The sequence below is a fragment of the Pseudomonas mosselii genome, from assembly GCF_019823065.1.
GTDB lineage: Bacteria > Pseudomonadota > Gammaproteobacteria > Pseudomonadales > Pseudomonadaceae > Aquipseudomonas > Aquipseudomonas mosselii.
Map to the genome: position 1 here is coordinate 5192857 of NZ_CP081966.1, position 57671 is coordinate 5250527.

The 57671-nt window shown below is 64.6% G+C and carries 48 protein-coding genes and 1 pseudogene (2 of these 49 only partly in view); 28 read left to right on the plus strand and 21 right to left on the minus strand.

The window, feature by feature from the left end:
• On the minus strand, nt 1-266 hold the beginning of the coding sequence (pmbA, locus tag K5H97_RS24165; protein ID WP_028689648.1) for a metalloprotease PmbA. It extends 1081 nt beyond the left edge of the window; the window shows 266 of its 1347 coding nt (coding positions 1-266); its start codon is at nt 264-266; its stop codon lies beyond the left edge, outside the window.
• A 109-nt stretch (nt 267-375) separates the two neighbouring features.
• Between pmbA and yjgA the strand changes: the two genes are divergently transcribed.
• On the plus strand, nt 376-897 hold the full coding sequence (yjgA, locus tag K5H97_RS24170) for a ribosome biogenesis factor YjgA (RefSeq protein ID WP_028689647.1): 522 nt from the start codon (nt 376-378) through the stop codon (nt 895-897).
• A 77-nt stretch (nt 898-974) separates the two neighbouring features.
• Here yjgA and tldD read toward each other — a convergent pair whose 3' ends face one another.
• The 8 genes from tldD to mreB form a co-directional block, all read right to left on the minus strand.
• The gene (gene tldD / locus K5H97_RS24175) at nt 975-2414 is read right to left on the minus strand and encodes a metalloprotease TldD (protein ID WP_028689646.1); all 1440 of its coding nucleotides are present in this window, start codon (nt 2412-2414) and stop codon (nt 975-977) included.
• Nucleotides 2415-2416: 2 nt separating this feature from the next.
• A complete protein-coding gene (locus K5H97_RS24180; RefSeq protein WP_028689645.1) occupies nt 2417-3268 on the minus strand; it encodes a carbon-nitrogen hydrolase family protein in 852 nt (283 codons plus the stop codon).
• A gap of 12 nt (nt 3269-3280) precedes the next feature.
• Nucleotides 3281-7096 (minus strand): YhdP family protein, encoded by a 3816-nt coding sequence (locus K5H97_RS24185; protein ID WP_036985910.1) that lies wholly within the window; start codon nt 7094-7096, stop codon nt 3281-3283.
• 82 nt (nt 7097-7178) lie between these two features.
• Nucleotides 7179-8636 (minus strand): ribonuclease G, encoded by a 1458-nt coding sequence (gene rng / locus K5H97_RS24190; protein ID WP_028689643.1) that lies wholly within the window; start codon nt 8634-8636, stop codon nt 7179-7181.
• Between the two features lie 81 nt (nt 8637-8717).
• On the minus strand, nt 8718-9317 hold the full coding sequence (locus K5H97_RS24195; RefSeq protein ID WP_028689642.1) for a Maf family protein: 600 nt from the start codon (nt 9315-9317) through the stop codon (nt 8718-8720).
• A 32-nt stretch (nt 9318-9349) separates the two neighbouring features.
• Entirely contained in the window at nt 9350-9838 is a 489-nt protein-coding gene (gene mreD / locus K5H97_RS24200) for a rod shape-determining protein MreD (protein ID WP_028689641.1), read from the minus strand.
• Nucleotides 9838-10815 (minus strand): rod shape-determining protein MreC, encoded by a 978-nt coding sequence (gene mreC / locus K5H97_RS24205; RefSeq protein ID WP_028689640.1) that lies wholly within the window; start codon nt 10813-10815, stop codon nt 9838-9840. The genes mreD and mreC overlap by 1 nt, the downstream gene beginning before the upstream one ends.
• A gap of 221 nt (nt 10816-11036) precedes the next feature.
• On the minus strand, nt 11037-12074 hold the full coding sequence (gene mreB / locus K5H97_RS24210; protein WP_003255163.1) for a rod shape-determining protein MreB: 1038 nt from the start codon (nt 12072-12074) through the stop codon (nt 11037-11039).
• 203 nt (nt 12075-12277) lie between these two features.
• Between mreB and gatC the strand changes: the two genes are divergently transcribed.
• The 6 genes from gatC to K5H97_RS24240 all read left to right on the plus strand — a co-directional run bounded on the left by gatC (nt 12278) and on the right by K5H97_RS24240 (nt 17451).
• Nucleotides 12278-12565 (plus strand): Asp-tRNA(Asn)/Glu-tRNA(Gln) amidotransferase subunit GatC, encoded by a 288-nt coding sequence (gene gatC / locus K5H97_RS24215; protein WP_028689639.1) that lies wholly within the window; start codon nt 12278-12280, stop codon nt 12563-12565.
• A gap of 15 nt (nt 12566-12580) precedes the next feature.
• Nucleotides 12581-14032 (plus strand): Asp-tRNA(Asn)/Glu-tRNA(Gln) amidotransferase subunit GatA, encoded by a 1452-nt coding sequence (gatA, locus tag K5H97_RS24220; protein ID WP_028689638.1) that lies wholly within the window; start codon nt 12581-12583, stop codon nt 14030-14032.
• An 11-nt stretch (nt 14033-14043) separates the two neighbouring features.
• Nucleotides 14044-15489, plus strand: coding sequence for an Asp-tRNA(Asn)/Glu-tRNA(Gln) amidotransferase subunit GatB (gene gatB, locus K5H97_RS24225; protein WP_028689637.1), 1446 nt, complete (start codon nt 14044-14046; stop codon nt 15487-15489).
• Between the two features lie 55 nt (nt 15490-15544).
• Entirely contained in the window at nt 15545-15949 is a 405-nt protein-coding gene (locus K5H97_RS24230) for a septal ring lytic transglycosylase RlpA family protein (protein ID WP_036985909.1), read from the plus strand.
• A 61-nt stretch (nt 15950-16010) separates the two neighbouring features.
• Nucleotides 16011-17054 (plus strand): calcium/sodium antiporter, encoded by a 1044-nt coding sequence (locus K5H97_RS24235; RefSeq protein ID WP_028689635.1) that lies wholly within the window; start codon nt 16011-16013, stop codon nt 17052-17054.
• Between the two features lie 10 nt (nt 17055-17064).
• Nucleotides 17065-17451 (plus strand): carboxymuconolactone decarboxylase family protein, encoded by a 387-nt coding sequence (locus K5H97_RS24240; RefSeq protein ID WP_028689634.1) that lies wholly within the window; start codon nt 17065-17067, stop codon nt 17449-17451.
• A 393-nt stretch (nt 17452-17844) separates the two neighbouring features.
• Here the strand turns inward: K5H97_RS24240 and K5H97_RS24245 are convergent, their stop codons facing one another.
• Nucleotides 17845-19200, minus strand: coding sequence for an amino acid permease (locus K5H97_RS24245; protein ID WP_028689633.1), 1356 nt, complete (start codon nt 19198-19200; stop codon nt 17845-17847).
• Nucleotides 19201-19248: 48 nt separating this feature from the next.
• Nucleotides 19249-20190, minus strand: a complete 942-nt coding sequence (locus K5H97_RS24250; RefSeq protein ID WP_028689632.1) for an AEC family transporter — start codon at nt 20188-20190, stop codon at nt 19249-19251.
• 189 nt (nt 20191-20379) lie between these two features.
• On the opposite strand from K5H97_RS24250, the gene K5H97_RS24255 reads away from it, so the two are divergent.
• Together K5H97_RS24255 and K5H97_RS24260 are read left to right on the plus strand one after the other, a co-directional pair.
• Nucleotides 20380-22014, plus strand: coding sequence for a hypothetical protein (locus K5H97_RS24255; protein ID WP_028689631.1), 1635 nt, complete (start codon nt 20380-20382; stop codon nt 22012-22014).
• 14 nt (nt 22015-22028) lie between these two features.
• On the plus strand, nt 22029-22217 hold the full coding sequence (locus K5H97_RS24260; protein ID WP_028689630.1) for a hypothetical protein: 189 nt from the start codon (nt 22029-22031) through the stop codon (nt 22215-22217).
• A gap of 119 nt (nt 22218-22336) precedes the next feature.
• Here the strand turns inward: K5H97_RS24260 and K5H97_RS24265 are convergent, their stop codons facing one another.
• Entirely contained in the window at nt 22337-22897 is a 561-nt protein-coding gene (locus K5H97_RS24265; RefSeq protein WP_028689629.1) for a response regulator transcription factor, read from the minus strand.
• On the minus strand, nt 22897-24153 hold the full coding sequence (locus K5H97_RS24270) for an ATP-binding protein (RefSeq protein ID WP_028689628.1): 1257 nt from the start codon (nt 24151-24153) through the stop codon (nt 22897-22899). Before K5H97_RS24270 ends, K5H97_RS24265 begins: the two co-directional genes overlap by 1 nt.
• A 201-nt stretch (nt 24154-24354) precedes the next feature.
• Between K5H97_RS24270 and K5H97_RS24275 the strand changes: the two genes are divergently transcribed.
• The 8 genes and pseudogenes from K5H97_RS24275 (at nt 24355) to K5H97_RS24310 (ending at nt 34186) form a co-directional block, all read left to right on the plus strand.
• On the plus strand, nt 24355-25077 hold the full coding sequence (locus K5H97_RS24275; RefSeq protein ID WP_028689627.1) for an SIMPL domain-containing protein: 723 nt from the start codon (nt 24355-24357) through the stop codon (nt 25075-25077).
• A gap of 311 nt (nt 25078-25388) precedes the next feature.
• Nucleotides 25389-27011 (plus strand): annotated as a pseudogene (locus K5H97_RS24280) (ABC transporter substrate-binding protein).
• Nucleotides 27012-27167: 156 nt separating this feature from the next.
• Nucleotides 27168-28547: an OprD family porin gene (locus K5H97_RS24285; RefSeq protein WP_036985906.1), complete on the plus strand. Its 1380-nt coding sequence runs from the start codon at nt 27168-27170 to the stop codon at nt 28545-28547.
• 72 nt (nt 28548-28619) lie between these two features.
• Nucleotides 28620-30215, plus strand: coding sequence for an ABC transporter substrate-binding protein (locus K5H97_RS24290; protein WP_028689624.1), 1596 nt, complete (start codon nt 28620-28622; stop codon nt 30213-30215).
• A gap of 76 nt (nt 30216-30291) precedes the next feature.
• Nucleotides 30292-31302 (plus strand): ABC transporter permease subunit, encoded by a 1011-nt coding sequence (locus K5H97_RS24295; RefSeq protein WP_028689623.1) that lies wholly within the window; start codon nt 30292-30294, stop codon nt 31300-31302.
• 10 nt (nt 31303-31312) lie between these two features.
• On the plus strand, nt 31313-32239 hold the full coding sequence (locus tag K5H97_RS24300; RefSeq protein ID WP_028689622.1) for an ABC transporter permease subunit: 927 nt from the start codon (nt 31313-31315) through the stop codon (nt 32237-32239).
• A gap of 10 nt (nt 32240-32249) precedes the next feature.
• The gene (locus K5H97_RS24305) at nt 32250-33218 is read left to right on the plus strand and encodes an ABC transporter ATP-binding protein (protein ID WP_028689621.1); all 969 of its coding nucleotides are present in this window, start codon (nt 32250-32252) and stop codon (nt 33216-33218) included.
• Nucleotides 33218-34186 (plus strand): peptide ABC transporter ATP-binding protein, encoded by a 969-nt coding sequence (locus K5H97_RS24310; RefSeq protein WP_028689620.1) that lies wholly within the window; start codon nt 33218-33220, stop codon nt 34184-34186. The genes K5H97_RS24305 and K5H97_RS24310 overlap by 1 nt, the downstream gene beginning before the upstream one ends.
• A gap of 145 nt (nt 34187-34331) precedes the next feature.
• On the opposite strand, the gene K5H97_RS24315 is transcribed toward K5H97_RS24310, so the two are convergent.
• The gene (locus K5H97_RS24315; protein WP_028689619.1) at nt 34332-35243 is read right to left on the minus strand and encodes a hypothetical protein; all 912 of its coding nucleotides are present in this window, start codon (nt 35241-35243) and stop codon (nt 34332-34334) included.
• A gap of 228 nt (nt 35244-35471) precedes the next feature.
• Between K5H97_RS24315 and K5H97_RS24320 the strand changes: the two genes are divergently transcribed.
• From K5H97_RS24320 to K5H97_RS24335, 4 genes are all read left to right on the plus strand, one after another.
• A complete protein-coding gene (locus tag K5H97_RS24320; RefSeq protein WP_028689618.1) occupies nt 35472-36281 on the plus strand; it encodes an AraC family transcriptional regulator in 810 nt (269 codons plus the stop codon).
• Nucleotides 36282-36346: 65 nt separating this feature from the next.
• Nucleotides 36347-37753 carry an NAD(P)/FAD-dependent oxidoreductase gene (locus tag K5H97_RS24325; protein ID WP_028689617.1) on the plus strand — a complete coding sequence of 469 codons (1407 nt, stop codon included), beginning with the start codon at nt 36347-36349 and terminating at the stop codon, nt 37751-37753.
• Nucleotides 37754-37786: 33 nt separating this feature from the next.
• Nucleotides 37787-38128 carry a cupin domain-containing protein gene (locus K5H97_RS24330; RefSeq protein WP_028689616.1) on the plus strand — a complete coding sequence of 114 codons (342 nt, stop codon included), beginning with the start codon at nt 37787-37789 and terminating at the stop codon, nt 38126-38128.
• 52 nt (nt 38129-38180) lie between these two features.
• A complete protein-coding gene (locus K5H97_RS24335) occupies nt 38181-39260 on the plus strand; it encodes a polyamine ABC transporter substrate-binding protein (RefSeq protein WP_028689615.1) in 1080 nt (359 codons plus the stop codon).
• A gap of 88 nt (nt 39261-39348) precedes the next feature.
• Here K5H97_RS24335 and K5H97_RS24340 read toward each other — a convergent pair whose 3' ends face one another.
• Nucleotides 39349-40932, minus strand: a complete 1584-nt coding sequence (locus K5H97_RS24340; RefSeq protein WP_028689614.1) for a peptide chain release factor 3 — start codon at nt 40930-40932, stop codon at nt 39349-39351.
• Nucleotides 40933-41426: 494 nt separating this feature from the next.
• Between K5H97_RS24340 and K5H97_RS24345 the strand changes: the two genes are divergently transcribed.
• Genes K5H97_RS24345 through K5H97_RS24360 form a run of 4 tightly spaced genes read left to right on the plus strand, consistent with a single transcriptional unit; the run spans nt 41427 to nt 44869 of the window.
• The gene (locus K5H97_RS24345) at nt 41427-42140 is read left to right on the plus strand and encodes an ABC transporter permease (RefSeq protein ID WP_028689613.1); all 714 of its coding nucleotides are present in this window, start codon (nt 41427-41429) and stop codon (nt 42138-42140) included.
• 13 nt (nt 42141-42153) lie between these two features.
• The gene (locus K5H97_RS24350; protein ID WP_028689612.1) at nt 42154-43065 is read left to right on the plus strand and encodes a glycine betaine ABC transporter substrate-binding protein; all 912 of its coding nucleotides are present in this window, start codon (nt 42154-42156) and stop codon (nt 43063-43065) included.
• Nucleotides 43062-43715 carry an ABC transporter permease gene (locus tag K5H97_RS24355; protein WP_011532365.1) on the plus strand — a complete coding sequence of 218 codons (654 nt, stop codon included), beginning with the start codon at nt 43062-43064 and terminating at the stop codon, nt 43713-43715. The genes K5H97_RS24350 and K5H97_RS24355 overlap by 4 nt, the downstream gene beginning before the upstream one ends.
• The gene (locus K5H97_RS24360) at nt 43712-44869 is read left to right on the plus strand and encodes an osmoprotectant ABC transporter ATP-binding protein OsmV (protein WP_028689611.1); all 1158 of its coding nucleotides are present in this window, start codon (nt 43712-43714) and stop codon (nt 44867-44869) included. The genes K5H97_RS24355 and K5H97_RS24360 overlap by 4 nt, the downstream gene beginning before the upstream one ends.
• Nucleotides 44870-45010: 141 nt before the next feature.
• Here the strand turns inward: K5H97_RS24360 and K5H97_RS24365 are convergent, their stop codons facing one another.
• The 3 genes from K5H97_RS24365 to K5H97_RS24375 all read right to left on the minus strand — a co-directional run bounded on the left by K5H97_RS24365 (nt 45011) and on the right by K5H97_RS24375 (nt 48995).
• A complete protein-coding gene (locus K5H97_RS24365; RefSeq protein WP_028689610.1) occupies nt 45011-47425 on the minus strand; it encodes a TonB-dependent siderophore receptor in 2415 nt (804 codons plus the stop codon).
• Between the two features lie 108 nt (nt 47426-47533).
• A complete protein-coding gene (locus K5H97_RS24370) occupies nt 47534-48517 on the minus strand; it encodes a FecR family protein (RefSeq protein WP_028689609.1) in 984 nt (327 codons plus the stop codon).
• Nucleotides 48465-48995 carry a sigma-70 family RNA polymerase sigma factor gene (locus tag K5H97_RS24375; RefSeq protein ID WP_051555637.1) on the minus strand — a complete coding sequence of 177 codons (531 nt, stop codon included), beginning with the start codon at nt 48993-48995 and terminating at the stop codon, nt 48465-48467. The genes K5H97_RS24370 and K5H97_RS24375 overlap by 53 nt, the downstream gene beginning before the upstream one ends.
• 656 nt (nt 48996-49651) lie before the next feature.
• Here K5H97_RS24375 and K5H97_RS24380 point away from each other — a divergent pair.
• Nucleotides 49652-50815, plus strand: coding sequence for a type III PLP-dependent enzyme (locus K5H97_RS24380; protein WP_028689608.1), 1164 nt, complete (start codon nt 49652-49654; stop codon nt 50813-50815).
• Between the two features lie 120 nt (nt 50816-50935).
• On the opposite strand, the gene K5H97_RS24385 is transcribed toward K5H97_RS24380, so the two are convergent.
• Nucleotides 50936-51685 (minus strand): tetratricopeptide repeat protein, encoded by a 750-nt coding sequence (locus tag K5H97_RS24385; RefSeq protein WP_028689607.1) that lies wholly within the window; start codon nt 51683-51685, stop codon nt 50936-50938.
• Nucleotides 51686-51688: 3 nt separating this feature from the next.
• Nucleotides 51689-52369 (minus strand): Fe2+-dependent dioxygenase, encoded by a 681-nt coding sequence (locus K5H97_RS24390; RefSeq protein WP_028689606.1) that lies wholly within the window; start codon nt 52367-52369, stop codon nt 51689-51691.
• Between the two features lie 223 nt (nt 52370-52592).
• On the opposite strand from K5H97_RS24390, the gene K5H97_RS24395 reads away from it, so the two are divergent.
• Nucleotides 52593-54830: a TonB-dependent receptor gene (locus K5H97_RS24395; RefSeq protein WP_028689605.1), complete on the plus strand. Its 2238-nt coding sequence runs from the start codon at nt 52593-52595 to the stop codon at nt 54828-54830.
• Nucleotides 54831-54932: 102 nt separating this feature from the next.
• Entirely contained in the window at nt 54933-57488 is a 2556-nt protein-coding gene (locus tag K5H97_RS24400) for a sulfite reductase flavoprotein subunit alpha (RefSeq protein ID WP_028689604.1), read from the plus strand.
• A 71-nt stretch (nt 57489-57559) separates the two neighbouring features.
• On the opposite strand, the gene K5H97_RS24405 is transcribed toward K5H97_RS24400, so the two are convergent.
• Nucleotides 57560-57671, minus strand: partial view of an amidohydrolase gene (locus K5H97_RS24405; protein ID WP_028689603.1) — the 3' portion only. The gene runs 680 nt beyond the window's last position; the window shows 112 of its 792 coding nt (coding positions 681-792); its start codon lies beyond the right edge, outside the window; the stop codon is at nt 57560-57562.

Here is a 57671-nt window from a genome sequence, read left to right on the forward strand (position 1 = left end):
TCGCGGATCGCCTCAGGGCCGCTGGCCGAGGTGCTGGCCGAACCCTTGCGCTGGCCAACGTAGAGGGTGATGCCGAAGCCCTGGTCGCGGTTGAACTCGACCGTCTCGACTTCGCGCTGGCGCACCGTGGTGGACAGGCCCTGCTCCAGCGACACCGCTACTTCGCAGGCGCTGGCGCCCTGGCGGCGCGCCTCGGCGACGATCGCCTCGACCTGTTCCTGCAACGCCGGCAGGTCCTTGGGGCCTACGCTCTGGACTGCACTCATGGTTCTCTCCACTGAAAATTCTGCGTACGGCGTGGGTCATTCTACGACCGGGCCGGACAAGCGGCCCCCGACTGGTTATCATGGCGGCGATTTCCTGCGGACTGCCCCCATGGTTGATTCTTACGACGACGCCTTCGACGGCGAAAAAAGCAAAACCCAGATCAAGCGCGAGCTGCATGCGCTGGTCGAGCTCGGTGAGCGCCTCACCACCCTCAAGGCCGACACCCTGGCCCGCCTGCCGTTGACCGACGAGCTGCGCAAGGCGCTGGAAGAGGCCAGCAAGCACACCGCCCACGGCGCCCGCAAACGCCACATGTCGTTCGTCGGCAAGCTGATGCGCGTGCAGGACCTTGACGCCATCCATGCCGTGCTCGAGCAGGTCGACAGCTCGACCCGCCAGTACAACGAGCGCTTTCACGGCCTCGAGCGCTGGCGCGATCGCCTGATCGACGGCAACGACGAGGACCTCGAACGCTTCGTCAACGAGTTCCCCGACACCGATCGCCAGCACCTGCGCTCGCTGATCCGTCATGCCCAGCACGAGAAGGCGCGGAACAAGCCGCCTGCGGCTGCGCGTAAAGTGTTCAAGTACATCCGCGACCTCGACGAGGTCCAGCGCGGTCTGCGTTGAGGCCATCGCGGGGCAAGCCCGCTCCCACGCTGCCTTTGCAGGCATCTGTGGGAGCGGGCTTGCCCCGCGATTGATCATCAAGCCCCTGTACCACCGACAGTGATCGCATCCAGCTTCAGGGTCGGCTGGCCAACGCCTACCGGCACCGACTGCCCATCCTTGCCGCACGTACCCACGCCGCTGTCCAGCGCCAGGTCGTTGCCGACCATCGACACACCCCTCATCGCCTCCGGACCATTGCCGATCAGCGTCGCGCCCTTCACCGGCGCGGTAATCTTGCCGTCCTCGATCAGGTAGGCCTCGCTGGTGGAGAACACGAACTTGCCGCTGGTGATGTCCACCTGGCCACCGCCAAGGTTGGCGCAATAGATGCCCTTCTTCACCGAGCGGATGATTTCCTCCGGGTCGCTGTCGCCAGCACGCATGTAGGTGTTGGTCATGCGCGGCATCGGCAGGTGGGCGTAGGATTCACGCCGGCCGTTGCCCGTCACCGCCATGCCCATCAGGCGGGCGTTGAGCTTGTCCTGCATGTAGCCCTTGAGGATGCCGTTCTCGATCAGCGTGGTGCATTCGGTCGGGGTGCCTTCGTCGTCGATGCTGAGCGAGCCGCGGCGGCCCTCCAGGGTACCGTCGTCGACAATGGTGCACAGCTTCGAGGCCACTTGCTCGCCGATACGCCCACTGAACGCCGAACTGCCCTTGCGGTTGAAGTCGCCTTCCAAACCGTGACCGACCGCCTCGTGCAGCAGCACCCCGGACCAGCCCGGGCCAAGCACCACCGGCAGCGTGCCGGCCGGCGCCGGAATGGCCTCGAGGTTGACCAGCGCCTGGCGCAACGCCTCGCGGGCATAGCCCATCACCCGCTCCTCGGTGAAGTAGCGGTAGTCGGTACGCCCGCCACCGCCCTGCCCGCCGCGCTCGCGACGACCGTTCTGCTCGACGATCACGCTGACGTTGAAACGCACCAGCGGACGTACATCGGCGGCCAGGCTGCCATCGGCGGCGGCGACCAGGATCCGCTCCCAGACCCCGGCCATGCTCACGCTGACCTGCTGGATGCGCGGATCGAGGGCGCGGGTGGCGGCATCGACGCGCTTGAGCAGGTCGACCTTCTCGGCGCGGCTCAGCACATCCAGGGGATTGTCAGACGCATACAGGGCAGTCACATCCTGGCTGCGGAACGCCTGCACCTTGCCATCCTGCCCGGCACGGGAGATCGAACGGGCGGCGCGGGCCGCCGAGGTCAGGGCTTCGAGGTTGATCGCGTTGCTGTAGGCGAAGCCGGTCTTCTCGCCGGACTGGGCGCGCACGCCCACGCCCTGGTCGAGGTTGAAGCTGCCCTCTTTGACGATGCCGTCCTCCAGCGCCCAGGTTTCCGAGATCTGGCCCTGGAAATACAAGTCGGCGGCATCGATGCCGGGGCCGGCCAGCTCGCCCAGCACCGTCTGCAGGCTGTCGAGGGTCAGGCCGCCCGGGACCAGGAGCTGCTCGCTGACGGTGGATAAAATCTCGCTCATAGTCACTCCGAGGTGTGCGCAGGCCGCAAGGCGTCCTGCGAGAAAAAGCGCCGGTGCGTGACCACCGGCATGCGCGCCCGGATGGACGCCTGTTCTTCACTGTCGCGCGTGGCGAGCAATACCGCTTCGCCCCGCGCCTGTTGCGCGACGATCCGCCCCCAGGGGTCGACGATCGCCGCCTGGCCGTGGGTTTCCCGCGGCCCCGGATGCAGGCCGCCCTGGGCGGCCGCCAATACATAGCACTGGGTCTCGATGGCCCGTGCGCGAATCAGTACTTCCCAATGCGCCGCTCCGGTCACCGCGGTGAACGCCGCCGGCGCGCTGATCAGTTCGGCCCCGGCGGCACGCAAGGCGCTGTACAGCTCAGGGAAGCGCAGGTCGTAGCACACCGACAGGCCCAGCCGGCCCACGGGCGTGTCGGCCACCACCACCTGGCTGCCGTGGGCGTAGTCGTCCGACTCGCGGTAACGACCGCGGTTGTCGGCCACATCCACATCGAACAGGTGCAGCTTGTCGTAGCGGGCGGCGATCTCGCCGTGCTCATCGACCAGCAGCGAACAGGCGTGGGCCTTGGCTTGCGGCTGGCCGACCGGGGGCAGCGGCAAGGTACCGGCGACTATCCATAACCTGAGGTCGCGGGCGGTGCGTTTCAACCAGGGCAGGATCGGCCCCTCGCCCAGCGCTTCGGCCCGACCGATGGCCGCCGCGTCGCGACGGCCCATGGCGGCGAAGTTCTCCGGCAGCACCGCCAGGCGCGCGCCACCTGCGGCGGCCTGCTCGAGCAGTGCCGTGGCACGTTGCAGGTTGGCCAGCACATCGTCCTGGCTGACCATCTGGATCACAGCTGACGTCATGACCACCCCAGGTTATTTGTCGAAAGGTTTCACAAAGGTGATTTTAGGCTCTTTGACCGGACCTTCGACGCGATAGTGCACACTGGCGAAACGCGCCACCCGGTCACCGATCAGGCGGTCGACCAGGAACAACGCGCCACCGATCGCCGGCGCGCCGACGATCAGCGCGGCCAGCGGCAAGTTGTTGGTCACCGGCAGCGTCACCAACAGCTTGGCATCGATCCGATCACGGACAAAATCCATGGTGCCGTCGAGCTCGAAGTTGCTCGACGGCCCGGTGACGGTGATCGGCTCACGGGTCACGTAGACCCCTTCGCTGGCCACCAGCAACCCCTTGACCCGGTCATAGGCCAGGCCCTTGCTGAACAGGTCGGAGAAGTCCAGGCGCAGGCGCCGGCCGATGGAGTTGAAGTTGAGCAGCCCGAACACCCGCAAGGCCTGGGCGCTGCCCTCGACCTCGACGAACTGGCCACTGCGCAACGCCGCGTCGAGGCTGCCGGAGTAACGGTTGAGGCTGACCCAGGCCGGCGAGCCCGGCCAGCGGCCGTCCACGTCCATGCGGAAGTCGCGGCTGGTGACGGTAGGCGCGAAGCCCCAGGCCTTGAGCACATCCCCCAGGTTCTTGCCATCCAGCCGGCCCTTGTACCAGCTCGAACTGCTGCCCGGCTCCCCTTCCCAGCCACCGCTGCCATCGATGTGCAGGCCCTTGAGGTCCAGGTCGATATCGTTCATGGCCATGCCTTTGGGCGTCTGGCGCAGCTTCAGGTTGGCGCTGCCGAACAGGTCGTCACCGCGGTACAGCTTGTCGATGGTCAGGTCCAGCGGCGGCACCTTGCGCGGGTCGACCCCGGCCAACGGATCCGGCGCATGTTCGTCCTGGGCTTCGTTCGGGTCGGCGGGCGGCAGACGCAGGCTCTGCAGGCGGATGGTCATGGGCGTGACCTTGGCATCGGGAATGCGCGCGTTGCCGATGACTTCCTTGCTGTCCAGGCGCAGGTCCCAGGCCGGACCGCCGCGCATCAGGCGGATCACCGCCTGGTTGAGGTCCATGCCGAAGGCCTTGAGCTGGCCGATGCTCAGGTCCACGCTCTGCAGGTTCTGCCGGGCGCTGCCGCCCGGGTCCTTGCCGGCCAGGCGCTCCATCTGTTGCTGCCAGGGCGCCAGGTCCAGGGTCTCGAGCCGGCCACGCACACGCAGGCCCTGGCCACTTGGGAGGCTGGCGTCGCCCGTACCCAGCAACAGTTCGCCACGCCCCTGGGCCAGCTTGTCGGCGGGCGCGGCGTAGGCGAAGCGGGCAAGGTCGGCGTAGCTAGCGTCGATGCGCCGCTCGGGGCCTTGCAGGGTCAGGCCGAAGCGGCTGTCACGGGTTTCCCCGGCGACCTTGCCAAAGGGGGCCGGCAAGTCGATGGCCAGGCCCTTGAGCGAGGAGCTGACACTCAAGCGGTTGTCTCGGCCGCCGAATGTCACCTGCAACTGATAGGGCAACTCGCCCGAGGCGGGCAGCGGCTGCTGGTACTGCAACCAGTCAGTCAGGACCTTGAGGCCGACCTGGCCGTTGGCGTTGATGCGGGTCTGGATCTGCCCGCCCTGTCCTTCGGCGGTGATCTGCGCGGTCACCGGCTTGCCGAAGGCATGCAGGCTAATGCCGTTGCCGCTAAGGCCCTTGTCGAAATCGAACGTGAAATCGCCTTTGAGCTGGGTCAGTTCCAGGCTTGGCGGCGCCACTTTCAGGGTTGCGTCGCTGGTCGAGAAGTCCACCAGCACCTTGGGCCGTTGCCCATGGGCCAGGGGGATATCGAGCTTGACCTTGCCTTTGAGCGGGCCTTCACCCTCCCAACCTGCAAAGATCTCTCCCGTGCCGATGGGCGCCTCCTTGAGGATCTTCAGGCCATCGCCAAGGCTGCCGTCGAAGTCTCCGTCGAGGAACAGGTGGCTGTGCTGGTCGCCCTCGACATGGGGAATGTCGACACTGACATCGCTGACCCGGGTGTCCAGCAGCAGCCCTTTGCGGGCGTGGATGCGCACGCCGGTGTCTTCGATGTAGACATTGCCGTCGACCTGCTGCACCTGCGGCCAACCCGGCTGGAAATCCAGCGCGGCGTCGTGGACCTTGAAGAACAGGCTGATATCGCGGGCATGGGGCGGCGCATTGTGGTGCAGCGAGCCCTGGTACTGGAAGTAGCCCTCGTCGACATTGCCCTTGACGATGGCGCTGCGCAGCCATTCGTCCAGGGCCGGGCTGAGCACCTCGGGCAGGTACTTGGCGGTGTAGCGACCGTCGCCCTCGGTGAGGCCGACGCGCAGGTCCATGTAGTCTTCATGGCCCGGTTGCAGATGGATGCGAATCAGGAAGTCCGCGGCGATCTTGCCCTCGTCACCCAGCACCTTGATGTAGGGGGCGACCAGGGTGAAGGCTTCCTTGTCCAGGGTCCAGGTCAGCCGCGCGTTGGCTTTCGGGTAATGCCAGGGTTTGCCGAAGATCGGATACAGATGCAGCATGAAGGCCTGGGTATCCAGGCGCAGTTCGCCGTGCCCGAGGTCACCGCTGATGGCGCCGCTGACGTTGCCGGCGGCCGGCGCGCCGTGATAGGCGTCGAAGCCGACTTTCTCCAGGTTGGCGGCGAACTGCAACCGCTGGTCGCCCTCGGCCTTGGGGCGGATGTCCAAGCGCACGTTGCGCAGGGCGCCGGTCACCTTGAGCGCGTCGACCACCGTCATCAGCTTGTCCGGCAACGGCGCCAGGGCGTCGATCACCGGGGTCAGCGGGGTCAGGTCGAGGCGATCGGCCTGCACCTGCCAGCTTTCCTCAGCCGGGCTCTGGCCAGGACGCTGCGCCAGTTGCAGGTGCGACTCCCAGCGGGTCTTGCCCAGGCTCATGGCCAGGGAGTCGACGACGACGTCAAAGCCCTGGTCCTGGCGCTGGAACCAGGCCGACAAGGCCAGGTTGTCCAGGGTAATGGCCTTGCGCCCGGTGTAGGCGCCCTTGAGCTGCGGGGCGTTGAGGCGAACCATCGCCTGCTGCAACTGCCCCTTGCTCCAGTCGATCCAGAACTCGCCACCGGCACGCAGGGTGTCGGCCTGCCACTGGCCCAGCAGCTGCGGCGGCAGCCAGCGCGCCCAATCGCTTTGTGGCAGGCTCAGGTAGGCCTGCACGCGGCCGTCGCGCCAGGTCCTGGCGGTGGCGCGGCTGTTCAGGCTAAGGGCCAGGGGCTGGCCATCGGGCAGCGTGGCGCGCAGGTCGACGCTCTGGCGCGACGCTCCGGCCTGCAATCCCAGGCTGACATAGGTGAGGGTCAGAGGATCGCGCTGCCACGGATGCAGGGTGACCTGGCTGTCGAATACATCGATCCGCCCCAGTTGGCGCAGGCGCTTGAGCACATCGGCCGGGTCGAGCGGCGCATCATCCTGCTGCGGCAGGCCTTCGAGGGTCCAGGCGCCCTGCTCGCGTTCGCGCAGGATCAGTTGCAGCCCACTGAGCTGGATGCGCGCCAGGCGCACTTCGCGGGCCTTGAGGCTGGCCCACAGGTCGGGCACCAGCTTGACGTCGTCCAGGCGCAAGGCCGCCTTGCCTTCGCCCAGCTGCAGGTCGCGCACGCGCAACACCGGCGCCAGGCCACTCCAGCGCCCTTCCAGGGCACCGACGTGCACGGGCATGCCCAAGGCCTGTTCGGCCTTGAGTTCGGCGTCGGCACGGTATTCGGCGACCAGGGGTACCAGTTGCCGACCGAGGCTGACATACAGCGCCACCAGCACCGCCAGCAGGGCGCAGATCCCCAGCCCCCAGCGGGTCAAGGCGCCCAGAACGCGGGTCAGACGTTCCATGGCCATGGCCCTCCAAGTCGTCCCTTAACTATGGCCGGTGAATAGCGATTTGCCAGCCCGTCCATGGGGCGACCGCCTTTAGCGAAGGTCAGAGCAGCACCACATCATATTGTTCCTGGGAATACATGGACTCCACCTGGAAGCGGATGGTTCGCCCGATGAACGCTTCCAGCTCGGCGACGTTGCCCGACTCTTCATCGAGCAGGCGGTCCACCACTTTCTGGTTGGCCAGTACCCGATAGCCCTCGGCCTGATAGGCGCGGGCCTCGCGCAGGATCTCGCGGAAAATTTCGTAACAGATCGTCTCGGGGGTTTTCAGCTTGCCGCGCCCCTGGCACGCCGCGCAGGGCTCGCACAGCACCTGCTCGAGGCTTTCGCGGGTGCGCTTGCGGGTCATCTGCACCAGGCCCAACTCGGTGATGCCGATGATGTTGGTCTTGGCATGGTCGCGTTCGAGCTGCTTTTCCAGGGTGCGCAGGACCTGACGCTGGTGCTCCTCGTCCTCCATGTCGATGAAGTCGATGATGATGATCCCGCCGATATTGCGCAGGCGCAGTTGTCGGGCAATGGCGGTAGCAGCCTCGAGGTTGGTCTTGAAGATGGTCTCTTCGAGGTTGCGATGGCCGACGAACGCCCCGGTATTGACGTCGATGGTGGTCATCGCCTCGGCCGGGTCGACCACCAGGTAGCCGCCGGACTTGAGCGGCACCTTGCGCTCGAGGGCGCGCTGGATCTCGTCTTCCACGCCATACAGGTCGAAAATCGGCCGCTCGCCGGGGTAATGCTCCAGGCGATCGGCGATCTCCGGCATCAGCTCGGCGACGAACTGCGTGGTCTTCTGGAAGGTTTCCCGCGAGTCGATGCGGATCTTCTCGATCTTGGGGTTGACCAGGTCACGCAGGGTGCGCAGGGCCAGGCCAAGGTCCTCGTAGATGACCACGGGCGCCCCGCAGGTCTTGATCTGCGAACCGATCTGCTCCCACAGGCGGCGCAGGTAGCGGATGTCCTGGAGGATGTCCTCGGCGCGGGCGCCCTCGGCGGCGGTGCGCAGGATGAAACCACCGGCGTCCTTCATGTCTTCCTGGGCCATGCAGTCGGTGACCACCTGCTTGAGGCGCTCGCGCTCGGCTTCTTCCTCGATCTTCAGGGAAATGCCGACATGGCTGCTGCGTGGCATGTACACCAGGTAGCGCGACGGAATCGACAGCTGGGTGGTCAGGCGCGCGCCCTTGCTGCCGATGGGGTCCTTGGTGACTTGTACCACCAGCGCCTGGCCTTCGTGCACCAGCGCGGTGATGTTCTCCACCGCCGAGCCTTCGCGCTGGGAGATCTCCGAGGCATGGATGAACGCCGCCCGCTCCAGGCCGATGTCGACGAATGCCGCCTGCATGCCCGGCAGGACCCGCACCACCTTGCCCTTGTAGATGTTGCCGACGATGCCACGGCGTTGGGTGCGCTCAACGTGCACCTCCTGCAGGACGCCGTTCTCCACCACCGCCACGCGTGACTCCATCGGGGTGATGTTGATCAGGATCTCTTCACTCATGGCAGGCTCTCGTCAAAGGTCTTGGGTAATGATGGATCGCTGCGGGATGGCTGGCTAGGCTCGGTACGAAATGTAAAGGCCCTAGCGCGGTGTCGTGTCCTCTTGCTGCTGCCAACAGGGGATGGCGAACTGTTCGAGCAGCTCGGCAGTCTCGCTCAGGGGCAGGCCGACCACGGCCGAGTAGCTGCCTTCGATAGCGCTGACGAACACCGCGCCCAGGCCCTGGATGGCATAGCCGCCGGCCTTGTCGACCGGTTCGCCGCTGTCCCAGTAGCGCAGTGCTTCCTCGAAGGAGATGGTGCGAAAACGCACGGTGGTGCTGACGCAGCGGCTGATACTGCGCTGGCCGTCAGTCAGCGCCACGGCGGTGAGCACCTGGTGCTCGCGCTTGGACAGGTCGCCAAGCATGGCCAGCGCCTGCTCGCGGTTCTCCGGCTTGCCGAGGATCTGGCCATCGAGCACCACGGTAGTGTCGGCGCCCAATACCACCCCGGCGCCGTCGGTGTGGGCGAAGCCCGCCACGGCCTTGGCCTGGGCCAGGCGCTCGACATAGGCCGCCGGGGCTTCGCCCGGCAGCGGGGTTTCATCGATGGGCGCGCTGACGACGGTGAACGGCACGCCGATCTGGGTCAGCAGTTCACGCCGGCGCGGCGAACCGGAGGCCAGGTACAGCTGAGTCATATGGACATCTCCCTGTCAGTGGCGGCGGGTCGTCAATGAATGTGCAGGCGAACGCGCAGGCCGCGCAGGGCGAAACTCACCCAGGGCCAGAGCAGGGCACTGATCACCGCCGACCAGACCAGGGCCAGGGTCGGCAGGCGATTGCCGGTGAGCGCGCTCAGCCACAGCTGGATCAGCTGGGCGATGCCGAAGATCACCAGGATCACCAGGCTCTGCTGCCACATGGGGAACATGCGCAGGCGCTGCTGCAACGACAGCACCAGGAAGGTGATCAGGGTGAGAATCAGGGCATTCTGGCCAAGCAGGGTGCCGTACAGCACGTCCTCGGCCAGGCCGAGCAGGAATGCCGTGGTCATGCCGACCTTGCCGGGCACGGCGAGGGTCCAGAAGGCCAGCAGCAGGGCCAGCCACATGGGCCGGAATACTTCCATGAACTGCGGCATGGGCGAGACGCTGAGCAACAGGCCGATGGCGAAGGTCAGCCAGATGGCCCAGCCGTTTCTGCTACGGGTGCTGGCCATTATTGTCTCCGGGGTTGAGCCGGCGCGGCGGCCGGTTGGGCCGACGCCGGGCTGGCCGTCGTTGGCGCAGCCGCAGGCGCAGTACCTGGCGCGGGCTGCGCGGCATGGGCCGGCGCGGGTGTCGCGGGCGTGGCCGCTGGCGGAGTGTGGCCGGCGCCTTGGCGGTCGGCCTCTTCCTGGGCAATCGCCGCCTCGGTAGCGCGCTCTTCCGGGGTGCGTCGGTCGCTGAACACCAACAGCATGTAGCGGCTGCGGTTGAGCGCGGCGGTCGGAATGGCACGGACGATGGCGAACGGCTGGCCGGAGTCGTGGATCACTTCGTTGACCGTAGCCACCGGGTAACCGGCCGGGAAACGCTGGCCCATGCCGGAGCTGACCAGCAGGTCGCCTTCCTTGATGTCGGCGGTGTCGGCCACATGGCGCAGCTCGAGGCGCTCCGGGTTGCCGGTGCCGCTGGCGATGGCGCGCAGACCGTTGCGGTTGACCTGTACCGGAATGCTGTGGGTAGTGTCGGTGAGCAGCAGCACCCGCGAGGTGTACGGCATCAGCTCTACCACCTGGCCCATCAGGCCGCGGGCATCGAGCACCGGCTGGCCGAGGAACACGCCGTCGCGCTCGCCCTTGTTGATCAGGATGCGGTGGGTGAAGGGATTGGGGTCTACACCGATCAGCTCGGCGACCTCGACCTTCTCGTTGACCAGCGCCGAGGAGTTGAGCAACTCGCGCAGGCGCACGTTCTGCTCGGTCAGGGCCGCCAGCTTCTGCAGGCGCCCCTGCAACAGCAGGGCCTCGGTCTTGAGTTTCTCGTTCTCGGCGATCAGCTCGGTGCGGCTGCCGAACTGGCCGGCCACGCCTTGCCACATGCGCTGCGGCAGATCGGTGATCCAGTAGGATTCCATCAGCACCAGGCCCATCTGGCTGCGCACCGGCTTGAGCAGGTCGAAACGCGAATCGACCACCATCAGCGCGACCGACATCACCACCAGCACGAGCAGGCGAACGCCCAGCGAGGGGCCCTTGGAGAAAAGCGGTTTAATGGGCCGTTCCTCGTGGACGACTCAGAAGGTCATGGGACATGGAGCAATGCACCGGCCTGCTGCGGGTTGACGGAAACGGCGCCCGGGCGGGCGCCAGCACAGCGCATACAGGTAGCACTGTGCGTGCCACCTGTAAACCTGAGGATGCTACTGCGCAGCGATCACTCGCTGGAGAGCAGGTCCATGGCGTGCTTGTCCATCATCTCCAGGGCACGACCACCGCCGCGGGCGACACAGGTCAGCGGGTCTTCGGCGACGATCACCGGCAGGCCGGTTTCCTGAGCCAGCAGCTTGTCGAGGTCGCGCAGCAGCGCGCCACCACCGGTCAGCACCAGGCCACGCTCGGCGATGTCCGAGGCCAGCTCGGGCGGCGATTGCTCCAGGGCGCTCTTGACCGCCTGGACGATGGTCGCCAGGGACTCCTGCAGCGCTTCGAGCACTTCGTTGGAGTTCAGGGTGAAGGCACGCGGTACGCCTTCGGCCAGGTTGCGGCCACGGACGTCGACTTCGCGCACTTCGCCGCCTGGGTAGGCAGTACCGATTTCCTGCTTGATGCGCTCGGCGGTGGATTCGCCGATCAGGCTGCCGTAGTTGCGGCGCACGTAGGTGACGATGGCTTCGTCGAAGCGGTCGCCGCCGACGCGCACGGATTCGGCGTAGACCACGCCGTTGAGCGAGATCAGGGCGATCTCGGTGGTACCGCCACCGATATCGACGACCATCGAGCCGCGGGCCTCTTCGACCGGCAGGCCGGCACCAATGGCAGCGGCCATCGGCTCTTCGATCAGGAACACTTCGCGGGCACCGGCACCGAGAGCCGATTCACGGATAGCACGACGCTCGACCTGGGTCGACTTGCACGGCACGCAGATCAGCACGCGAGGGCTAGGCTGCAGGAAGCTGTTTTCGTGCACTTTGTTGATGAAGTACTGCAACATTTTTTCACAAACGCTGAAGTCGGCGATCACGCCATCTTTCATCGGGCGGATGGCCGCGATGTTGCCAGGCGTACGGCCCAGCATGCGCTTGGCTTCGGTCCCAACTGCGACGACGCTTTTCTGGTTGCCGTGGGTACGGATGGCAACCACCGAGGGCTCATTCAGGACGATACCGCGCTCACGCACGTAAATAAGGGTGTTGGCAGTACCCAGGTCGATGGACAGATCGCTGGAAAACATGCCACGCAGTTTCTTGAACATGGGAAAGTGACCCTGGGGAAAGCGTGGGTAAAAAAGTGCGGCAAACTCTAACAATGGCAGGGATTTTGGGCAAGGAGCCAATATGTTAAATTGGCTGTTTTTCCGAGCATGCCTGCCGATGATCGCGGCCCTTTGACCGCCAGAATCCCAGCATGTTCCTCATTTGCGGACTCATTCCGTCTGTCGTTTTCCTGGAGATCCCCATGGCGCTTCAACGCTCCGACGTGGAAAAGATCGCCCATCTGGCCCGCCTGGGCCTGAATGAAGGCGAATTGCCACGCACCACCGATGCCTTGAACAGTATTCTCGGGCTGGTCGACCAGATGCAAGCCGTCGACACCACCGGCGTGGAACCCCTCGCCCACCCGCTGGAGACCACCCAGCGCCTGCGTCCCGACCAGGTCACCGAAAGCAACCAGCGCGACCGCTACCAGGCCGTCGCTCCGTCGACCGAGAACGGTCTGTACCTGGTTCCGAAAGTCATCGATTAAGGGATAGCGCCTGCCATGCATCAACTCACTCTGGCCGAGATCGCCCGTGGCCTCGCCGACAAGTCGTTCTCCTCGCAAGAACTGACCGGCGCCCTGCTGTCGCGTATCAAGCAGCTCGACCCGCAGCTCAACAGCTTCATCACCGTCACCGAGACCCAGGCCCTGGAGCAGGCGCGCGCCGCCGACGCCCGTCGCGCCGCCGGTGAAACCGGTGCGCTGCTCGGCGCGCCGATCGCCCACAAAGACCTGTTCTGCACCAACGGCGTGCGTACCAGTTGCGGCTCGAAGATGCTCGACAACTTCACCGCCCCGTATGACGCCACCGTGGTCGCCAAGCTGGCCGAGGCTGGCATGGTCACCCTGGGCAAGACCAACATGGACGAATTCGCCATGGGCTCGGCCAACGAGTCCAGCCACTACGGCGCGGTGAAGAACCCGTGGAACCTCGAGCACGTGCCGGGCGGCTCGTCCGGTGGCTCGGCCGCCGCCGTGGCCGCGCGCCTGCTGCCGGCCACCACTGGCACCGACACCGGCGGCTCGATCCGCCAGCCGGCGGCGCTGACCAACCTCACCGGCCTGAAGCCGACCTACGGCCGCGTGTCGCGCTGGGGCATGATCGCCTACGCCTCGAGCCTCGACCAGGGTGGCCCGCTGGCCCGCACCGCCGAGGACTGTGCCCTGCTGCTGCAAGGCATGGCCGGCTTCGACGCCAAGGACTCGACCTCGGTCGACGAGCCGGTGCCGGACTTCAGCGCCAACCTGAATGCCTCGCTGCAAGGCCTGCGCATCGGCCTGCCGAAGGAATACTTCGGCGCCGGCCTCGACCCGCGCATCGCCGACCTGGTCCAGGCCAGCGTCAAGGAGCTGGAGAAGCTCGGCGCGGTGGTCAAGGAAATCAGCCTGCCGAACATGCAGCACGCCATCCCGGCGTACTACGTGATCGCCCCGGCGGAAGCCTCCTCCAACCTGTCGCGTTTCGACGGCGTGCGCTTCGGCTACCGCTGCGAGGCCCCCAAGGACCTCACCGACCTGTACAAGCGATCCCGTGGCGAAGGCTTCGGCGCCGAAGTGCAGCGGCGCATCATGGTCGGTACCTACGCCCTGTCGGCCGGCTACTACGACGCCTACTACGTCAAGGCGCAGCAGGTCCGCCGCCTGATCAAGAACGACTTCATGAGCGCCTTCGAAGAAGTCGACGTGATCATCGGCCCGACCACGCCGAACCCGGCGTGGAAGATCGGCGCCAAGGCAGGCGACCCGGTCGCCGAGTACCTTGAAGACCTCTACACCATCACCGCCAACCTGGCGGGCCTGCCGGGCCTGTCGATGCCGGCCGGCTTCGTCGACGGCCTGCCGGTGGGCGTGCAACTGCTGGCCCCGTACTTCCAGGAAGGCCGCCTGCTCAATATCGCGCACCGTTACCAGCAAGTCACCGACTGGCACACCCGCGCCCCCAACGGCTTCTGAGGAGTTCACACATGCAATGGGAAGTTGTGATCGGGCTGGAGATTCATACCCAGCTCGCCACCCAGTCGAAGATCTTCTCCGGCAGCGCCACCACCTTCGGCTCCGAGCCGAACACCCAGGCCAGCCTGGTCGACCTGGGCATGCCCGGCGTGCTGCCGGTGCTCAACCAGGAAGCCGTGCGCATGGCGTGCATGTTCGGCCTGGCGATCAATGCCGAGATCGGGCCGCGCAACGTGTTCGCGCGCAAGAACTACTTCTACCCCGACCTGCCCAAGGGCTACCAGATCAGCCAGATGGACCTGCCGATCGTCGGCAAGGGCCACCTGGACATCGCCCTGGAAGACGGCACCATCAAGCGCATCGGCGTGACCCGCGCGCACCTTGAAGAAGACGCCGGCAAGAGCCTGCACGAAGACTTCAACGGCGCCACCGGCATTGACCTGAACCGCGCCGGCACCCCGCTGCTGGAAATCGTCTCCGAGCCGGACATGCGCAGCGCCAAAGAGGCAGTGGCCTACGTCAAGGCCATCCACGCCCTGGTGCGCTACCTGGGCATCTGCGACGGCAACATGGCCGAAGGCTCGCTGCGCTGCGACTGCAACGTCTCGATCCGCCCGAAAGGCCAGACCGAGTTCGGCACCCGCTGCGAGATCAAGAACGTCAACTCGTTCCGCTTCATCGAGCGGGCGATCAACAGCGAGATCCAGCGCCAGATCGACCTGATCGAGGACGGCGGCAAGGTGGTGCAGGAAACCCGCCTGTACGACCCGAACAAGGACGAGACCCGTTCCATGCGCAGCAAGGAGGAAGCCAACGACTACCGTTACTTCCCCGACCCGGACCTGCTGCCGGTGGTCATCGAGCCGAGCTTCCTCGACAGCGTGCGCGCCGCCCTGCCGGAGCTGCCGCCGCAGAAGGTCGAGCGCTTCCAGAGCCAGTACGGTCTGTCGGCCTACGACGCCAACGTGCTGGCCTCCAGCCGCGAGCAGGCCGACTACTTCGAGCAAGTGGTGAAGATTGGCGGCGACGCCAAGCTGGCCGCCAACTGGGTCATGGTCGAACTGGGCAGCCTGCTGAACAAGCTGGGCGTCGAGATCGACCAGTCGCCGGTCAGCGCCGAGCACCTCGGCGGTATGCTGCTGCGCATTCGCGACAACACCATCAGCGGCAAGATCGCCAAGACCGTGTTCGAGGCCATGGCCGCCGGTGAAGGCGATGCCGACGGCATCATCGCAAGCAAAGGTCTCAAGCAGGTCACCGACACCGGCGCGATCGACAAGATGCTCGACGAGATGCTCGCCGCCAATGCCGAACAGGTCGAACAGTACCGCGCCGCCGACGAGGCCAAGCGCGGCAAGATGTTCGGTTTCTTCGTCGGCCAGGCGATGAAAGCCTCGAAAGGCAAGGCCAACCCGGGGCAAGTGAACCAATTGCTCAAGGCCAAGCTCGAAGGGTGATCCCGATCGCGGGGCAAGCCCGCTCCCACGCCAGTGGGAGCGGGCTTGCCCCGCGATGATCAGCGGCAACAGCGGAGCATCCGACTTGCTAAGACGCGCCATCACCTCCCTCACCCTCTTCTCGCTCCTGGCCGGCTGCGCCAGCCATGACATCGACCCTCGCGGTTACGACCAGACCGGCACCGCCTCCTACTACGGCGCCCGCCACCACGGCAAACGCACCGCCAGCGGCGAACCCTTCAACCAGCATGGCCTCACCGCCGCCCACCGTAGCCTGCCCTTCGGCAGCCAGGTGCTGGTCACCAACCTTGCCAACCAGCGCAGCGTCGTGGTGCGCATCAACGACCGCGGCCCGCATACCCGAGGCCGGCTGATCGACCTGTCACGCGCCGCCGCAGAAAAAATCGGCATGCTCCGTAGCGGAACCGCGCGAGTCCGGGTACAAGGTCTGAGCGATTGACCTGACTGGAGCCCTCGCCATTTTCGACCTGGCCACCCTTCCCGCCTTCAGCCTGCTGCAACTGGGCCTGGGCCTCGTGCTGCTGATCATCGGCGCCGAACTGCTGGTGCGCGCCGCCCTGCGCCTGGCCGGTCGCCTGCATGTGCGCCCGCTGATCATCGGCCTGAGCCTGGTGGCCTTCGGCAGCACCGCGCCACAGCTGACCGTGAGCCTGCAGGCCGCCTACCAGGGCGCACCGGACGTGGCGGTGGGCAGTGTCGTGGGCAGCAACATCTTCAACGTGCTAGTGATTCTCGGCCTGGCGGCGTTGATCATTCCGCTGCGCGTGTCGCGCCAACTGGTGCGCCTGGACATCCCGCTGATGATCCTGGCCAGCGCCCTGGTGTACCTGCTCGCGCTCAACGGCCAGCTGGGGCGCCTGGAAGGTGGCCTGCTGCTGCTCGGCCTGCTGGCTTACCTGGCCATGCTCTGGCATCAGTCGCGCCACTACGCCCGCACCTACCCCGCGCCGAGCACCCTGCATGCCAGCCCGCTGCGCTTCTGGAGCGCTGCGGTGTTGCAGATCGTCGTGGGCCTGGTCCTTCTGAGCCTGGCTGGCCACCTGTTGCTCGAGGCGGTGGTGGAGGTGGCCACCGACCTGGGCCTGTCCGAACGCATCATCGGCCTGACCGTGGTGGCCGTATGCACCTCGCTGCCGGAGCTGGCCGCCGCGCTGATCGCGGCCCTGCGTGGCGAACGGGAGATCGCCGTGGGCACGGTGATCGGCAGCAACCTGTTCAACCTGCTGGCGGTGCTGGGGCTCACGGCGGTGATCACCCCCGAGCCCTTGTCGATCTCACCCAACGCCCTGGACTTCGACCTGCCGGTAATGCTCGGCGTCGCCGCCCTGTCCCTGCCGGTGTTCTATTCCGGCTACCGGGTCACCCGCGCCGAAGGCCTGGTGTTCCTGTGCCTGTACCTGGCCTACGGCCTGCATGTGGTGGCCTTCACCACTGGCATGCCGCTGGCCGGACGCCTTGAACGACTGATGCTGTTCTATGTGATGCCCGTGCTCGGGGTCGTGCTGCTGTACACCACGGCCCGCGCCTGGCGCCGCCAACACTAAGGAAAACAACATGGCTGACACGAAACAGACCGGCGAAGGCATTCGCCGCCAGGTGATGGGCGATGCCTTCGTCGATCGCGCCCTGGGCAACGCGACTGCGTTCACTCAACCGCTGCAGGACTTCGTCAACGAGCATGCCTGGGGGAGTGTCTGGGCCCGTGACGGGTTGCCGCTGAAGACCCGCAGCCTGATCACCCTGGCGGCCCTGACCGCGCTCAAGTGCCCGCAGGAGCTCAAGGGGCATGTACGCGGGGCGCTTAACAACGGTTGCACCGTTGAGGAGATCCGCGAGGCGCTGCTGCATTGCGCGGTGTATGCCGGGGTGCCGGCGGCGATTGATGCGTTTCGGGCGGCGCAGGAAGTGATTGATAGCTATCAGGCGAGTTCTAGCGATTAAGGGCGGGCGCCCTGGCCTCGTGACTGTTACCTATGTGGGTGAACTACTGTGTAACCCATGTGGGTGATCCATACAGCTTGGCGATCAGAAGATTAACCACCCCGTCCACTAGCGACAGCTGCGCCAGTCCAGGCGCCGCTCGTACCTTCGCGACTTCAGGAGGCCTGCGTTCGGCCTCCTGAAGTCGCAATTGGCGTCGCCTGAACTATCGCGCATTTAGAAGCAAGATCAAGATCAAATGATGCGAATTTGGAGATTAGACAGTTGGCAATATTTTGACTGCCTGTGATGGCAACCGAAAGATTGAAAATAGACTTGAATGACGATATTACGTCATCCAAGCCTGCTCGGCTTCAGGACACCATAAGCATCCCGAAACCGAACTAGATAAAATCAGGCCTGCCGCGCCTTCTTGATCCGGAACGCTACCCACAACACAGCAATCCACGCCGGAATCAACATCACCGAAATACGAATCGGCGGCGTCAGGTACATCACCACCAGGATCAGCACGATGAACGCCAGGCACAGGTAGTTGGTCAGCGGATGCCCCAGGCTACGGTAGAACGGCTGGATACCTGCCGCCAGCTTGGCCTTGCGGAATTTCAAGTGGGTGATACTGATGCTCGCCCAGTTGATCACCAACGCCGACACCGCCAAAGCCATGAGCAGGCCGAAGGCCTCACCCGGCATCAGGTAGTTGATCACCACGCACAGGCCGGTGGCGAAGGCCGACACGCCCAGCGCGGTGAGCGGCACGCCACGACGGCTGACCTTGAGCAGTTGGCGCGGCGCGTCACCCTGCGTGGCCAGGCCGAACAGCATGCGACTGTTGGCGTACACGCAGCTGTTGTAGACCGACAGCGCGGCGGTCAGCACCACGACGTTGAGGATCGTCGCCACCAGGTCGCTGTCCAGTTCGTGGAAGATCATCACGAACGGACTGCCGCCCTGCACCACCTTCTGCCACGGATACAGCGACAGCAGCACGGCCAGCGCGCCGATGTAGAAGATCAGGATGCGATAGACCACCTGGTTGGTGGCCTTCGGAATGCTCTCACGCGGGTTGGCCGCCTCGGCGGCGGTGATACCCACCAGCTCCAGGCCACCGAACGAGAACATGATCACCGCCAGCGCCATGATCAGCCCGGTGACGCCATTGGGGAAGAAGCCACCGTACTGCCACAGATTGGCGACGCTGGCATCCGGTCCGCCGTGGCCACTGGTCAGCAGCCAGGCACCGAAACCGATCATGCTGACGATCGCCACCACCTTGACCAGGGCGAACCAGAACTCCATTTCGCCGTATACCTTCACCTGAGTCAGGTTGATGGCGTTGATCACCACGAAGAAGATCGCCGCCGTAGCCCAGGTGGGGAAGTCCGGCCACCAGTACTGCACGTAGATGCCCACCGCGGTGAGTTCGGCCATGCCGACCAACACGTAGACCACCCAGTAGTTCCAGCCCGAGACGAAACCGGCGAACTCGCTCCAGTACTGGTGGGCAAAGTGGCTGAAGCTGCCGGCGACCGGCTCCTCGACCACCATCTCGCCCAGCTGGCGCATGATCAGGAAGGCCATCAGGCCGGCGATCGCGTAGCCCAGCAACACCGACGGGCCGGCCAGCTGGATGGTCTGGGCGATGCCCAGGAACAGCCCGGTGCCGATGGCCCCGCCCAGCGCGATCAGCTGGATATGGCGATTCTTCAGCCCGCGCTGCAAGCGCTCGGGCGTGCTCTGGTCTTGCATGAAGTGTCCTTTAGGTGAGGCAGTGTTATTGGTTTTGCTTGCAATGGACTAGATCCATCCACCCCATTGCAAGAAGAAAATCCCGATGTTCGTGGTGACGGCGGCCATCAGCGTGGTGATCACGATGATCGACGCCGCCAGCTCATGGTTGCCGTTGGCTTCCCGCGCCATCACATAACTGGCCGCCGCGGTGGGGCTGCCGATGTAGAGGAACAGGATGCCAAGCTCGGCACCGCGAAAACCGCACAACCAGGCGCCAAGCGTTCCCAGCACCGGCAGCCAGACCATCTTCACCAGGCTGACATCGATGGCCAACCGGCCACTGTCGCGCAGCGCCGTCAGTGACAGGGTGCCGCCGATGCAGATCAACGCCAGCGGCAAGGTCATCTGTGCCAGGTAGTCCCCCGAGGTCAGCAGCCAGTTGGGCAGCGGCACCTGACCGTAGGCCATGGGCGTGGCCAGCAGCACGCTGATGATCAACGGGTTGCTGAGGATGCTCTTGCAGATGCTCCACGGGTCGGACTTCAGGTCCGGGCTGTACACCGCCAGGACCACCGTCGACAGCGAGTTGTACAGCAGGATCACCAGCCCGGCCAGCAGCGCGCCGAGGGATATACCGTAGTCGCCATACAGGCTGGCCGCCAGTGCCAGGCCGATCACGCCGTTGTTGCCGCGAAATGCGCCCTGCGTGTAGACGCCCCGGTCCGCCCGCGGACAGCGCCAGATCGCCAAGCCCCAGGCCAGGCCGAAACACGCCAGCGTCGCAACCACGAAGTAGAGGATCACCCCAGGTTTCACCGCAGACGCCAGGTCGGCATGGTAGATGCCGAGGAACAGCAGCGCCGGCATGCACACGTTGAACACCAGCTTCGAGGCGACCCGGTTGAAGTTGTCGTCGATCAAGCGGATGCGCTTGAGCAGCACGCCCATGAACAGCATGGCGAACACAGGGGCCGTGATGTTCAGTGTCTGGATAAGAAGGGCAAGCATGCAACGTGTTCCCGGGAATTACCGTCAAGGGCGCAATCATACGTGAGTGCCGGGGAGTTGCGCCCGCCACAGTAGCCAGATGCCCGCACAAAGAGATCTTGACGTAGGAATTTTCCTGAATATAGTAAGAATTACTGTATATATATACAGTATAAAAATGGACGATCCAGACATTGCAAGGAGCAAATCATGTCAGGAATGCACACTCTGCCTGTCGCCGCGAAGGCCCAGGTAACGCTGGTGGTCGCCGACCTCGAGCAGTTGTTCGAGGAACAGGGCGTCGCCCTGCCCGGCCCCGACAGCCATCTGATGTTGGTCATGCATGGCCACCATACCGTCAAGTATCACCGCCTTGCGCCGCCACCGGCACGCGGCCCATCCGCACGGCGCGGGCCGGAGCTGTTCTTCGAAGGCGGCGAACACACCGCCATCGGCGACAACACCCTGCTGCGCTTTGAAGCGGGTCAACCGGGTATCCCCGCCCATCAGTCGCCGCTGCCGTTGCCCAACGGCCTGAGCCTGACCTATGGCCAGGTGATTGCCTTGGGCGGCGACTTCTACGGTTTGCCCGAGCGCCCAATCGCCGATGGCGTCAACGACGCCGAACGGGTCGAGCGCTTCACCCAGGCCTTCGACTCCCTGGCGCGCCTGCCAGCGGCCAAGGCGGAAGCCGAACAGATCCTTGCGGTCATGCAGGAAGAAATCGGTGCCGCCAACCAGGCTATCAAGGACGGCCGTCAGCCCCACGAGGCCTATGACGCGCTGGGTGACAGCCTGTCGGCGCGCTGGAACCGCATCACCGGGGGCGGCAGCTTCGCCTCCGACCTGTTCCCCCTGGGCCGCTACCTGAAACTGGCCGCCAGCAACTGGGACCACTTCGGCCCCTGGGCGCTGGCGGCCTACCAGGCCGGCCACGCCGCCGCCCTGCAGCAGGCGCTCAAAGCCCGCGCCAGCGGCGAGGAGCGCGACCTGCAACTGGCCTATGCGATGAACGCCTTCGCCGACCACTTCCTCACCGACCTGTTCTCCGCCGGCCACCTGCGGGTGCCGCGCAAGGCCCTGGCCGATACCGTCACGCCGAGTGACGTCGGCTCGCTGATCTCGCGCTTCATGCACGACGAGGACAGCAAGTACGGCCTGGCCGTGCGCAATGCCGAAGGCGAGCAATGGCGCGCCTACGGCGACAAGCGCTACTTCGACAGCGTCGATGTGGCCAACCGTCGCCAGGTGGGCCGCGCCGTGCAACGGTCGGCCGACGAGGTGTTCCAGGCCTTCGCCGAAGGCCGCGCGCCGGCGGCGAAGGACTTCGCGGCGCTGCGCCTGGCGCCCGACCTGCGGGCCGCCGAGCAGGACCTGGTGCCCGGCAACTTCGCCCCGCTGTACTTCCAAGACGGCAAGACCGTACTGCGGCGCAAGGATGTCAACGACCTCAACGATCGCACCCGCATCGGCGACTGGTGGGGCTGGAGCACCTACCTGCTGCTCAAGGACTACAAGCCGAACAAGCCCACCGGCTTCATCGATGCCCCGGGCACCTCGCCAGCGATCACCGGCTGGGAGCGCCGCGAGCCCGATGGCCTGAACTGGCAACGGGGCAACGCGGTGCGCTACGCCTTCAGCGTCACCGACCAGCTCAATGAGTCGTACATCGGCCCGTGGAGTGCCTATGTCGAGTTGACCGATCAGTTCCACCCGAGCGTGCAAGTGCCAACGGACGGCAAGCAACGCGGGCGCAACCTGTTCCGCCAGTTCCGCGGCGGTTCACCGGAACTGATTGCCAGCCTGGACGGCAAGACCACGCTCTATATCGATCGCAACGCGTGACAAGGAGGTCACCGATGAATATCAAGGTCAAACTGGAACTGGCTTCGGGCCAGTCGATGGAGGGCATGCCGCTGGAGTTGCTGCGTGCCGGCAAGGTGATTGGCCGGGCGAAAGTGCCGGCGGGGGGACAGGTGGCGTTCGAGGCGCCATCGGGGGCTGGGCAGCTGGCGGTGCGGGTTGACCGCTCGAAAGGGAAAGCCTGACAAAACGCTGGGGGCCACTACGTGGCCCTTTCGCCGGCAAGCCGACTTCCACAGGGCATCGGTGATCCTTGTGGGAGCCGGCTTGCCGGCGATGGGGCGCGCAGCGTCCCCAGTGGACTTCAGCGCCGTACCGGGCGCTTCTGCAACTTGCGCTGCAGCGTGCGCCGGTGCATCCCCAGCGCCCGCGCCGTGGCGGAGATGTTGCCTTCGTGTTCGCTCAGCACCCGCTGGATATGCTCCCACTGCAGGCGATCCACCGACATCGGGTTTTCCGGCACCAGGGTGTCCAGGTCGGTGTGCTCCGAAAGCAGCGCCGCCAGTACATCGTCGGCGTCCGCCGGCTTGCACAGGTAGTTGCAGGCCCCGCGCTTGACCGCCTCGACCGCCGTGGCGATGCTCGAGTAGCCGGTCAGGATCACCACGCGCATCTCCGGGTCCAGCTCCAGCAGCTTGGGCAGCAGCACCAGGCCCGAATCGCCTTCCATCTTCAGGTCCAGCGTGGCGTAGTCCGGCAGGTCCTGCTCAGCCAGCTTCAAGCCCTCTTCAGCAGAACCCGCGGTGCTCACGCGGAACCCGCGACGGGCCATGGCTCGCGCCATCACTCGGGTAAAGGTGGCGTCGTCGTCCACCAGCAGCAGGTGCGGCAGCTCTTCGCCTTCAACCTGGTTTTCTTCGCTCATCATGCATCTCCTCGCTTGCCATGGGGCAGGCGCAATTCGGTCAGGGTGCCACCCTGCTCATGACTATAGAGTTTCACCGAACCGCCCGCACGCGTCACGCTGGCCTTGCTCAAGAACAGGCCCAGGCCAAAGCCTTTGCCCTTGGTGGTAATGAAGGGTTTGCCGATGGCTTCGGCGATGGCCGGCGGTACGCCCGGGCCATGGTCGCGGATGCTGATGACGATGTCCTGGGCGTTCCAGTCCAGGCGCACTTCCAGGTCATCCGGGCAGGCATCGGCGGCGTTGTTCAACAGGTTCAGCAGCGCCTGGGTCAGGTCCGGCGGCGGTGTCAGCCGCGGCACCACGCCATCGCGCAGGCGCTGGAAGCGATAGCTGGCCTCCGGGCGCATCAGGTGCCAGCGGTTGAGTGCCTCGTCGAGCCAGGCGGTGACATCCTGCTCGATGATCGCCAGGCGCCGGTTGGCCTCGGCGGCGCGCACCAGTTGCTGCAGGGTCTCCTTGCACAGCTTGACCTGGTCCTGGAGGATCTGCAGGTCCTCCTGCAGCAGAGGATCGGCATGATCCTGGCGCATCTCGTTGAGCAGCACGCTCATGGTCGCCAGCGGCGTGCCCAGCTCATGGGCGGCGCCGGCGGCCTGGGTGGCCACGGCCAGCAGTTGCTCGTCGCGCAGGCTTTCTTCACGGCGTTCGGCGCGCAGGTTCTCCTGGCGGCGCAGCTCCTCGGCCATGCGCGCGGCGAAGAAGGTGATCACCCCGGCGGCCAGGGCGATGCTCAGCCACATGCCATAGACCTGCATGGTGTCGCGGGCCAGCGGCAGCGTTTCCAGCGGGTAGTACTGCACCAGCAGCAGGCTGTAGGCCACCAGGGCGATGCCCGAAAGCACCAACGAGTAGAGCCACGGCAGCGTGACCGCGGCGATCGCCAGCGGCACCAGATAATAGGAGACGAAGGGGTTGGTCGAACCGCCCGAGTAATAAAGCAGCGCACTGTGGATCAGCAGGTCGCAGGCCAGCTGCAGCGCGTATTCGAGCTCGGTGACCGGCAGCGACAGGCGTAGGCGCAGGGCGGTGAACGCACAGAGCAGCGATGACAGGGCCAGCGTCACCGCCAGCGAGAACCACGGCAACGGCAGCAGCTCGGTCCAGTAGGCAACGCCCACGGAGCCGGCCTGGGCCGCCAGCACGAGAATGCGAATAAAGGTCAGGCGCCAGAGGTTCTGGCGTGTAGCGGACAACGGTTGTGCGACGGCGAGCATGAGCTCTCCCAATGAGTGCTCCAGGAAAATCGGCTGGAGTATACCGAAGCCGGGCGCCTCGCTGCAGCGATGCGGCAAAGCGCCACACTTTGTCACAGACTCATGATGGCATTTTTGAACCCACTACACTGTTGCCGGTCTGATCGGCCATGCGTGGAACGGATGTCCTCATCCACGCCTTACCTTGCCAAGGAGCTCCACATGCACATTTCCCGTCGCGGCGCCGCCGCTGTTGCCCTGTCCTGCGGCATGCTCGCCAACCTGCCGGCCCTGGCGGCCGACGAGCCGCGCTACAACCAGGTGTCGCTGCGCGCCGAAGTCAGCAAGGAAGTGGCGCGCGACCTGATGGTCGTGACGCTGTACAGCGAAGCCCAGAACAGCGACCCGGGCAAGCTCGCCAAGGAGATCACCGAGACCATGAACAAGGCCGTGCAGCAGGCCCGCCAGGTCAAGGATGTGAAGATCAGCCAGGGCAGCCGCAACAGCTACCCGATCTACGACACCAAGGGCCAGAAGATCACCGGCTGGCGCGAGCGCGCCGAGCTGCGCCTGGAGGGAGCCGACTTCCCGGCCCTGTCCAAGCTCACTGGCGAGCTGCTGCAGGACCTGAAAATGGGCGGCATGGACTTCTCCATCGCCCCGGCCACGCGTAAGAGCAACGAGGACGAGCTGCTCAAGGATGCCGTCGCCGCCTTCAAGGCACGCGCTCAGTTGGCCACCGAGGCCTTGGGCGGCAAAGGCTACAAGGTGGTCAGCCTAAACCTCAACAGCAGCGGCTACCCGCGTCCGTACCTGCGCAGCGCGCCGATGGCGATGATGGCCAAGGGCGCCGCCGACGAGGCTGCGCCGGCACCGGATATCGAAGCCGGCACCAGCGAAGTCAGCATGAGCGCCGATGGCCTGATCGAAGTTCAGGTCCCTTGACCCACCCAACCGGATGTTCGAGGCGTGCAGAACGTCTCGGACAACGGTTTCAGACCTTTCCTACGCACCAAACGGGTGCATCTGCTTGCCGCATAAAGTGCGAAACATCCTGAAATTTTCGCCCTTTTCACCCACGCAAACGATCAACATTCGCCAAAGTTATATGGATGCGACATCCATGTACGTCCGTACCACAATTTTGGCGCCAACCATCCTGCTGAGTGTTGCATTGGGAACACCCCCTGCATTAGTATCCGCAGGTCGGCTCACGAGGCCGCCTCAATTCGAAAAATGACAACAATGAGGCCACCATGCTCAAACACGCAGTCATTCCGTTCCTGTTAGGCGCAGGCTTGCTAGCCGGCGCTCCTTCTGCCCTCGCCGCATCCAACCTGGTGTTCTGCTCCGAAGGCAGCCCAGCCGGTTTCGACCCCGGGCAGTACACCACCGGAACTGACTTTGACGCCTCCGCCGAAACCATCTTCAACCGCCTGACTCAATTCGAGCGAGGCGGCACCGCGGTGATTCCGGGCCTGGCCACCAAGTGGGAGGTTTCCGACGATGGCAAGACCTACACCTTCCACCTGCGCGAAGGCGTGAAGTTCCATACCACCGAATATTTCAAGCCCACCCGCGAATTCAACGCCGATGACGTGCTGTTCACCTTCGAACGCATGCTCGACAAGAACCAGCCGTTCCGCAAGGCCTACCCCACCGAGTTCCCTTACTTCACCGACATGGGCATGGACAAGAACATTGCCAAGGTGGAGAAGATCGACAATCACACGGTGAAGTTCACCCTCGCCCAGGTCGACGCCGCGTTCATCCAGAACATGGCCATGCACTTCGCCTCGATCCAGTCAGCCGAGTACGCTGACCAGTTGCTCAAGCAGGGCAAACCCGCCGACATCAACCAGAAGCCCATCGGCACCGGCCCGTTCGTGTTCAGCAAATACCAGAAGGACGCGCAGATCCGCTTCAAGGGCAACAAGGACTACTGGAATCCCGAGGAAGTGAAGATCGACAACCTGATCTTCGCCATCAGCACTGACGCCTCGGTGCGCATGCAAAAACTGAAGAAGAACGAGTGCCAGGTGACGCTGTTCCCACGGCCGGCCGACATCGAGCCGCTGAAGGCGGACAAGAACCTGCAGATGCCCCACCAGGCTGGCTTCAACCTCGGCTACATCGCCTACAACGTGATGGACAAGGTCAAGGGCAGCAACGAAGCGAACCCCCTGTCCCAACTCAAGGTCCGCCAGGCGCTGGACATGGCGGTCAACAAGCAGCAGATCATCGAGTCGGTGTATCAGGGTGCCGGCCAGCTGGCGGTCAACGCCATGCCGCCGACCCAGTGGTCCTATGACGACACCATCAAGGACGCCGCATACGACCCAGAGAAGGCCAAGCAACTGCTCAAGGAAGCCGGCATCTAGGAAGGTACCGAGATCACCCTGTGGGCCATGCCGGTGCAACGCCCCTACAACCCCAACGCCAAGCTGATGGCCGAAATGCTCCAGTCCGACTGGAAGAAGATCGGTATCAACGCCAAGATCGTCAGCTACGAGTGGGGTGAATACCTCAAGCGCATGAAGAACGGCGAACACGACATCGCCCTGATCGGCTGGACCGGCGACAACGGCGACCCGGACAACTGGCTGGGCACGCTGTTCAGTTGCGACGCCATCGGCAGCAACAACTACTCGCTGTGGTGCGACCCGCAGTACGACGCCCTGGTCAAGAAAGCCAAGCAGGTCACCGACCGCGACCAGCGCACCAGCCTCTACGAACAAGCCCAGCAACGCCTCAAGCAACAAGTGCCGATCACTCCGGTCGCGCACTCCACGGTCAACCAGCCGCTGAGCATCAGCGTGAAAGACTTCAAGGTCAGCCCCTTCGGACGCAACGTTTTCTCCGGCGTCAGCATCGATTGACCCTTCACGCGGGCGTGGGAGTGCAACCCACTCCCACGCCCGCGTGCAGCCCGGATTTGCCTGGCAACCCCAAGGCAGACACTGCAGTACCGCGTCACCGTGACAAGCCCGGCTCACAAGGTCGGGTGATAACTAAAAAAATATCAGGGAGCTTTCATGTTGATTCGTACCACAACCACCGCACTGGCCTTGTCCGTCGGCGCCTTCTGCGCCCTCGCCCAGGCCGAACCCGTGAGCCAGGACTTCGTGCCGTTCGCGCTCAAGTCCAGCAGTGAGCAGGCCGAAGCCAAAGGCTTCATCGATGGCCAGAGCCTGTCCGGCAGCACCCGCAACTGGTATGCCCGCGAACGCGCCACCCGTGCGCCGCTGTGGAAGTACACCAAGGGTGACGGCACCCGCCACGACACCCACAGCCGTGACAACTGGGTGCAGGGCACCATCCTCAACTACAGCTCGGGCTTCACCGAAGGCACCGTGGGCTTCGCCGTCGAGGCCGCGGCCTACAACGCCATCGCCCTCGAGCAGGGCCGCGCCGCCGTGGCCGGCCCGAACAACCGTACGCTGACCCACAGCGACGGCGACCCGATCGGCCAGTGGAGCAAGATGGGCCTGGGCAACGTCAAGGCCCGCATCTCCAACACCACGCTGACCGTGGGCCGCCAGTCGGTCGACACGCCGATGATCGCCTATATCGGCAACCGCGCATTGCCGTCGAGCTTCCAGGGTGCGTTCCTGCATAGCGCCGAGTTCGAGAACCTGTCGTTCGACGTGGGTACCTTCGACCGCGTCTCGCCGCGTACCGAGCAGAGCCTGAGCAAGTTCCGCAGCGAATACGGCAACGGCAGGGAAACCGACCGCGCCAGCACCGTCGGCCTCAACTACCAGCCGCTCAAGAGCCTGACCACCAGCCTCTACGCCACCAAGGTCGAGGACTTCTGGAACCAGTACTACTTCGGCGCCAACCACGTGCTGGGCGACAGCGCGGTGCTGAGCCTGACCACCGGTCTGAACTACTACAAGACCGTGGACGAAGGCAGCAAGAAGATGGGCGAGATCGACAACGACACCTACAGCCTGTCGTTCGGCCTGACCCACCAGGCCCATACCCTCAGCGCCTCCTGGCAGCAGGTCAACGGCAACGAATACTTCGACTACCTGCACGAAACCAACGGCATCTACCTGGCCAACTCCCTGCTGTCGGACTTCAACGGTCCGAACGAAAAGTCCCTGCAGATCAGCTATGTGCTGAACATGGCGCCGTATGGCGTGCCGGGCCTGAAGTTCAACGTCTACAACGCCCGCGGCTGGGGCATCGACGGCACCCACTACAAGGGCACCGCCTATGACGTCCGTGGCCAGGACGGCGAAAACCACTACGAGTGGGGCATCGGCACCAGCTACGCGGTGCAAAGCGGCATGCTGAAGGACACCACCATCCGCGCCACCTATACCGCCCACCGTGCCAGCAAGGCCCAGGCCGACGGCAGCCTCGACGAGCTCCGCGTCGTGACCACCATTCCGTTCAACATCCTCTGACCGTTGGCGCCACGGCCCGACTCCCCACGGGCCGTGGCGGCTACGCTGGAACTAGCACTGCAGGGAGGTTCCATGAAAATGCTACCGCTACGTGCTGCCTTGGCAGCCGTCATCCTGGGCGCCGCATCGAATCTGGCGGCCAAGCCGCTGGTGGTGTGCACCGAAGCCAGCCCGGAAGGCTTCGACATCGTCCAGTACACCACCGCCGTGACCGCCGACGCCACGGCCGAGGCCATCTTCAACCGCCTGGTCGACTTCAAGCCCGGCACCACTGAGATCCAGCCGGCCCTGGCCACCAGCTGGGACGTCAGCCCCGACGGGCTGGTCTATACCTTCCACCTGCGCGAAGGCGTCAAGTTCCACACCACCGACTACTTCACCCCCACCCGCGACTTCAACGCCGATGACGTGCTGTGGAGCCTGAACCGCCAGTTGAAGAAAGACCACCCATGGCACGACAAGACCAGCGTCGGCTACCCCTATTTCGAGAGCATGGCCTTCAAGGACCTGCTCAAGTCGGTCGAAAAGACCGACGACCACACCGTGGTGATTACCCTGACCCGCCCGGAAGCACCCTTCCTGCGCGACCTGGCCATGGCCTTCACCTCGATCTACTCCGCCGAGTACGGCGACCAGTTGCTCAAGGCCGGCAAGACCGGCGATCTCAACAGCAAGCCGATCGGCACCGGCCCGTTCGTGTTCCAGCGCTACAGCAAGGACGCCCAGGTTCGCTACAAGGCCAACCCGGACTACTTCCGCGGCAAGCCGCCAGCCGACGGGCTGATCTTCGCCATCGCCACCGACAGTAACGTGCGCCTGCAAAAGTTGCGTGCCAACGAGTGCCAGATCGCCCTGTACCCCAAGCCTGACGACGTGCCGGGGATCAAGACCGATCCAAAACTCAAGGTTGCCGAGATCGAGGCGCTGGTCACCGGCTACATCTCGATGAACACCCAGCACAAGTACCTGAGCGACGTGCGCGTGCGCAAGGCGATCAACATGGCCTTCGACCGCCAGACCCACGTCGACCAGCTGTTCGGCAAGGGCAACGCGCTACCGGGGGTCAACCCGTACCCGCCGACCATGATCGGCTACAACACCGACAACAAGAACCCGCCCCACGACCTCGACAAGGCCCGTGCCCTGCTCAAGGAAGCCGGCGTGCCGGAAGGCACGGTGATCACCCTGTTCACCCGCAACGGCGGCGGCCCGACCAACCCCAACCCGCGTCTGTCGGCCGAAATGCTTCAATCCGACCTGGCCAAGATCGGCATCAAGCTCGACATCCGCGTGATGGAATGGGCCGAAATGCTGCGTCGCGCCAAGAAGGGCGAGGCCGACCTGGTGTCGGCGGGCTGGGCCGGCGACAACGGCGACCCGGACAACTTCCTCACGCCGATGCTCAGCTGCGATGCGGCCAAGAGTGGCGAGAACTACGCGCGCTGGTGCAACCAGAAATTCCAGGACCTGATCACCCGCGCCCGCGAAGTGATCGACAACGACGAGCGCGCCAAGCTCTATAACGAGGCTTTGGCGGTGTACGATGAAGACCAGCCGTGGATCAGCATGGCCCACCCGAAAATGTTCACCGCCATGCGCGCGAACGTCGAAGGCTATGTGATCAACCCACTGACCAACAACAACTTCGCCACCACCCGGGTGAAGTAGAACAACAACAGCCGCCGGACCTTGTGCAAGAGGCCCCGGCGGCGCGCCGTTACCGGCTGATGAGGTACCCCTGACAATGTTGAGTTTTATTGCCCGACGCCTGGGTCTGCTGATCCCGACCTTCTTCGGTATCACCCTGCTGACCTTCGCGCTCATACGCCTGATCCCCGGCGACCCGGTCGAAGTGATGATGGGCGAACGCCGGGTCGACCCTGAAATGCACGCCCAGGCCATGGAGCGCCTGGGCCTGAACAAACCGCTGCCGGCCCAGTATCTGGACTATGTCGGCAAGCTCGCCCAGGGCGACCTCGGCGAATCCCTGCGCACCCGTGAAAGCGTATGGAACGAGTTCCTCACCTTATTCCCGGCAACCCTGGAGCTGGCCATGGCCGCCCTGCTGTTCGCCGGGGTCATCGGCCTGCTGGCCGGGGTGATCGCCGCGCTCAAGCGCGGCTCGCTGTTCGACCACGGGGTGATGGGTATCTCCCTGGCCGGCTACTCGATGCCGATCTTCTGGTGGGGCCTGATCCTGATCATGTTCTTCTCGGTAAGCCTGGGCTGGACGCCGGTCTCCGGACGCATCGACCTGCTCTACGACATCGAACCGAAAACCGGCTTCATGCTCATCGACACGCTGCTCAGCGACGAGGAAGGCGCGTTCAAGGATGCAGTGATGCACCTGATCCTGCCGGCCATCGTGCTGGGCACCATCCCGCTGGCGGTGATCGCCCGCATGACCCGTTCGTCGATGCTCGAGGTGCTGCGCGAGGACTACATCCGTACCGCCCGCGCCAAGGGCCTTTCGCCGTCGCGCGTGGTGTTCATCCACGGCCTGCGCAACGCGCTGATCCCGGTGCTGACCGTGTTCGGCCTGCAGGTCGGCACGCTGCTCGCGGGCGCCGTGCTCACCGAAACCATCTTCTCCTGGCCGGGCATCGGCAAATGGCTGATCGAGGCCATCGGTGCCCGTGACTACCCCGTGGTCCAGAACGGCATCCTGTTGATCGCCTGCCTGGTGATCCTGGTCAACTTCGTCGTGGACATCCTCTACGGCCTGGCCAACCCACGCATCCGTCATCAGCGCTGAGGACTCCGCCATGACCAGCCCGATTCCAAAATCCGTCACCCCGCCCAGCGTGGTCGACCAAAGCTTGCTCTACCCCTCGCCATACAAAGAGTTCTGGCAGGCCTTCTCGCGCAACAAGGGCGCGGTGGCCGGCCTGGCCTTCATGACCCTGGTGGTGTTCTGCGCCCTGTTTGCCCCCTGGGTCGCGCCGCACAACCCCAGCGAGCAGTACCGCGACTTCCTGCTCACCCCACCGGTGTGGCTCGAAGGCGGCACCTGGCAGTTCATCCTCGGCACCGACGAACTGGGCCGCGACCTGCTCTCGCGCCTGATCCAGGGCGCCCGCCTGTCGCTGCTGATCGGCCTGTCATCGGTGGTGATGTCGCTGATCCCGGGCATCCTGCTTGGCCTGCTGGCCGGCTTCTTCCCGCAGATCCTCGGCCCCTCGATCATGCGCCTGATGGACGTGATGCTGGCCCTGCCATCGCTGCTGCTGGCCGTGGCCATCGTCGCCATCCTCGGCCCAGGCTTGATCAACACGGTGATCGCCATCGCCATCGTCTCGCTGCCCTCCTACGTGCGCCTGACCCGCGCCGCGGTGATGGGCGAGCTGAACCGCGACTACGTCACCGCCGCGCGCCTGGCCGGCGCCGGCCTGCCACGCCTGATGTTCGTCACCGTGCTGCCCAACTGCATGGCGCCGCTGATCGTCCAGGCAACGCTGAGCTTCTCCTCGGCCATTCTGGATGCCGCCGCCCTGGGCTTCCTCGGCCTCGGCGTCCAGCCGCCGACCCCCGAGTGGGGCACCATGCTGGCCTCGGCCCGCGACTACATCGAGCGCGCCTGGTGGGTGGTGAGCCTGCCCGGCCTGACCATCTTGCTCAGTGTGCTGGCAATCAACCTGATGGGCGACGGCCTGCGCGATGCGCTGGACCCGAAACTCAAGAACGCCGCCTGAGGAGAACGCCATGTCACTGTTGCAGATCAACAACCTGAACGTGCGCTTCGGCGACGCCAATGCCGTGCCCGTGGTGGATGGCCTCGAACTGAGCGTGGACGCCGGCGAGATCCTCGCCATCGTTGGCGAGTCCGGCTCCGGCAAGTCCGTCACCATGATGGCCCTGATGGGCCTGATCGACGCCCCTGGGCGCATCACCGCCGACGTGCTCAACTTCGACGGCATCGACATGCTCAAGCTCAGCGGCCGCCAGCGCCGCAAAGTGGTGGGCAAGGACATCGCCATGGTCTTCCAGGACCCGATGACCGCGCTCAACCCCAGCTACACCGTGGGCTACCAGATCGAGGAAGTGCTGCGCCAGCACCTCGGCCTGAAAGGCAAGGCCGCGCGCCAGCGTGCCCTTGAGCTGCTGAAGAAGGTCGAGATCCCGGCCGCCGAAAGCCGCCTGGACGCCTACCCGCACCAGCTGTCCGGCGGCATGAGTCAACGGGTGGCGATCGCCATGGCCATCGCCGGCGAGCCGAAGCTGCTGATCGCCGACGAACCGACCACTGCCCTGGATGTGACCATCCAGGCGCAGATCATGGAGCTGTTGGTCAACCTGCAGAAGGAGCGCAACATGGCGCTCATTCTCATCACCCACGACCTGGCGGTGGTCGCCGAGACCGCCAAGCGCGTATGCGTGATGTACGCGGGCCAGGCCGTCGAAGTCGGCCAGGTGCCGGAGCTGTTCGACATCCCCGCCCACCCGTACAGCGAAGCGCTGCTGGCGGCCATCCCCGAGCACAGCATCGGCGCCGAGCGCCTGGCCACCCTGCCCGGCATCGTCCCCGGCCGCTATGACCGCCCGCAAGGCTGCCTGCTGTCGCCGCGCTGCCCCTATGTCCAGGAAAACTGCCGCCGGCAGCGCCCGGCCCTCGATCCCCAGGCCCACAGCCTGGTGCGTTGCTTCTATCCGCTGAACCAGGAGGTGGCGTGATGGCCGTCGTTCTTTCCGCTCGTGAGCTGACCCGCCACTACGAAGTCTCCCGCGGCATGTTCAAGGGGCATGCGCTGGTCCGCGCGCTCAACGGCGTGTCGTTCGAACTGGAGGCCGGCAAGACCCTGGCCGTGGTCGGTGAGTCCGGCTGTGGCAAATCGACCCTGGCCCGGGCCCTGACCCTGATCGAGGAACCCTCCTCCGGCTCGCTGCAAATCGCCGGCCACGAGGTCAAGGGCGCCAGCAAGGACCAGCGCAAGCAACTGCGTCGCGACGTGCAGATGGTGTTCCAGAGCCCCTACGCCTCGCTCAACCCACGGCAGAAGATCGGCGACCAGCTCGCCGAGCCACTGCTGATCAACACCTCGCTGAGCAAGACCGAGCGTCGCGAGAAAGTGCAGAAGATGATGGAGCAGGTGGGCCTGCGCCCCGAGCACTACCAGCGTTATCCGCACATGTTCTCCGGCGGACAGCGCCAGCGCATCGCCCTGGCCCGGGCAATGATGCTGCAGCCCAAGGTGCTGGTGGCCGACGAGCCGACCTCGGCCCTCGACGTGTCGATCCAGGCCCAGGTGCTGAACCTGTTCATGGACCTGCAAAAGGAGTTCAACACCGCCTACGTGTTCATCTCCCACAACCTGGCGGTGGTACGTCATGTGGCCGACCAGGTGCTGGTGATGTACCTGGGGCGGCCGGCGGAGATGGGACCGAAGGAAGATATCTACGAGAAGCCGTTGCACCCGTACACGCAGGCGCTGCTGTCTGCGACCCCGGCGATCCACCCGGATCCGCTCAAGCCGAAGATCCGCATCGCCGGTGAACTGCCCAACCCACTGAATCCGCCGGATGGTTGCGCGTTCCACAAGCGTTGCCCTTATGCCACCGACCGTTGCGCCAAGGAAGTACCGGCGTTGCGGCAGGTGAGTACACGGCAGGTGGCTTGCCATTATGCCGAGCAGTTCCTGTAGCGGGATGCCCCAATGAGAACGCCGCCCTTCGGGGCGGCGTTCTCATTTTTCAGTGCATGAACAATGCAATCAGGATGATCACGGGAATAGGTACTCCGAGCATCCACAGCAATAATGAGCGCATGACAGATCTCCTTGTTCCAAGTTATCGGATCGGTGCAGCGGTGTGGCGCACGTTGTAGTCGGCCGGACTGCCTTGCAGCCACTGCACCCGGTCACGCTGCCGGCCGCCGAACAATGCCGCCAGGCTGGCGAAGAAGGCGCCGCAAAGCAGGGCGACGAAGGTCCACAACGCCGTCCAGGCCGCCGCCTTGGTCGCAACATCTGCAGCTTGTTTGGCCTCGAGCTTGGCTTGCTGCAGCTGCGCATAGACCTGATCGACCCGGGCTTCAGCCTCGGGTTGTGTCAGGCGTGTGCGCTGGGCGACAACCTGGGCCAGGTAGGTCCGGTCCTCCGGCGAAAGTGCGCCCCCCTGGACTAGCGAGCGTGTCAGAATGCGCGCCGCCACACCATTTGCCGCGTCGTCACTGACCGCCACCGGGCCTTGGCCGCGGAACAAGCCATCGACGAAGTAGCCCATCGAGTCCCGGCCTTGACGATCGCTGCCAGCCACGCCTGCAGCCGCAGTGGCGCCAGCCACCCCGGACGCTGCAGTAACACCGGCTCCCAGCAGGTTGCCCGCAGTACCCAGCACCAACAGGGCGGCCACGAGCGTGGCAACCGCCCAGGCCAGGAAGCCATGGGCAGTGTCGCGGAAATACACTTCGTCGCCGTGCAGGTTGGCCCATTTCACGCGAAGACGTCCGGCGATGTAACCACCTAGACCCGAGGCCAGTATCTGGGTGATCAATAGCCAGATGATGGTTGAAATGCCAAGGACCTTGGCGCTGGCGCCTTCGTCGGCCCAAGGCGAGGTGGCGGCCAGCCCCAACCCTGATCCCAATATCACCAGGATCAGGGACAATGCGGCCGCTGCTGCTGCGCCAGCGAAGATCGCGGCCCAGGAAACACCGGAGCGATTGGGGTCGTTGGTGGGGTAATCGGCAGGTGTGATCATGATTTCGACGCCTTATCTGAGGGGAGGTCCGTTCTCGGGTAAGGCGGTGCAGGTGCTGTGCCACTTTGTGTCAAAACATGACTTCTTTATAAATCAGGTAGTTGGCTTGTAGGAAATCGCTGAACATCATGCAAAATGCCAGATCGTGCCGAAAAAGACAGGGCCTTCTGCAATCCTGAATGCAAGCGTTCTTGTCAGACCGGGACATGACGAGGCACCATCAGCGGCATGTCTATCACCACCGTCCCCGACGGCCCTGGGCAGACCCCGCTCACCGCCGACACCGTCATGCGCTACCACCTGTGCTGGAAGCATCGCGACCTGGACGGGGTGATGGCGCTGTACCACCCAGACATCCAGTACCACGACTTCTTCCAGAACCGCGTGCTCGGCTTCGACGAACTGCGCGACTACGTGCGCGCCTGCCTGCCCCATGAAGCCGGCGAGGACATCGTCCACAGCGACCGCATCCGCGTCGACGGCTGCACAGCGTTCATCCAGTACCAGGTCACGGTCCAGGGCGGCCAGGGATTGGTGGCGTTCCAGTCCAGCGAAGCGATCACGGTCCGGGACGGGCTGATCTGGCGGGTCAACGAATACGCCACCCTGGTGCGCCAGGGCGGCAATGCCAGCCTGCCGCACGGCCCGCGCCCGGCGACCAGCCGCCTGGGCCTGTCACCGCGCCAGCTGTCGACCATGGCCCAGGACCTGGAGCATTACTTCCAGGCCCAACGTCCCTACCTCGACCCGGAGCTCGACCTGCAGCAGGTTGCCGACGAAAGCGGCTACAGCCGCAACCAGATCTCCTACCTGCTCAACCAGGTGCTCGGTCAGAGCTTCTACCGCTACGTCAACCAGGCGCGCCTGCAACACCTGATAGCCAGCCTCGATGCTGGCAGCGCGCGTACAGCTATCGACGAACTGGCGTTCAATGCCGGCTTCAACTCGCTGTCAGCCTTCTACAAGTGCTTTCGCGAGCACACGGGACTGTCGCCCAAGGCCTACCTCAAGCAAATTTCCCTGCGTGCACGCACGTAAGACAGCCCGCCTTGCGCTTCACTAGGATCGCCCACAGACCTCGACCGGATGTGGAGCCCGACCCGATGCAACCCCTGCGCACGATCAGCCTGTGGATGGACCAGCTCGACGAGCCCCTGTGCGCGCGCCCGGCCCTGCGCCAGGACCTTGATGTCGATGTGTGCATCATCGGCGCCGGTTACACCGGCCTGTGGACCGCTTACTACCTCAAGCACCAGGCGCCGCAGTTGAACATCGCCGTGATCGAGGCCAATATCGCCGGCTTCGGCGCCTCCGGACGCAACGGCGGCTGGCTGATGGGCAACCTGCTGGGCGAGGATCGCCTGCTGGCCACGCTCTCGCCGCAGCAGCGGCGTGAAAGCATCGACCTGCTGCACGGCATTCCCGACGAAGTCCACGATGTGCTCCTGCGCGAAGGCATCGCCTGCGACTACCGCAAGGGCGGGGTGCTGTACTGCGCCGCCCGTTACCCGGAACAGGAACGCAGCCTGCGCGCCTGGCTCGATGACCTCTACCGCCAGGGCATGAACGAGGACGACTACCGCTGGCTGCGCCCCGAACAGCTGGATGCCCAGTTGAAGGTGAGCAACCCCTACGGCGCCCTCTACAGCCCGCATGTGGCCACGATCCAACCGGCCAGATTGGTGCGCGGCCTGGCACGGACGGTCGAGGCCATGGGCGTGCCGATCTACGAAAACACCCCGGCCATCGACTGGCAGACCGGCGAAGTGCGCACCCCACTGGCACGCATCCGCAGCCATTGGATGGTGCCGGCCGTCGAAGGCTACGCCGCCAGCTTGCCCCCGCTCGGGCGGCACCAGTTGCCGGTGCAGAGCCTGCTGGTGGCCACCGAGCCGTTGCCCGAGTCGACCTGGGAACAGATCGGCCTGAGCCAGGGCCAGGCCTTCAGCGAAAACAGCCGCCAGGTCACCTACGGCCAGCGCAGCGCCGACAACCGCCTGGTGTTCGGTGCCCGCGGCGGCTACCGCTTCGGCGGTCGCCTGCGCGAGAACTTCACCCTCACCGACAACGAGATCGAGCTACGCCGCTACCTGTTCGGCGAGCTGTTCCCGCAGCTCAAGCATGTGCGCATCACCCATTCCTGGGGCGGCAACCTGGGCATGGCCCGGCGCTTCCGCCCGCACATGCTGTGCGATCGCCAGCGCGGCATCGCCCTGTCCGGCGGCTACGGCGGCGAAGGCGTCGGCGCCACCAACCTGGGCGGACGCACCCTGGCGGCCCTGATCCTCGGCCAGCACAACGCGCTCACCGCCCAGCCCTGGGTGCATGACAACCGCCCGCTGGCGAGCCTGGCCAGCTGGCCACCTGAGCCCTGCCGCTGGCTGGGCTACAACGCGATCATCCAGAGTTTCGTCCACGAGGACCGGACCCTCGCCAACCCGGCCAGTGCCCCCTGGCGGCGGCGCCTGGCCAGCGGGTTGGCCGACTTCATGGAAGGTTTCATGCACTGACTTCCCTTCATCACCACACAGGATCCACCGGTCATGAGCATCACCCAGTTCAAGCACACCGACAGCGTTATCCTGGACAGCGCCACCCCGGTTGCCGTGCCCCTCGGCGAGCCGGTTGCGGTCACCTCGGTCACCTGCATCGAACGCAATGACGGCGTCGAGACCGGGATATGGGAGTGCACCCCGGGGCGCTGGCGGCGGCAGATCGTGCAACAGGAGTTCTGCCACTTCATCAAGGGCCGCTGCACCTTCACCCCAGATGGCGGCGAGCCGCTAGTCATAGAAGCCGGAGACGCCCTGATGCTACCGGCCAACAGCGTCGGCACCTGGGATATCCAGGAGACCGTGCGCAAGACCTACGTACTGATTTTCTGATCCGCTGATCGCCTGCCTTCGATAACAACAGACAAAGCAAGGTAACCCCGACATGCGCACGCTCCTTATCGCTCCCCTGATGCTGGCCGCAAGCGTTGCCGGCGCCGCCGACTCGGTGAAGATCTACAACTGGTCGAGCTACATCGCCCCGGACACCCTGAAGAGCTTCCAGCAAACCACCGGCATCGTGCCCACCTACGATGTGTTCGACAGCAACGAGACACTCGACGGCAAGCTGATGACCGGCAACTCCGGCTACGACGTGGTGTTCCCGTCCAACCACTTCATGGCCCGGCAGATCCAGGGCAAGGCCCTGAAAAAACTCGACAAGTCGCAGCTGCCGAACTGGAAGAACCTCAACCCGGTGCTGCTCAAGGCGCTGGAGGTGAACGACCCGGGCAACCAGTACGGCTTCCCCTACCTGTGGGGCAGCACCGGCATCGGCTACAACATCGACAAGGTCAAGGCGGTGCTCGGCGAAAACGCGCCCATCGACTCGTGGGACCTGTTCTTCAAGCCCGAGTACCTCTCCAAGCTCAAGCGCTGCGGCGTGGCCGTACTGGACAATGGCCCCGAGCTGCTGCCGATCGCCCTGCACTACCTGGGCCTGCCGCACCACAGCCAGAACCCGGCGGACTACGACAAGGCCAAGGCGTTGCTGATGACAGTGCGCCCGTACATCAGCTACTTCCACTCCTCGAAGTACACCGGCGACCTGGCCAATGGCGATGTGTGCCTGGTGGTGGGCTTCTCGGGTGACGTGCTGCAGGCAAAGAACCGCGCCGAGGAGGCGAAGAACGGGGTGAAGGTGGGCTACTCGATTCCGAAGGAAGGCGCGCCTATGTGGTTCGACATGGTCGCCATGCCGGCCGATGCGCCCAACGAGAAAGCCGGGTACGCCTACATGAACTATCTGTTGCAGCCGGAAGTGATGGCGAACATCAGCAACTTCGTGCAATACGCCAATGGCAACCAGCAGGCCGACGGGCTGGTGGACCCGGCGATGAAGGGCAACACGATGATCTACCCGAGCGCGGATGTGATGGGCAAGCTGTATGCCCTGGAGGCGATGCCGGCGAAGATCGACCGGATCAGGACGCGGATCTGGACCAGCATAAAAGCAGGGAATTGATTGCGGGTATTACGCAGCCCCTGTAGGAACGGCCTTGCCGAGGCGTCGGCAAGGCCGCTGCTACAGGATCAGATGAAGGCCTGTACGATCAGTGATGCTCGCGAGTAGCGCGGAACTTGATGTCCGGCCAGCGCTCTTCCATCAGCGACAGGTTGACCCGGGTCGGGGCTAGGTAGGTCAGGTGACCGCCGCCGTCGATGGCCAGGTTCTCCATGGCCTTGTTCTGAAATTCCTCGAGCTTCTTCTTGTCGTCGCAGCTGATCCAGCGCGCCGACCAGACGGTGATCGGCTCGTAGGCGCACTCGACCTTGTACTCCTCCTTCAGACGGCTGGCGACCACGTCGAACTGCAGCACACCGACCGCGCCAAGGATGATGTCGTTGCTGCGTTCGGGGAAGAACACCTGCGTCGCGCCCTCTTCGGCCAGCTGCTGCAGGCCCTGGCGCAGCTGCTTGGATTTCAGCGGGTCCTTTAGGCGCACGCGGCGGAACAGCTCCGGGGCGAAGTGCGGGATACCGGTGAAGCCCAGGGCCTCGCCTTCGGTGAAGGTGTCGCCGATCTGGATGGTGCCGTGATTGTGCAGGCCGATGATGTCGCCGGCATAGGCCTCTTCCAGCTGCTCGCGCTCGGAGGAGAAGAAGGTCAGCGCATCGCCGATGCGCAGGTCCTTGTTGATCCGCACATGGCGCATCTTCATGCCCTTCTCGTACTTGCCCGAGCAGATACGCATGAACGCGATGCGGTCGCGGTGTTTCGGGTCCATGTTCGCCTGGATCTTGAACACGAAACCGGTGAACTTCTCTTCCACGGGCTCAACGGTACGCTCGTGGGCCACCCGGCCCAGCGGGCGTGGCGCCCAGTCGACGACCGCGTCGAGCACATGGTCGACACCGAAGTTGCCCAGGGCGGTACCGAAGAACACCGGGGTCAGCTGGCCGTTGATGAACTCGTCCTGGTTGAACTCGTGGCAGGCACCCTGCACCAGTTCCAGTTGCTCGACGAACGAATCGTACTGGTCACCGAGGTGCGCGCGGGCCTCGTCGGAGTCCAGGTTCTGGATGATCTTGGCTTCGGTGCGCTCGTGGCCGTGGCCCGGGGTGTAGACGACGATGTAGTCGCCGGTGAGGTGGTACACACCCTTGAAGTCGCGGTAGCAACCGATCGGCCAGGTAATTGGCGCGGCCTTGATCTTCAGGACTGCCTCGATCTCGTCGAGCAGTTCAATCGGGTCACGGATGTCACGGTCGAGTTTGTTGATGAAGCTGACGATCGGCGTGTCGCGCAGGCGGCAGACGTCCATCAGGGCGATGGTACGCGGCTCTACACCCTTACCACCGTCGAGCACCATGAGCGCCGAGTCCACCGCGGTCAGGGTGCGGTAGGTATCTTCCGAGAAGTCCTCGTGGCCGGGGGTGTCGAGCAGGTTGATCATGTGCTCGCGGTAAGGGAACTGCATCACCGAGGTGGTGATGGAGATGCCGCGCTGCTTCTCCATTTCCATCCAGTCGGAGGTGGCGTGGCGGTCGGACTTGCGCGACTTCACGGTACCCGCGACGGAGATCGCCTTGCCCATCAGCAGGAGCTTCTCGGTGATGGTGGTCTTACCGGCGTCGGGGTGGGAAATGATTGCGAAAGTGCGGCGCTTCGCGACTTCGGCGGCCTGGTTGGTCATGGGAAATCGCCTGACTGGGGATTCAAAAAGGGGCGATATCATACCTGAAGTCGGGGCGCGGGCCAAAACCGAAGATACGAAAGGCGCCCCCCGAACGGGCACGCGTGGGACCGGGCTTGCCCGCGAAAGGACCGGAACAAGCACAACCAATCTACCGGACAATCGCTTTATCACGACAAATGGCCACAGGACAGTTACTTCAACGCCTTCAGCACTTAAATACGCCGTTTTTTCTCGTCATGTTTACAAGCAACCAGTTATTAACACTGGCCAAATGCCGCCCAAGATGGGAACCTTTCCCTCCACGGAGACGTCCACTCCCCTGCAACCCGCTTTGGTTCAGGGCTGGTTTCACCTGCTTCACGAGCCCGACGGGGTTCGGCTCATGGCCTGATGCCGCGCATCGGGCTGCTGCTCGCGACCACGCTGCCCGCCGCCAGGAATGGCCGGCCGCACGGGGGTGTGATCGCCGACTATAAAAAAGGAGTCCGCCTGTGGCTGCACGCTACGGAAAAGGGCTGTTGGGATGGGCCGCCGTGCTCGTCATCCTGGCCCTGCTGGTCCACTGGATCGGCATCGACACGATCGCCCGCTACCGCGACGATCTTGGGTTCTACCTGCAAGCGCACCTGGTCCTGGTGCTGGCTTCGATGGCGGCGGCGCTGGCCGTGGGCATCCCCGCCGGCATTGCCTTGAGTCGACCGCACCGGGTCGACAAGGCCGAGCGCTTCATGCAGTTTTTCAACGTTGGCAACACCATTCCTCCCCTGGCCGTCCTGGCCATCGCCCTGAGCATCCTGGGCATCGGCGCAGGTCCCGCGATCTTCGCGCTGTTCCTCGCCTCCCTGCTGCCCATCGTGCGCAATACCTACGAGGGCCTGAAAAACGTCCCCGCCTCGCTCAAGGAAGCCGCCACCGGTATCGGCATGACCCCGCGCCAGCAGCTGTGGCAGGTGGAACTGCCCAATGCCGTGCCGATCATCGTCGGCGGGGTGCGCGTGGCCCTGGCGCTGAACGTGGGTACCGCGCCGCTGGCATTCCTGATCGGCGCCAACAGCCTGGGCAGCCTGATCTTCCCCGGCATCGCCCTGAACAACCAGCCGCAGCTGTTGCTGGGTGCCGCGTGCACCGCGCTGCTGGCCCTGGCGCTCGACGCGCTGGTGAGTTTCTCCAGCAAGCGCTGGCTGGAACGTGGCCTGGCCCGTTAACGAGAGGGAAACCATGAAGAAGACAATCGCCCTGTTGCTGGGCGCGGCCCTGCTATGCGCAGGCTTTGCCCAGGCGGCGGAAAAACCGCTGATCCGCATCGGCGCGCGGGTGTTCACCGAACAGACCGTGCTCGCCGAAATCACCGCCCAGTACCTGCGTGCCAACGGCTTCGATGTACGGGTGACCGCCGGCCTTGGCAGCAACATCGCCCGCCAGGCCCAGGAAACCGGCCAGCTCGACCTGATGTGGGAATACACCGGCGTCTCGCTGGTGTCCTACAACCATATCGACGAGCGCATGCCCAGCGCCGCAGCCACCTACGCCCGGGTCAAGGCACTCGATGCGAAGAAAGGACTGGTCTGGCTGACTCCGTCGAAATTCAGTAACACCTATGCCCTGGGACTGCCCAGGGAGGTCGCCGCGGCCTACCCGCAGGTCACCACCATCAGCGATCTCAACCACGTGTTGCGTGACGAGCCCGACCGTCACCACCTGGTGGCCCTGGACACCGAGTTCGCCAACCGCCCCGATGGCCTGGTCGGCCTGCGCGAGATGTACGGCCTGCCCCTGGACCGACGCAACATCCGCCAGATGGATGGCGGCCTGGTCTACACCGCGATGCGCAACAACCAAGTGTTCGCCGGCCTGGTCTACACCACCGACGGGCGCCTGGACGCCTTCGATCTCAAATTGCTGGAAGACGACAAGCACTACTTCCCCGACTACACCGCGGCGCCCGTGCTGCGCAAGGCAGTACTCGACGCCCACCCGCAGCTGGCCACCCTGCTCGAGCCGCTGGCCAGTCAGCTCGACGACCAGACCATGCGCAAGCTCAACGCCCAGGTCGATGTCGAGCACCAGAGCCCGACCGTGGTCGCCGCGGCGTTCCTGCGTGAGCACTCACTCGGCGAGGTACAACCATGAACCTGCTCGACACCTTTGCCCATCTCGACTGGGCGCAAGTCCTGCAACTGACCGGGCAGCACATCACCCTGGTTGGCATCGCCGTGGGCCTGGCCATCGTCGTCGGCGTGCCGCTGGGCATCCTGATGACCCGCTTCCCGGTGTTCGCCGGCCCCCTGCAGGCCAGCGCCACGGTGCTGCTGACCATCCCCTCGATCGCCCTGTTCGGTCTGCTGCTGCCGTTCTACTCGAAGTTCGGCCAGGGCCTGGGGCCGTTGCCGGCGATCACCGCCGTGTTCCTTTATTCACTGCTGCCGATCCTGCGCAACACCTACCTGGCCCTGACCAACGTCGAGCCGGGCATCCGCGAGGCCGCCCGCGGCATCGGCATGACCTTCGGCCAGCGCCTGCGCATGGTCGAGCTGCCCATTGCCGTGCCGGTGATCCTCGCCGGCGTGCGCACCGCCGTGGTGATGAACATCGGCGTGATGACCATCGCCGCGACCATCGGCGCCGGTGGCCTGGGCGTGCTCATCCTCACCGCCATCAGCCGCAGCGACATGTCGATGCTGCTGGTCGGCGCCGTGCTGGTCAGCCTGCTGGCGATCATCGCCGACCTGCTCCTGCAAACCCTGCAACGTGCCCTGACTCCGGAAGGACTGCGCCCATGATCGAACTGAAGAACCTCAGCAAGACCTTCAACGTCAACGGCAAGGACGTCAAAGCCGTCGACGCGGTAAGCCTCACCGTCAACGAGGGCGAAATCTGCGTGTTCCTCGGCCCCTCGGGCTGCGGCAAGAGCACCACGCTGAAGATGATCAACCGCCTGATCACCCCGACCTCGGGCCAGGTGTTCATCAACGGCGAAGACACCAGCGCGCTGGACGAGGTAACCCTGCGTCGTCATATCGGCTATGTGATCCAGCAGATCGGACTGTTCCCCAACATGACCATCGAGGAGAACATCACCGTGGTCCCGCGCCTGCTCGGCTGGGACAAGCAGAAATGCCACGACCGCGCTCGCGAGCTGATGCACATGATCAAGCTCGAGCCCAAGCAGTACCTGCAGCGCTACCCGCGCGAGCTCTCCGGCGGCCAGCAGCAGCGCATCGGCGTGATCCGCGCCCTGGCCGCCGAGGCGCCGGTGCTGCTGATGGACGAGCCGTTCGGCGCGGTCGACCCTATCAACCGCGAGATGATCCAGAACGAGTTCTTCGAGATGCAGCGGGCGCTGAACAAGACGGTGATCATGGTCAGCCACGACATCGACGAGGCGATCAAGCTGGGCGACAAGATCGCCATCTTCCGCGCCGGCAAGTTGCTGCAGTTGGATCACCCGGACACCTTGCTGGCCCATCCGGTGGACGATTTCGTCAGTAACTTCGTCGGCCAGGACAGCACCCTGAAACGCCTGCTGCTGGTGCGCGCCGAGGATGCGGCGGACAACGCGCCAGCGTTGAGCCCGGATACGTCGGTGAGCGAGGCGCTGGAACTGCTGGATGAGCACGATCGCCGTTATGCAGTGGTGACAGATGCCGCGAACAAGGCGCTGGGCTATGTGCGCCGGCGCGACATGCACCGACAGCACGGGACGTGTGGGGATTTCCTACGACCGTTCAACGCCACGGCGGCGCATGACGAGCACCTGCGCATCCTGCTGTCGCGGATGTACGAGTTCAATCGGGCGTGGTTGCCGGTGCTGGATAGCGAAGGCGTGTTCCTGGGGGAGGTGACGCAGGAGTCGATTGCGGCGTACCTGAGCTCGGGCAGGTCGCGGGGCGGTAAGACCAGTATCGTGTCGCCGGCGGAGGCAGTAGTCTCCTGATGGATAGCCGGGGGCGCTTTGCGCCCCATCGCGACACAAGGCCGCTCCCACAGGTATAGCATCAGCCTCCAGGCCGGCGCAGTACCTGTGGGAGCGGCCTTGTTTCGCGATGGGGCGCGCAGCGGCCCCGGCAATCTCGGATCAGAACCCTACACTGGCCTGCACATAGAACGTGCGCGGCTCCCCCACATAGATCCCGGCATTGTTGTCGCTGGAACGCGTGAAGTACTGCTTGTCGAAGAGGTTCTTCACCCCCGCCGCCAGCTTCAGGTTCGACAGCTGCGGCCCGAAGTCATAGCCGCCACGGGCATGCCAGGTCACGTACCCCGGAATATCGCCATACTGCCCGTCGGCACTCGGCTCGGTGATGTAGTTGCCGTTGAAGCTGCCGTTGGCATTCATCCCGGTTCCCGGCGCGCGCTGCTTGGATTGGGCGTACGCGTCCAGGTTCCAGGTCCAGCGGTTGACGGCGTAACGCAGCCCGGCGGTGGCCACCTGGCGCGAGTAGAACGGCAGGTCGCGGCCCTTGAAGCCGGGGATATCACCTTCATAGGTGGCGCGAGTGTAGGTGTAGCCACCATTGACCGACAGGCCTTCCAGCCGCGGGTCGAGACCGGCCAGGTCGTAGCGCACCGAGGCCTCGATACCCTGGTGCTTGGTCGCCCCCAGGTTGGTCCAGCCGATGTCGTTGCTGATGTACTGCAGCTCGTCGTCGAAGTCGATGTAGAACGCGGTCAACTCACCGGCAAAGCCGCCGTTGTCATAGCGCGTACCCACTTCGTAGGTCTTGGCCTTCTCCGGCTCCAGGCCGTTGGCCGTGTTGTTGCCGGTACCGCCCTGGCCCAGCTGGAAGTACTGCAGGCTGCCAAACGAGGTCTCGTAGTTGGCGAACAGCTTCCAGGCGTCGGACAGGTGGTACATCACGCTCAACGCCGGCAGCGGTTCGTTGCTGGTGATGCTGCGGTTCTTCTCCGGCACCGGGCGGTAGTTGGCGTCCAGCACCGGGCGATCACGCCAGTCGGTGTTGATGTGCTCGAAGCGGATGCCCGGGGTGATGGTCCAGTTGCCGACGTCGATCTTGTCATCGATGTAATAGGCGCTGGCCTCGGTGCCGCCGCTGCGGTCCTGGAACACATGACCGTCGGAGGTCGGGGTGACAGTGGGCACGTTGTCGACCAGGGCCAGGCGCGTGGACTGCTCGCGCATGGCTTCCTTCAAGTAGCGATACCCGACGCTGACTTCCTGGGTGGTCGGGCCGACGAAGAAGATCCGCGACAGGCGTGGCTCGATGGCGAAGGTGTGGTAGTTGCGCGGGTACGACGACAGGGTCTTCATGTCGCGCGCGGCGATGGCGCTGCCCCGGAAGCTGTCGGTGTAGTAGGTCAGCACCTCGAACCGGGTGGCGTCGTCGATCTGCCGCAGCCACTTGAACGACACGTCCTTGCGCCGGCCACTGAAATAGTCGTAGTCGCGCACCGACTGGAAGGGATCGTGGTCGTACTGGGCCTGGGTCAGGCCACCGGGCATGTCGGCACGGCCGTCGTAGTAGTGGAAGTTGAGCCAGAACTCGTCGACATCGGTCGGCGCCCAGTGAGTCTTGAGCATCACGTCGTCGATATCGTTGTCGTTGTTGCTGCTGCGGTAGCCGTCGCCGTTCACACCGGTATACAGCAACGCCACGCCCATGCCGTTGTCGGCGGTGCCGCCGACGAAGGCCGACTCGGTGTGCTTCCAGCCGCCATGGCGGGAAGTCTCCAGGGTGGTGGACAACTCGCCGGAGGCCTTCTCGGGAATCGCCCGGGTCACGAAGTTGATCACCCCGCCGACGTTCTGCGGGCCATAGCGCACGGAACCGGCGCCGCGCACCACGTCGATGCTGTCGAGGTTGCCCGAGGAGATCGGCGCCATCGACAGCTGCGGCTGGCCGTAAGGGGCGAAGGCCGCCGGGATGCCGTCGATCAGCACGGTCGAGCGCGGCGACAGGCGCGAGGTAAGACCACGCACGCCGACGTTCAGCGACAGGTCGCTGCCACCGGTGCCGTTGGAGTCCTGCACCTGCACGCCGGGGATGCCGCGCAGGGCATCGCGCACGTTCATCGTGCCCTTCTCCACCATCGCTTCGCGACGCACCACGGTACGAGCACCGGGATGATTCTGCACCACGCTCTGCTGGGCGTCGCCCAGCCAGTCACCAACCACTTTCACATCGGTGGGCGCCAGCTCCAGGCTGCCGGTGGTCAGGGTGCCGGCGGCCTGGACCGGCTTGACCACCACGGTGTCCGCGGACTGCTCGAAGGTCAGCCCGCTGCCTTGCAGCAGTTGCTGCAGGGCCTGCTCCGGCGCCAGGTTGCCGGACACCGCCGGGGCCTGCTTGCCGTCCACCAGTTCGGGGCTGAAGAACAGCTGCAGGTGGGTCTGCTGACCCAGTTGCTTGAGTGCGCCCGCCAATGGCTGGGCCTGGATCTGGATGCTGTCGGCGTAGCTGGTGCCGGCGGCGCTGACCGCCAGGGCCAGCGCCAGGCGGCGCAGCTGGAGAAGGGGCTTATTGTTGTTCACGTCTTCGAGGGGTCCTGAGAGTCGGGATAAACGCCAACCGCATGCAAATGGAAATGCTTGGCAGTTGCAGCTGGCGGGGAAGACGAACGAACGGAAAAAAACCTGAATTTATTTCAAAATAATTTCGCTGGAGCCATCCGGACGGGTCTTCACCTGCACCGGCAGGATGCTCGGCAGTGCGCGCAACAGTGCGTCCGGATCGTCGGTGCTAAAGGTGCTCGACAGCCGCAGCGCGGCGGCCTTGCCGGGTGCCACATGCAGCGGCTGGGCGCGGTAACGGGAGACTTCCACCACCACCTCGCTCAGCGGCGCGTTGTCGAACACCAGCTTGCCCTGGCGCCAGGCGGTCACGGCATTGGCGTCGACGGCATAGGGCGCGGCGACCTTGCCCTGGGCGTCGATGTGCGAACCCTGGCCGGCGCCGAGCAGCGCCAGCGATTCGGCCGCGCCCTGCACCTTCACCGAACCCTGTTCCACCGCCACGCGGGTGCTGCTCAAGTCCTGGCGCACATCGAAGCGGGTGCCGGTGACGGTGACTTCACCCTGGGCGGTGCTCACCACGAATGGCCGGCCACTGTCGTGGGCGACGATGAACATCGCCTCGCCCGCCTCCAGGCGCACATGGCGACGCCCCGCAGAGAACATCACCTGCACCTGGGTGGCACTGTTGAGTTCCAGCCTTGAACCGTCCGGCAGTTCAACCTGACGCCGCTCGCCATGGGCCGTGCTCAACGTGTCCTGATGGTTGAGCTGCTGGTACTGCCAACCTGTCCAGCCCAGCCCCAGCGCGGCCACTGCTACACCGGCCGCCAAGGCCTGGCGCAGCAGGCGGCGGCGCGCAAGCGGGCGCGCCGGCTCGGGCTGGCACAGCGCTTCGAGGCGTTGTCGGGGGATGAAATCGGCGGCGCGCCACAGCTGTACCAGGCGCTGATACTCCTCGCGATGACGTGGGTGCTGCGCCAGCCAGGCCTGCAAGGCCTGCTGCACGGCGCTGTCATGCGGCGCCTCCTGGGCCCGGGCGAACCAGCTGGCCGCCTGCTCACCCACGGGGTCGGGCGCGTGCTGTCTGAACAATGGGGTCTCCTGACTCATCTGGCCGACAGTGCTCACGCAGGTGTCGGAGCGTGCGGATCATATACTTTTCGACCATGTTCTTGGTCAAACCCATGCGCTCGGCGATCTCGGCCTGGGTCAGGCCCTCGAGTTTCTGCCAGATGAACACCCGGCGGCAGTTGAGCGGCAACTCGGCCAACGCCCGCTCGACGCTGTCGGCCAGTTCCAGGGCTTGCACGTAGGCCTCCGGGTCGCTGCCATTGGCGGCGCCGTCGGCGAACGCCTCAAGTTCCAGTGCCTGGCGACGGTCCTCGCGGCGAAAGCCATCGACGGCAATGTTGCGGGCGGTCTGGTGCAGGTAGGCACGCGGCTGCTCGACCTGCTCGCTCGGGTTTTCCAGAACCCGGACAAAGGCGTCGTGGGTGAGGTCCTCGGCCTGCTGACGACTGCGCAACTTGCGCGTCCAGGTGCCGATCAGCTCATGGTAGTGGTCGAGAAAGCCTTTGTGTCCGGACACGTTCGGGGTCGTCAGGGAGGCAGATGAGGTCGCGAATAGTAATGCTTCTCATAAATGACGGCAATTGGCCCTGCCTTGAGCCGACCAAGGGTGGTTTCCAGTGTCGGTAACAAAAAATTTATGACGAATTCAAAAAAAATGACGGGCGTCACACCGTGGCCATAAATATGAACACTCTCCGGAAAAAGCCCGTTCACCACACAACTCCGACAAACGGTCTTCTGCCGATTCTTCGGCTCTTTCTCGGCGAAAGCCAGCCAACATGCAAAGAACCCAGCTTTCAGCCGTTCGCGACCAGATCGCCACCTATTCCACAATTTTTAACGCTTGCGGCCTTTTCCGGAACATCCATGCCACGCACCGGTCGGTAATTGCAGCGGTGGAGCGTCGATACACGACGAACACCCCGGACCTGCCTGTTGATCTTGCGGTTTTCACATCCTAAAGTGCGCGCCGAACGTCCATGCTGGAAACGATCCATCCGGCTCAAGTACTGACGACGAGACAGCAAGGTCACCCGCCGCCCTTTCCCGGCACGGTTGACCTTTTTGCTTTCGGCGACATGCCTTGGGAAGTAGGCGAACCAAAGTGGGGATACGGAGGACGTTCAGTGTGCTGCCACTTATCTTTTCAGTTTGCCCATGGAGCCCTTGAGCATGTCGATCCAGGTCGAAGACTACTTTGCGCGTGACACCTTCCAGAAGATGAAGGCGTTCGCCGACAAGCAGGAAACCCCGTTCGTACTCATCGATACCCAGATGATCAGCCAGGCCTATGACGACCTGCGCGCCGGTTTCGAATTCGCCAAGGTCTACTACGCGGTCAAGGCCAACCCGGCGGTCGAGATCATCGACCTGCTCAAGGAGAAAGGCTCGAGCTTCGACATCGCCTCGATCTACGAGCTGGACAAGGTGCTGGGCCGTGGCGTCAGCCCCGACCGTATCAGCTACGGCAATACCATCAAGAAGTCCAAGGACATCCGCTACTTCTTCGAGAAAGGCGTGCGCCTGTACGCCACCGACTCCGAAGCCGACCTGCGCAACATTGCCAAGGCCGCGCCGGGCTCGAAGGTCTATGTGCGCATCCTCACCGAAGGTTCCACCACCGCCGACTGGCCGCTGTCGCGCAAGTTCGGCTGCCAGACCGACATGGCCATGGACCTGCTGATCCTCGCCCGCGACCTGGGCCTGGTGCCTTACGGCATCTCCTTCCACGTCGGCTCCCAGCAGCGCGACATCAGCGTGTGGGACGCGGCCATCGCCAAGGTCAAGGTGATCTTCGAGCGCCTGAAGGAAGAAGACGGCATCGAACTGAAGCTGATCAACATGGGCGGTGGCTTCCCGGCCAACTACATCACCCGTACCAACAGCCTCGAGACCTACGCCGAGGAAATCATCCGCTTCCTCAAGGAAGACTTCGGCGACGACCTGCCGGAAATCATCCTCGAGCCTGGCCGCTCGCTGATCGCCAACGCCGGCATCCTGGTCAGTGAAGTGGTGCTGGTGGCGCGCAAGTCGCGCACCGCGGTCGAGCGCTGGATCTACACCGACGTGGGCAAGTTCTCCGGCCTGATCGAAACCATGGACGAGGCGATCAAGTTCCCGATCTGGACCGAGAAGAAAGGCGAGACCGAGGAAGTGGTGATCGCCGGCCCGACCTGCGACAGCGCCGACATCATGTACGAGAACTACAAGTACGGCCTGCCGCTGAACCTGGCGATCGGCGATCGCCTGTACTGGCTGTCCACCGGTGCCTACACCACCAGCTACAGCGCGGTGGAGTTCAACGGCTTCCCGCCGCTGAAAGCCTACTACCTGTAATGCACAACGGGGCCGCAAGGCCCCGTTTTCAATTCCATCGCGGGGCAAGCCCGCTCCCACGCCTGTGGTGAAGACCCGTGGGAGCGGGCTTGCCCCGCGATATGACCGGAACGGACATACTCAAGTACCGCGCAGTTCGATCTCTTCGGCATAGCGCGCCGCATGGGCCATCAGCGCCGGCCCCGCCCCCTGCAACGTCACCAGCGCACTGCGCAGGAAATTCAGGTTGCCCTCGACCCTGGCCCGTTCCAGCCATGGCCCGGCCTCCCCGATCTCCCCCCGCTCGGCCAGCACCAGCGCCAGGCTGAACATCCCGCGAAAATCCCCGGCCTCGGCCGAACGCCGATACCAGCGCACGGCCCGGGCAGGGCTTGGCGCGGTGGCAATGCCCTGCTCCAGGTAGCGCCCATACAGGTTCATCGACTTGGCATGCCCCAGCTGTGCGGCTTTCTCGTAGCACATCAACGCCTGGGCCTGGTCGGCCGGCACCCCGCGCCCGGTGGCCAGCAGGTTGGCCAGGTTGTACATCCCCCAGTCCAGGCCGGCGTCGGCCGCACGGGCATAGTGAATGGCCGACTGCGCCAGATCCACCTCGCCGCCCCAGCCGTGCTCCAGGCACCGGCCGAGCATGTTGTGCGCCATGGCGCTGCCGCCCTGGGCGGCGATGGCGAACCAACGGCGGGCCACACCGGCATCTTCTTCGATACCGCGCCCATCGAGCAGAATCTGCCCGAGCAGCAACTGCGCCTCGACCACCCCCTGCCCCGCCGCCGCGAGGATCGCCTGGGCGGCCTGACCCGGGCTGTGTTCGAGCATCGCCTGCAACCCGGCCACATCCACCACATCCTCACGACGCAACTGATAGGACACGGCTCAGACCTCGGCCCAGCGGCGCAGCAGGTTGTGATAGGTGCCGGTCAGTTGCAGCAGCGACGGATGCTCGGGCACATCGGCAGTGAGCTGGCGGACCGCGTTGTCCATCTCGAACAGCAAGGTGCGCTGGCTGTCTTCGCGCACCAGGCTCTGGGTCCAGAAGAACGCCGCATAGCGCGCACCGCGGGTGACCGGGTTGACCTTGTGCAGGCTGGTGCCGGGGTACAGCACCATGTCGCCGGCGGCCAGCTTGACCTCGCGCACGCCATAGGTGTCCTGGATCACCAGCTCGCCGCCGTCGTAGCTGTCCGGATCGCTGAGGAACAGCGTCGAGGACAGGTCGGTGCGCACCCGCTCCGGGCTGCCCTTGGGCTGGCGCAGGGCGTTGTCGATGTGGAAATCGAAATTGCCCCCTTCGCGGTAACAGTTAATCAGCGGCGGGAACACCTTGTGCGGCAGCGCCGCCGACATGAACAACGGGTTGCGCCACAGCCGCTCGATCAACGCACTGCCAATCTCCTTGGCCAGCGCATGGCCCTCGGGCAACTGCAGGTTGTGTTTGGCCTTGGCCGACTGGTACCCCGCGGTGATCTTGCCGTCGGCCCAGTCGGCCTGCTCCAGGGCCTCGCGGATGCGCGAGATCTCATCGGCGTCGAACAGCCCGGGAATGTGAAGCAGCATGGCGGCGGCACCAGATATGACCATAGGAGCGTCAATGATATTGATTCACTTTTACCTACCACAAGCCCCTTTATTCATGGCACGACGGATGAGACCGCAAAAACCGTAAGGCAAAATTGTAAAGAATGTAAATTTCTGGCGAATGGTAACGCTTCTCAATTGTTCCTTACATTCGCTTACATTAACATCCACGGCCTTCATACCTTGGGGAAGGTCTACAACAATGCGTCACGTGCCATCTGCTGTGAGTTCACCACGTCTGCTCGCCTCCGCCATCGGCGTTGCCGTCACCGCCGCCGCTTCACAAGGGGCGCTGGCTGCCGAGCAGAGCACGGATGCCGTCATCTCGCTGGACGCCACCAGCGTGAATGCGACGCAGGATGCCACCACCTACAAGTCGGACACGGCCAGCTCGAAGAAGTACACGGCTCCCCTGCGTGAAACGCCGAAGAGTGTCACTGTCATCCCGCAGCAGGTCATCCGTGACACCGGGGCTACCACCCTGGTGGACGCATTGCGCACGACCCCAGGCATCACCTTCGGTGCGGGCGAGGGCGGCAACCCCGCAGGTGATCGACCGATCATCCGCGGCTTCAATGCCGAAAGCGATGTGTTCGTCGACGGCATGCGTGATGTCGCCTCGCAAAGCCGCGAAATTTTCAACGTCGAGTCGGTCGAAGTGAGCAAAGGCCCCGGTTCGGCCTTTACCGGCGCCGGCTCCACTGGCGGCAGTCTGAACCTGGTCACCAAGACTGCAAAATTGGGTGATGCTTACAATGGCGGCTTCACCTGGGGCAGCGACCAGACCAAGCGCACGACCCTGGACCTGAACAAGCAGTTGACCGACAGCTCGGCCTTTCGCCTGAACCTGATGAAGCACGAGGCCAATGTCGCCGGTCGTGACGATGTGGATGTCAGTCGCTGGGGCGTTGCCCCCTCCTTTGCCTTCGGCCTGGGCACCGATACCCGGGTCACGGTGGGTTACTACCATCTCAAGACCGACGATATGCCGGACTACGGCATCCCGCTGAACCGCAGTGCCACGCGCAGCAAGTACAACGTGGACGGGCCGGCACATGTCGATCGCGACAACTTCTATGGCCTGAACGGTCGCGACTATCGCAAGACCAGCAACGACAGTGGCACCTTGCGCATCGAACATGACCTGAACGACAACCTGACACTGTCCAACAGCTTGCGCATGTCGCGCTCGACGCTCGACTACATCGTCACCAACCCTGATGACAGCAAGGGCAACGTTGCCAACGGCACAGTCTATCGCTCCACCAAGAACCGCAACTCCACCTCCAAGGGTTGGGTCAACCAGACCGACCTGAGTGCCAAGTTCAACACAGGCTTCATCGAACACAGCCTGGTCACTGGCCTGGAGTTCACCTACAGCGACACCCACAACCGTGGCTATGTGATCACCTCCGCCGCGGGAACCGGCACGACCTGCAACCCCGCGCTGCTCGCCTCCGGCGATTGCACCAGCCTGTACGATCCCTCCCCGGACGATAGCTGGTCGGGCACCATCACCGACAGTCCGGCCTACACCGACACCGACACCAAGACCAGCGCCGCCTATGTCTTCGACACCCTCACGTTCAATGAACAGTGGTCGCTGAACCTCGGCCTGCGCTACGACGACTACCAGACCAAGTCCAGCGGCTACAGCACCGGCGGTCGAGGCTCGGTGGCCGGCGACTTCTCCCGTGAAAACAATGCGCACCTGTGGAACTACCAAGTGGGTGTGGTCTACAAGCCCCTGCCAAACGGCAGCGTCTACGCGGCCTGGTCGACGTCCAGCAACCCGTCGGGTGAATCCAGCGGCAACGGTGGCCTGGAACTGGCCGCCAACAACAGCAATCTTGATCCGGAACGCAATCGCAACTACGAAATAGGCACCAAGTGGGACTTCTTCGACGAGAACCTCTCGCTCACTGCCGCACTGTTCCGTACCGACAAGACCAACGCACGGGTCACCGACCCTGACAATGCGACGTACCAGGTGCTCGATGGTGAGCAGCGAGTCCAGGGGCTGGAGCTGACCTACGCCGGTAACCTGACCAGCAAGTGGAAGGTCTACGGCGGTTACACCTACATGGAGAGCGAGATCGTCAAGACCACCACGGCAGCGAACCAAGGCAACCATATGCCGAGTACGCCGCGGAACAACTTCACCTTCTGGTCGACCTACGACATCGTGCCGCAGCTGACCCTCGGTGCTGGCGCGACCTTCGTCGACGCCCGCTTCGGTGACGAGGCGAACTCCGTCGAAGTACCGTCCTACTGGCGCTACGATGCCATGGCGACCTATCGCCTGACCAAGAATGTGGACCTGCAGCTGAACCTGCAGAACCTGACGGACAAACGCTACTTCGACCAGGTGTTCTCGACCCACTACGCCCATGTGGCCGCTGGCCGCACTGCCTTGATGAGCGCCAACTTCCACTTCTGATGCAGCAGCACCAGGCCCCGTTCATTCGCTTGAACGGGGCTTTTGCGTATCAAGGCATAATGCACGCCGCGCAGTCCCTGGCGGCAATACAAGGTAATCGATGTGGTGAAGAAGACGCTGTTCCAATTGCACTGGTTCCTTGGCATCACCGCCGGCCTGGTGCTGGCGCTGATGGGCATGACCGGCGCGATCTGGTCCTTCCAGGAAGAACTGCTGCGGGCATTCAACGCCGAGGTACTGAAGGTCGAGATCCGCCAGGAAGGCGTGCTGGCGCCGGCCGAACTGGTGCGCCGGGTCGAGGCCGCGCAAGGCGACAAGGTCTCCATGCTCTGGGTCGATACCCGCGAGGGCAACGCCGCGCGAATCTTCTTTACCCCCGCCCCCGGCGAGCGCCGTGGCGCGCTGCGCTACGCCGACCCGTACACCGGCGAGCTCAAGGGTGACGTGGCTGGCCTGGGCTTCTTCAACCTCATGCTCAACCTGCACCGGTTCCTGGCCATGGGCGACACAGGCCGGCAGATCACCGGCGCCTGCACCTTGATGCTGATTTTCTTCTGCCTCTCGGGGCTGTACCTGCGCTGGCCGCGCAAGGCACTGGACTGGCGGGCCTGGCTGACGCTGGACTGGGCGAAGAAAGGCCGCGCCTTCAACTGGGACCTGCACGCGGTATTCGGCACCTGGTGCCTGCTGTTCTACCTGCTGTTCGCCCTGACCGGGCTGTTCTGGTCCTACGAATGGTACCGCGAAGGCCTCAATCGCCTGCTGGCCGACCAACCCGCGGCCGGCGAGCAGAAGCGTGGCGAAGGTCGCGGCGGTCGCCATGGCCCGACCAGGGTGGACAAGAACGCCCCGCCTCTTGTTGTCGATTACGATGCCATCTGGACCAATCTCAAGGCCGCCGCAGGCCCCGGCCTGTCCACCTACAACCTGCGCCTGCCGCCGGCCGGCGGGCAACCGGCGACCCTGTTCTACCTGCTGCAAGGCGCCGACCACGGGCGCGCCCTGAACACCCTCACCCTCGACCCGGCCACCGGCCAGGTCAAACGTCACGAGCGTTACACCGACAAGTCGTTCAAGGCCCAGTTGCTGCAGAGCGTCTACGCTCTGCACGTGGGCAGCTACTTCGGCCTGCCGGGGCGAATCATCGTCACCCTCGCCAGCCTGACCATGCCGCTGTTCTTCGTCACCGGCTGGCTGCTGTACCTCGACCGTCGACGCAAGAAGCGTCAGGTTCGCGCCGCACGTGGCGCGGTGGCCCCTCAGGCCAATGACGGAGATAGCTGGTTGATCGGCTTCGCCAGCCAGAGCGGCTTCGCCGAACAGCTGGCCTGGCAGAGCGCCGGCCAACTTCAATCCGCCGGCTTGTCGGTGCAGGTACGCCCGCTGGCCGAATTGGGCGAAACCGAATTGCGCCAGGCCAACCGAGCACTGTTCGTGGTCAGCACCTTCGGCGACGGCGAAGCTCCGGACAGCGCCCGTGGCTTCGAGCGCAAGGTCCTCGGCCAAGCCTGGCCGCTGGATCACCTGGACTACGCCCTGCTGGCCCTGGGCGACCGCCAGTACCCGCACTTCTGCGGCTTCGCCCGCCGGCTCCAGGCCTGGCTCGGCGAACGTGGCGCCACCTGCGCCTTCAGCCCGGTGGAGGTGGACAACGCCGACCCCGTCGCCCTGCAGCTGTGGCAACAGGAACTGACGCACCTGACCGGCGCCCGCCCGGTCGCCGCCTGGCAGCCGCCAAGCTTCGGCAACTGGCGCCTGTCGCGCCGCGATCAGCTCAACCCCGGCAGCCAGGGGGCGCCGGTGTACCTGTTGGGCCTGCAGGCAGAAGCGCCCGCAACCTGGGAGGCCGGTGACCTGATCGAAGTCCTGCCACGCAACGGCCAGCCCCGTGTCGATGCCTTCCTTGCCGGCCTGGGCCTTGACCCAGGCAGCCCGGTGCAGCTCGACGGCCTGCAGGAAACCCTGGCGCAGGCCCTGGCCAGCCGCCAGTTGCCGGTCAGCCGCGAACACCTGATCGGCCTGCATGCCCAGGCACTGGTCGACGCACTGATCCCACTCACCGCCCGTGAATACTCGATTGCCTCCATCGCCAGCGATGGCGTGCTGGAGCTGATCGTGCGCCAGGAGCGCCACGCCGATGGCAACCTGGGCCTTGGCTCCGGCTGGCTGACCGAATACCTGCCGCTGGAAGGCAGCGTCAGCGCGCGCCTGCGTCGCAACAGCGGTTTCCACCTGCCCGTCGAATCGGCGCCCTTGGTGCTGATCGGCAATGGTACCGGCCTGGCCGGTCTGCGCAGCCTGCTAAAGGCCCGCATTGCTGGAGGCGAGCAACGCAACTGGCTGCTGTTCGGCGAACGCAACCGGGCGCACGACCTGCTGTGCGGCGAGGAGCTGCAGGGCTGGGTGGAAAGCGGCGACCTGCAACGGCTGGACCTGGCGTTTTCGCGGGACCAGGCGCAGAAGATCTATGTGCAGGACGTGCTGTTGCAGCAGGCCGCCGAGTTCAAGCGCTGGATCGAGGATGGCGCTTGCGTGTATGTCTGCGGCAGCCTGCAAGGCATGGCGGCCGGGGTGGATGCGGCGTTGCAGGGAATCCTGGGCGAGGCTGTCGTACAGCAGTTGATCGAGGATGGGCGGTATCGGCGAGATGTGTACTGAAGCCTGAAAGCATCGCGGGGCCAGCCCGCTCCCACGATACCGTGGGAGCGGGCTGGCCCCGCGATTGGCCCTTAATGCAGATCGAAGGTATCGGCATCCAGGTTCGCCGGGAACCGCGCCCGGTACGCCGCAAGCTCCGCCGCCCGCAACACCACGGTGAACACCCCGTCGGCCTCGCCCGCG

Bases quoted from the DNA above. Each gene is read 5' to 3' on its own strand.
- K5H97_RS24245 (WP_028689633.1), bottom strand. From the start codon at position 19,200: ATGCAAGACCAGAGCACGCCCGAGCGCTTGCAGCGCGGGCTGAAGAAT.
- K5H97_RS24265 (WP_028689629.1), bottom strand. From the start codon at position 22,897: ATGAGCGAAGAAAACCAGGTTGAAGGCGAAGAGCTGCCGCACCTGCTG.
- K5H97_RS24260 (WP_028689630.1), top strand. From the start codon at position 22,029: ATGAATATCAAGGTCAAACTGGAACTGGCTTCGGGCCAGTCGATGGAG.
- K5H97_RS24290 (WP_028689624.1), top strand. From the start codon at position 28,620: ATGAAAATGCTACCGCTACGTGCTGCCTTGGCAGCCGTCATCCTGGGC.
- K5H97_RS24185 (WP_036985910.1), bottom strand. From the start codon at position 7,096: ATGGCCATGGAACGTCTGACCCGCGTTCTGGGCGCCTTGACCCGCTGG.
- K5H97_RS24355 (WP_011532365.1), top strand. From the start codon at position 43,062: ATGAACCTGCTCGACACCTTTGCCCATCTCGACTGGGCGCAAGTCCTG.
- K5H97_RS24285 (WP_036985906.1), top strand. From the start codon at position 27,168: ATGTTGATTCGTACCACAACCACCGCACTGGCCTTGTCCGTCGGCGCC.
- K5H97_RS24350 (WP_028689612.1), top strand. From the start codon at position 42,154: ATGAAGAAGACAATCGCCCTGTTGCTGGGCGCGGCCCTGCTATGCGCA.
- K5H97_RS24320 (WP_028689618.1), top strand. From the start codon at position 35,472: ATGTCTATCACCACCGTCCCCGACGGCCCTGGGCAGACCCCGCTCACC.
- K5H97_RS24330 (WP_028689616.1), top strand. From the start codon at position 37,787: ATGAGCATCACCCAGTTCAAGCACACCGACAGCGTTATCCTGGACAGC.
- K5H97_RS24360 (WP_028689611.1), top strand. From the start codon at position 43,712: ATGATCGAACTGAAGAACCTCAGCAAGACCTTCAACGTCAACGGCAAG.
- yjgA (WP_028689647.1), top strand. From the start codon at position 376: ATGGTTGATTCTTACGACGACGCCTTCGACGGCGAAAAAAGCAAAACC.
- K5H97_RS24255 (WP_028689631.1), top strand. From the start codon at position 20,380: ATGTCAGGAATGCACACTCTGCCTGTCGCCGCGAAGGCCCAGGTAACG.
- K5H97_RS24380 (WP_028689608.1), top strand. From the start codon at position 49,652: ATGTCGATCCAGGTCGAAGACTACTTTGCGCGTGACACCTTCCAGAAG.
- mreB (WP_003255163.1), bottom strand. From the start codon at position 12,074: ATGTTCAAGAAACTGCGTGGCATGTTTTCCAGCGATCTGTCCATCGAC.
- K5H97_RS24305 (WP_028689621.1), top strand. From the start codon at position 32,250: ATGTCACTGTTGCAGATCAACAACCTGAACGTGCGCTTCGGCGACGCC.
- gatC (WP_028689639.1), top strand. From the start codon at position 12,278: ATGGCGCTTCAACGCTCCGACGTGGAAAAGATCGCCCATCTGGCCCGC.
- rng (WP_028689643.1), bottom strand. From the start codon at position 8,636: ATGAGTGAAGAGATCCTGATCAACATCACCCCGATGGAGTCACGCGTG.
- K5H97_RS24195 (WP_028689642.1), bottom strand. From the start codon at position 9,317: ATGACTCAGCTGTACCTGGCCTCCGGTTCGCCGCGCCGGCGTGAACTG.
- K5H97_RS24340 (WP_028689614.1), bottom strand. From the start codon at position 40,932: ATGACCAACCAGGCCGCCGAAGTCGCGAAGCGCCGCACTTTCGCAATC.
- tldD (WP_028689646.1), bottom strand. From the start codon at position 2,414: ATGAGCGAGATTTTATCCACCGTCAGCGAGCAGCTCCTGGTCCCGGGC.
- K5H97_RS24240 (WP_028689634.1), top strand. From the start codon at position 17,065: ATGGCTGACACGAAACAGACCGGCGAAGGCATTCGCCGCCAGGTGATG.
- K5H97_RS24250 (WP_028689632.1), bottom strand. From the start codon at position 20,190: ATGCTTGCCCTTCTTATCCAGACACTGAACATCACGGCCCCTGTGTTC.
- K5H97_RS24370 (WP_028689609.1), bottom strand. From the start codon at position 48,517: ATGAGTCAGGAGACCCCATTGTTCAGACAGCACGCGCCCGACCCCGTG.
- K5H97_RS24390 (WP_028689606.1), bottom strand. From the start codon at position 52,369: ATGCTGCTTCACATTCCCGGGCTGTTCGACGCCGATGAGATCTCGCGC.
- K5H97_RS24300 (WP_028689622.1), top strand. From the start codon at position 31,313: ATGACCAGCCCGATTCCAAAATCCGTCACCCCGCCCAGCGTGGTCGAC.
- K5H97_RS24325 (WP_028689617.1), top strand. From the start codon at position 36,347: ATGCAACCCCTGCGCACGATCAGCCTGTGGATGGACCAGCTCGACGAG.
- K5H97_RS24310 (WP_028689620.1), top strand. From the start codon at position 33,218: ATGGCCGTCGTTCTTTCCGCTCGTGAGCTGACCCGCCACTACGAAGTC.
- gatA (WP_028689638.1), top strand. From the start codon at position 12,581: ATGCATCAACTCACTCTGGCCGAGATCGCCCGTGGCCTCGCCGACAAG.
- mreC (WP_028689640.1), bottom strand. From the start codon at position 10,815: ATGTCGGTCGCGCTGATGGTGGTCGATTCGCGTTTCGACCTGCTCAAG.
- K5H97_RS24295 (WP_028689623.1), top strand. From the start codon at position 30,292: ATGTTGAGTTTTATTGCCCGACGCCTGGGTCTGCTGATCCCGACCTTC.
- K5H97_RS24335 (WP_028689615.1), top strand. From the start codon at position 38,181: ATGCGCACGCTCCTTATCGCTCCCCTGATGCTGGCCGCAAGCGTTGCC.
- mreD (WP_028689641.1), bottom strand. From the start codon at position 9,838: ATGGCCAGCACCCGTAGCAGAAACGGCTGGGCCATCTGGCTGACCTTC.
- K5H97_RS24270 (WP_028689628.1), bottom strand. From the start codon at position 24,153: ATGCTCGCCGTCGCACAACCGTTGTCCGCTACACGCCAGAACCTCTGG.
- K5H97_RS24275 (WP_028689627.1), top strand. From the start codon at position 24,355: ATGCACATTTCCCGTCGCGGCGCCGCCGCTGTTGCCCTGTCCTGCGGC.
- K5H97_RS24395 (WP_028689605.1), top strand. From the start codon at position 52,593: ATGCGTCACGTGCCATCTGCTGTGAGTTCACCACGTCTGCTCGCCTCC.
- K5H97_RS24315 (WP_028689619.1), bottom strand. From the start codon at position 35,243: ATGATCACACCTGCCGATTACCCCACCAACGACCCCAATCGCTCCGGT.
- K5H97_RS24230 (WP_036985909.1), top strand. From the start codon at position 15,545: ATGATCAGCGGCAACAGCGGAGCATCCGACTTGCTAAGACGCGCCATC.
- gatB (WP_028689637.1), top strand. From the start codon at position 14,044: ATGCAATGGGAAGTTGTGATCGGGCTGGAGATTCATACCCAGCTCGCC.
- K5H97_RS24180 (WP_028689645.1), bottom strand. From the start codon at position 3,268: ATGACGTCAGCTGTGATCCAGATGGTCAGCCAGGACGATGTGCTGGCC.